Origin of the sequence: Aeromonas sp. YN13HZO-058, from assembly GCF_001921245.1 — a bacterium.
Classification (GTDB): domain Bacteria; phylum Pseudomonadota; class Gammaproteobacteria; order Enterobacterales; family Aeromonadaceae; genus Aeromonas; species Aeromonas allosaccharophila.
On record NZ_MQSY01000018.1, the window covers coordinates 1 to 57,207 of the forward strand.

At 61.9% G+C, this 57,207-nt stretch carries 50 protein-coding genes; 25 read left to right on the top strand and 25 right to left on the bottom strand.

Translation table 11 applies throughout. The features are described from left to right. Positions 1-154: 154 nt before the first annotated feature. From BSP75_RS03340 to BSP75_RS03350, 3 genes are all read left to right on the top strand, one after another. Complete coding sequence (locus tag BSP75_RS03340) at positions 155-907, top strand: transporter substrate-binding domain-containing protein (protein ID WP_075112216.1); 753 nt, start codon at positions 155-157, stop codon at positions 905-907. A gap of 377 nt (positions 908-1,284) precedes the next feature. Next, on the top strand, positions 1,285-2,628 hold the full coding sequence (locus tag BSP75_RS03345) for an anaerobic C4-dicarboxylate transporter (RefSeq protein ID WP_042062536.1): 1,344 nt from the start codon (positions 1,285-1,287) through the stop codon (positions 2,626-2,628). Between the two features lie 143 nt (positions 2,629-2,771). Next, the gene (locus BSP75_RS03350) at positions 2,772-3,428 is read left to right on the top strand and encodes a hypothetical protein (protein WP_075112217.1); all 657 of its coding nucleotides are present in this window, start codon (positions 2,772-2,774) and stop codon (positions 3,426-3,428) included. 138 nt (positions 3,429-3,566) lie between these two features. Here the strand turns inward: BSP75_RS03350 and BSP75_RS03355 are convergent, their stop codons facing one another. Together BSP75_RS03355 and dcuC are read right to left on the bottom strand one after the other, a co-directional pair. Further along, positions 3,567-4,706: a M20 family metallopeptidase gene (locus BSP75_RS03355; RefSeq protein ID WP_075112218.1), complete on the bottom strand. Its 1,140-nt coding sequence runs from the start codon at positions 4,704-4,706 to the stop codon at positions 3,567-3,569. 134 nt (positions 4,707-4,840) lie between these two features. Further along, positions 4,841-6,217 (bottom strand): C4-dicarboxylate transporter DcuC, encoded by a 1,377-nt coding sequence (gene dcuC, locus BSP75_RS03360; protein ID WP_075112219.1) that lies wholly within the window; start codon positions 6,215-6,217, stop codon positions 4,841-4,843. 285 nt (positions 6,218-6,502) lie between these two features. Here dcuC and BSP75_RS03365 point away from each other — a divergent pair, with 285 nt between their 5' ends. The 8 genes from BSP75_RS03365 (at position 6,503) to BSP75_RS03395 (ending at position 13,836) form a co-directional block, all read left to right on the top strand. Further along, on the top strand, positions 6,503-6,817 hold the full coding sequence (locus BSP75_RS03365) for a hypothetical protein (RefSeq protein ID WP_075112220.1): 315 nt from the start codon (positions 6,503-6,505) through the stop codon (positions 6,815-6,817). 316 nt (positions 6,818-7,133) lie between these two features. Beyond that, on the top strand, positions 7,134-7,484 hold the full coding sequence (locus BSP75_RS03370; protein ID WP_005344356.1) for an ArsC family reductase: 351 nt from the start codon (positions 7,134-7,136) through the stop codon (positions 7,482-7,484). Between the two features lie 9 nt (positions 7,485-7,493). Next, complete coding sequence (dapE, locus tag BSP75_RS03375) at positions 7,494-8,621, top strand: succinyl-diaminopimelate desuccinylase (protein ID WP_075112221.1); 1,128 nt, start codon at positions 7,494-7,496, stop codon at positions 8,619-8,621. After that, positions 8,618-9,307 (top strand): M15 family metallopeptidase, encoded by a 690-nt coding sequence (locus BSP75_RS03380; protein ID WP_075112222.1) that lies wholly within the window; start codon positions 8,618-8,620, stop codon positions 9,305-9,307. Before dapE ends, BSP75_RS03380 begins: the two co-directional genes overlap by 4 nt. Further along, entirely contained in the window at positions 9,304-9,450 is a 147-nt protein-coding gene (locus tag BSP75_RS21440; protein ID WP_005337933.1) for a hypothetical protein, read from the top strand. Before BSP75_RS03380 ends, BSP75_RS21440 begins: the two co-directional genes overlap by 4 nt. A gap of 270 nt (positions 9,451-9,720) precedes the next feature. Next, positions 9,721-11,448, top strand: a complete 1,728-nt coding sequence (locus BSP75_RS03385) for a potassium/proton antiporter (protein ID WP_075112223.1) — start codon at positions 9,721-9,723, stop codon at positions 11,446-11,448. 43 nt (positions 11,449-11,491) lie between these two features. Then, the gene (locus tag BSP75_RS03390; protein WP_075112224.1) at positions 11,492-12,595 is read left to right on the top strand and encodes a beta-N-acetylglucosaminidase domain-containing protein; all 1,104 of its coding nucleotides are present in this window, start codon (positions 11,492-11,494) and stop codon (positions 12,593-12,595) included. Positions 12,596-12,627: 32 nt separating this feature from the next. Then, positions 12,628-13,836 (top strand): cation:proton antiporter, encoded by a 1,209-nt coding sequence (locus BSP75_RS03395; protein WP_075112225.1) that lies wholly within the window; start codon positions 12,628-12,630, stop codon positions 13,834-13,836. A 72-nt stretch (positions 13,837-13,908) separates the two neighbouring features. Here BSP75_RS03395 and BSP75_RS03400 read toward each other — a convergent pair whose 3' ends face one another. Then, on the bottom strand, positions 13,909-14,541 hold the full coding sequence (locus tag BSP75_RS03400) for a LysE family translocator (RefSeq protein WP_069554739.1): 633 nt from the start codon (positions 14,539-14,541) through the stop codon (positions 13,909-13,911). Between the two features lie 232 nt (positions 14,542-14,773). Here BSP75_RS03400 and BSP75_RS03405 point away from each other — a divergent pair, with 232 nt between their 5' ends. From BSP75_RS03405 to BSP75_RS03415, 3 genes are all read left to right on the top strand, one after another. Next, the gene (locus BSP75_RS03405; protein ID WP_075112226.1) at positions 14,774-16,396 is read left to right on the top strand and encodes a methyl-accepting chemotaxis protein; all 1,623 of its coding nucleotides are present in this window, start codon (positions 14,774-14,776) and stop codon (positions 16,394-16,396) included. A 175-nt stretch (positions 16,397-16,571) separates the two neighbouring features. Further along, entirely contained in the window at positions 16,572-17,102 is a 531-nt protein-coding gene (locus tag BSP75_RS03410; RefSeq protein WP_005344342.1) for a DUF1523 family protein, read from the top strand. Beyond that, on the top strand, positions 17,099-17,395 hold the full coding sequence (locus tag BSP75_RS03415) for a winged helix-turn-helix domain-containing protein (RefSeq protein WP_005344341.1): 297 nt from the start codon (positions 17,099-17,101) through the stop codon (positions 17,393-17,395). Before BSP75_RS03410 ends, BSP75_RS03415 begins: the two co-directional genes overlap by 4 nt. Positions 17,396-17,597: 202 nt before the next feature. On the opposite strand, the gene BSP75_RS03420 is transcribed toward BSP75_RS03415, so the two are convergent. Both BSP75_RS03420 and rihA read right to left on the bottom strand, forming a co-directional pair. Next, the gene (locus BSP75_RS03420) at positions 17,598-18,065 is read right to left on the bottom strand and encodes a hypothetical protein (RefSeq protein ID WP_075112227.1); all 468 of its coding nucleotides are present in this window, start codon (positions 18,063-18,065) and stop codon (positions 17,598-17,600) included. Positions 18,066-18,098: 33 nt separating this feature from the next. Beyond that, positions 18,099-19,034, bottom strand: a complete 936-nt coding sequence (rihA, locus tag BSP75_RS03425) for a pyrimidine-specific ribonucleoside hydrolase RihA (RefSeq protein WP_075112228.1) — start codon at positions 19,032-19,034, stop codon at positions 18,099-18,101. A 221-nt stretch (positions 19,035-19,255) separates the two neighbouring features. Here rihA and BSP75_RS03430 point away from each other — a divergent pair, with 221 nt between their 5' ends. After that, positions 19,256-19,984: an RluA family pseudouridine synthase gene (locus BSP75_RS03430; protein WP_075112229.1), complete on the top strand. Its 729-nt coding sequence runs from the start codon at positions 19,256-19,258 to the stop codon at positions 19,982-19,984. Positions 19,985-20,137: 153 nt separating this feature from the next. Here BSP75_RS03430 and udp read toward each other — a convergent pair whose 3' ends face one another. Next, entirely contained in the window at positions 20,138-20,893 is a 756-nt protein-coding gene (gene udp / locus BSP75_RS03435) for a uridine phosphorylase (protein WP_042657049.1), read from the bottom strand. Positions 20,894-21,275: 382 nt separating this feature from the next. On the opposite strand from udp, the gene yiaY reads away from it, so the two are divergent. From yiaY to BSP75_RS03450, 3 genes are all read left to right on the top strand, one after another. Further along, positions 21,276-22,427: an L-threonine dehydrogenase gene (yiaY, locus tag BSP75_RS03440; protein ID WP_075112230.1), complete on the top strand. Its 1,152-nt coding sequence runs from the start codon at positions 21,276-21,278 to the stop codon at positions 22,425-22,427. 136 nt (positions 22,428-22,563) lie between these two features. Then, the gene (gene bamE / locus BSP75_RS03445; RefSeq protein ID WP_005337980.1) at positions 22,564-22,902 is read left to right on the top strand and encodes an outer membrane protein assembly factor BamE; all 339 of its coding nucleotides are present in this window, start codon (positions 22,564-22,566) and stop codon (positions 22,900-22,902) included. Positions 22,903-23,073: 171 nt separating this feature from the next. Next, entirely contained in the window at positions 23,074-23,703 is a 630-nt protein-coding gene (locus tag BSP75_RS03450) for an NAD(P)H-binding protein (RefSeq protein ID WP_075112231.1), read from the top strand. A gap of 145 nt (positions 23,704-23,848) precedes the next feature. On the opposite strand, the gene BSP75_RS03455 is transcribed toward BSP75_RS03450, so the two are convergent. Together BSP75_RS03455 and BSP75_RS03460 are read right to left on the bottom strand one after the other, a co-directional pair. Then, positions 23,849-25,543, bottom strand: coding sequence for a pyridoxal-dependent decarboxylase (locus BSP75_RS03455; protein WP_075112232.1), 1,695 nt, complete (start codon positions 25,541-25,543; stop codon positions 23,849-23,851). Between the two features lie 223 nt (positions 25,544-25,766). Continuing rightward, positions 25,767-26,783 (bottom strand): lipoate--protein ligase A, encoded by a 1,017-nt coding sequence (locus tag BSP75_RS03460; protein ID WP_075112233.1) that lies wholly within the window; start codon positions 26,781-26,783, stop codon positions 25,767-25,769. Positions 26,784-27,211: 428 nt separating this feature from the next. On the opposite strand from BSP75_RS03460, the gene BSP75_RS03465 reads away from it, so the two are divergent. Next, positions 27,212-29,674, top strand: coding sequence for a diguanylate cyclase (locus BSP75_RS03465; protein WP_075112234.1), 2,463 nt, complete (start codon positions 27,212-27,214; stop codon positions 29,672-29,674). 159 nt (positions 29,675-29,833) lie between these two features. Here the strand turns inward: BSP75_RS03465 and BSP75_RS03470 are convergent, their stop codons facing one another. The 9 genes from BSP75_RS03470 to BSP75_RS03510 are packed head-to-tail and all read right to left on the bottom strand — an operon-like array spanning position 29,834 to position 39,580. Further along, positions 29,834-31,033, bottom strand: a complete 1,200-nt coding sequence (locus tag BSP75_RS03470) for an ABC transporter permease (protein WP_075112235.1) — start codon at positions 31,031-31,033, stop codon at positions 29,834-29,836. After that, positions 31,033-32,247, bottom strand: coding sequence for an ABC transporter permease (locus BSP75_RS03475; RefSeq protein WP_075112236.1), 1,215 nt, complete (start codon positions 32,245-32,247; stop codon positions 31,033-31,035). Before BSP75_RS03475 ends, BSP75_RS03470 begins: the two co-directional genes overlap by 1 nt. Then, positions 32,248-32,955 carry an ABC transporter ATP-binding protein gene (locus tag BSP75_RS03480; protein WP_075112237.1) on the bottom strand — a complete coding sequence of 236 codons (708 nt, stop codon included), beginning with the start codon at positions 32,953-32,955 and terminating at the stop codon, positions 32,248-32,250. Next, on the bottom strand, positions 32,948-34,087 hold the full coding sequence (locus BSP75_RS03485) for an efflux RND transporter periplasmic adaptor subunit (RefSeq protein ID WP_075112238.1): 1,140 nt from the start codon (positions 34,085-34,087) through the stop codon (positions 32,948-32,950). Before BSP75_RS03485 ends, BSP75_RS03480 begins: the two co-directional genes overlap by 8 nt. A gap of 27 nt (positions 34,088-34,114) precedes the next feature. Further along, positions 34,115-37,291 (bottom strand): efflux RND transporter permease subunit, encoded by a 3,177-nt coding sequence (locus BSP75_RS03490; protein WP_075112239.1) that lies wholly within the window; start codon positions 37,289-37,291, stop codon positions 34,115-34,117. After that, positions 37,284-38,339 carry an efflux RND transporter periplasmic adaptor subunit gene (locus BSP75_RS03495; RefSeq protein WP_075112240.1) on the bottom strand — a complete coding sequence of 352 codons (1,056 nt, stop codon included), beginning with the start codon at positions 38,337-38,339 and terminating at the stop codon, positions 37,284-37,286. Before BSP75_RS03495 ends, BSP75_RS03490 begins: the two co-directional genes overlap by 8 nt. A 41-nt stretch (positions 38,340-38,380) precedes the next feature. After that, complete coding sequence (locus BSP75_RS03500; protein WP_075112241.1) at positions 38,381-38,839, bottom strand: YeeE/YedE family protein; 459 nt, start codon at positions 38,837-38,839, stop codon at positions 38,381-38,383. 13 nt (positions 38,840-38,852) lie between these two features. Further along, entirely contained in the window at positions 38,853-39,266 is a 414-nt protein-coding gene (locus BSP75_RS03505) for a YeeE/YedE family protein (protein ID WP_075112242.1), read from the bottom strand. Continuing rightward, a complete protein-coding gene (locus BSP75_RS03510; RefSeq protein WP_005338008.1) occupies positions 39,266-39,580 on the bottom strand; it encodes a metalloregulator ArsR/SmtB family transcription factor in 315 nt (104 codons plus the stop codon). The genes BSP75_RS03505 and BSP75_RS03510 overlap by 1 nt, the downstream gene beginning before the upstream one ends. An 87-nt stretch (positions 39,581-39,667) precedes the next feature. Here BSP75_RS03510 and BSP75_RS03515 point away from each other — a divergent pair, with 87 nt between their 5' ends. From BSP75_RS03515 to BSP75_RS03535, 4 genes are all read left to right on the top strand, one after another. Next, the gene (locus BSP75_RS03515) at positions 39,668-39,853 is read left to right on the top strand and encodes a DUF2892 domain-containing protein (protein ID WP_075112243.1); all 186 of its coding nucleotides are present in this window, start codon (positions 39,668-39,670) and stop codon (positions 39,851-39,853) included. Between the two features lie 84 nt (positions 39,854-39,937). Beyond that, positions 39,938-41,209, top strand: coding sequence for an FAD/NAD(P)-binding oxidoreductase (locus BSP75_RS03520; protein ID WP_075112244.1), 1,272 nt, complete (start codon positions 39,938-39,940; stop codon positions 41,207-41,209). A 379-nt stretch (positions 41,210-41,588) separates the two neighbouring features. Beyond that, entirely contained in the window at positions 41,589-41,993 is a 405-nt protein-coding gene (locus tag BSP75_RS03525; RefSeq protein ID WP_042657035.1) for a hypothetical protein, read from the top strand. Between the two features lie 286 nt (positions 41,994-42,279). Continuing rightward, positions 42,280-43,008 carry an MgtC/SapB family protein gene (locus BSP75_RS03535; protein WP_075112246.1) on the top strand — a complete coding sequence of 243 codons (729 nt, stop codon included), beginning with the start codon at positions 42,280-42,282 and terminating at the stop codon, positions 43,006-43,008. A 94-nt stretch (positions 43,009-43,102) separates the two neighbouring features. On the opposite strand, the gene BSP75_RS03540 is transcribed toward BSP75_RS03535, so the two are convergent. The 8 genes from BSP75_RS03540 to grpE all read right to left on the bottom strand — a co-directional run bounded on the left by BSP75_RS03540 (position 43,103) and on the right by grpE (position 53,892). Then, positions 43,103-44,113, bottom strand: coding sequence for a LacI family DNA-binding transcriptional regulator (locus BSP75_RS03540; protein ID WP_075112247.1), 1,011 nt, complete (start codon positions 44,111-44,113; stop codon positions 43,103-43,105). A 27-nt stretch (positions 44,114-44,140) separates the two neighbouring features. After that, complete coding sequence (locus BSP75_RS03545) at positions 44,141-45,556, bottom strand: sucrose-6-phosphate hydrolase (RefSeq protein WP_075112248.1); 1,416 nt, start codon at positions 45,554-45,556, stop codon at positions 44,141-44,143. Then, positions 45,556-46,920 carry a sucrose-specific PTS transporter subunit IIBC gene (locus BSP75_RS03550; RefSeq protein WP_075112249.1) on the bottom strand — a complete coding sequence of 455 codons (1,365 nt, stop codon included), beginning with the start codon at positions 46,918-46,920 and terminating at the stop codon, positions 45,556-45,558. The genes BSP75_RS03545 and BSP75_RS03550 overlap by 1 nt, the downstream gene beginning before the upstream one ends. Positions 46,921-47,003: 83 nt before the next feature. Further along, positions 47,004-47,960 (bottom strand): aminoimidazole riboside kinase, encoded by a 957-nt coding sequence (locus BSP75_RS03555; RefSeq protein WP_075112257.1) that lies wholly within the window; start codon positions 47,958-47,960, stop codon positions 47,004-47,006. A gap of 115 nt (positions 47,961-48,075) precedes the next feature. Further along, positions 48,076-49,581, bottom strand: coding sequence for a carbohydrate porin (locus BSP75_RS03560; protein WP_148140604.1), 1,506 nt, complete (start codon positions 49,579-49,581; stop codon positions 48,076-48,078). Between the two features lie 264 nt (positions 49,582-49,845). Next, positions 49,846-50,988: a molecular chaperone DnaJ gene (gene dnaJ, locus BSP75_RS03565; RefSeq protein WP_033136595.1), complete on the bottom strand. Its 1,143-nt coding sequence runs from the start codon at positions 50,986-50,988 to the stop codon at positions 49,846-49,848. A gap of 101 nt (positions 50,989-51,089) precedes the next feature. Then, positions 51,090-53,018, bottom strand: a complete 1,929-nt coding sequence (gene dnaK / locus BSP75_RS03570) for a molecular chaperone DnaK (protein WP_042058174.1) — start codon at positions 53,016-53,018, stop codon at positions 51,090-51,092. A gap of 298 nt (positions 53,019-53,316) precedes the next feature. Beyond that, positions 53,317-53,892 (bottom strand): nucleotide exchange factor GrpE, encoded by a 576-nt coding sequence (grpE, locus tag BSP75_RS03575; protein WP_042058176.1) that lies wholly within the window; start codon positions 53,890-53,892, stop codon positions 53,317-53,319. Between the two features lie 292 nt (positions 53,893-54,184). Here grpE and nadK point away from each other — a divergent pair, with 292 nt between their 5' ends. Both nadK and recN read left to right on the top strand, forming a co-directional pair. After that, the gene (gene nadK, locus BSP75_RS03580; protein ID WP_005338038.1) at positions 54,185-55,069 is read left to right on the top strand and encodes an NAD(+) kinase; all 885 of its coding nucleotides are present in this window, start codon (positions 54,185-54,187) and stop codon (positions 55,067-55,069) included. 253 nt (positions 55,070-55,322) lie between these two features. After that, positions 55,323-56,987, top strand: coding sequence for a DNA repair protein RecN (gene recN, locus BSP75_RS03585; RefSeq protein ID WP_075112250.1), 1,665 nt, complete (start codon positions 55,323-55,325; stop codon positions 56,985-56,987). Positions 56,988-57,207 lie beyond the last annotated feature (220 nt).

The window sequence follows — 57,207 nt, forward strand, 5'->3', positions numbered from 1 at the left end:
ATCCGAAACCAATCAACAGGTTTCGGATTTTTACACATCAGCAGGATCGGTCAATGGATCCTTAACTGATCGGCATTAACCTGTGGGTCGGCTTTTTTATTGTCACCGTTATGGGTGATACTCAGAACCAATCGGCACAAGGAACTGGTCGCCCATGGGATATCGCCTGCTGCTCTCGCTATTGCTGTTCTGCATGCCTGTTTCACTGTGGGCCAAGCCCGTTCGTCTGGCCACGCTGGAGTGGCCCCCCTACACCAGCCAGAGCCTGCCCGATGGTGGCCTCACCGGTCACATCGTCAAGCGTGCCTTTGCCGAGGCGGGACTGGAAGTGGAGTTCGACTTTTACCCCTGGCAACGAGCGGTGCGGCTGGCCGCCGATCCGACCCAGCCCTACAGCGGCTATTTTCCCGAGTACCTCTCCGACACCCTGCCCACCCTGTGGCGCAGCTCCCCCAGCGTGGGCGACAGTGTGCTGGGCATGGCGCAGCGGGCCGGGGCGCCTATCCTCTGGCAGCAGCTCGAGGATCTCGCCCCCTACCGGATCGGCGTGGTGGAGGGGTACGTCAATACCCGAGAGTTCGATACCCTGATGGTGAACAAGCGCCTTAATACGTTTGCCGTCGATGAAGATCTGCTCAATCTGCGCAAACTGCAGCGCAACCGGCTCGATCTGGCTGTCATCGACCGGGATGTCTTTCACTGGCTGATCAATCACGACCGCCAGCTGCAAGTGGCCGGGTTGCAGTTTCACCCGCGGATCCTCGAGCACAAGAGCCTGCACATCATGTTTCACCCCGACCAGCAGGCACTGCAACAACGGGTGGCTCAGGCCATTGCAAGACTCGATATTGTGCAGCTGAGCGAGGATTATCAGCGCCGCTATCTGCAGCCACCACCCGCCCCCTGACAGTCAGACTCGTAGAACCCCCAACTTGGCGGGAAATATCATCCGAACCCGCGCTTTTAGCACCTATTCTCCGGTGATCCAGACCTTTTCTGACGCCTCCCTTGCAGCCTTATTTGCCGTCATGACGCCCTCTGTGGCGACCTGACGGGTGAGTCCAGAGTGATACCATACCCTTGAAGAAGTGATGCTTTTATCAGCACGTGGTTTTTAAGTGGTTTAATCTAAAATTCATCGAGTTATTGAAGTAACTCAATTTTTTCACTTTTGCAGGGGAGCAGAATAGCAACTAACCCTTTTGGGCTAAATAAAACAGACAACGACAATTCATGGTTCAGGCTACCCGCGGCAATATGGGTTGAATCACACGAGGTAACGGAATGATCTTGATGGAATTTTTAGTGGTACTCGGCTGCTTGCTGCTGGGTACCCGCTTTGGGGGCATGGGACTCGGTCTCATCAGTGGTATCGGTCTCTTCCTGCTGACCTTCGTCTTCGGCCTGGTGCCGGGCGAACCGCCGGTGCAGGTGATGCTGACCATTCTGGCGGTGATCGGCTGTGCCGCCACCCTGCAGACTGCCGGTGGCCTCAACCTGATGATGCAAGTGGCCGAGCGTCTGCTGCGCCGTCACCCGCAATACATCACTATCCTGGCGCCGCTGACGACCTGGACCCTCACCTTCCTGTGCGGTACCGGCCACGTGGTCTACACCATGTTCCCCATCATCGCTGACATCGCGCTGCAGAAGAACATCCGCCCCGAGCGCCCGATGGCCGTCGCCTCCGTTGCCTCCCAGATGGCGATCTGTGCCTCCCCGGTCTCCGTTGCCGTGGTCTCCATGGTCTCCATTCTGGCTGCCGGTCACGGCATCGGTCAGGCTTACGGCCTGCTCGACATCCTGATGGTCGCCATCCCCTCCTCCCTGACCGGTGTGGTCATGGCAGCCCTGTGGAGCCTGCGTCGCGGCAAGGATCTGGACAAGGACGAAGAGTTCCAGGCCAAGATCAAGGATCCGGAGCAACGCGCCTTCATCTACGGCGGCGGTGAAACCCTGCTCAACACCAAGTTCCCGAAAGAGGCCTACTGGTCTACCTGGATCTTCTTCGCCGCCATCGCCGCCGTGGTATTGCTCGGTGCCAACGAAGGTCTGCGTCCGGTGTTCACCATCAAGGACAAGACCGGCCCGCTCTCCATGAACCTGGTGATCCAGATGATGATGCTGATCGCCGGTGCCATCATCCTGATGCGCTGCAAGGTCAAGCCGGGTGATATCTCCAACGGTGCCGTCTTCAAGGCCGGCATGGTCGCCATCTTCTCCGTGTTCGGGGTTGCATGGATGAGTGAGACCTTCTTCCAGGCTCACATGCCGCTGCTCAAAGAGACCCTGGCCCACGTAGTACAGGCCCAGCCCTGGACCTATGCCCTGGTGCTGTTCCTCATCTCCAAGCTGGTGAACAGCCAGGCCGCCGCCCTGACCGCCATCGCCCCCATGGGTCTGGCACTGGGCGTTGAGCCGAAACTGCTGATCGCCTTCCTGCCGGCCAGCTACGGCTACTTCGTGCTGCCGACCTACCCGAGCGATCTGGCCTGTATCGGTTTCGACCGCTCCGGCACCACCCGCATCGGCAAGTTCATCATCAACCACAGCTTCATCATTCCGGGGCTGATCGGGGTGAGCAGCGCCAGTGCCGTGGGTTACCTGCTGACCACCATTTTGCTGTAATCGCAGCGGCGTTTATCACGTCACCGCTCAACGGGCCCCATCGCGGGCCCGTTGCTTTTTTGCGTTCCGATTGACCCATCCGCTTTACCTGCGCCCCCGCCGCTGGGTAGCATGTCCCCCTCGTTCACCACCGGAATCCCCCCATGTCTCGCGTCATCCTGCTCTGGAGCGGTGGCAAAGATGCCATGCTGGCGCTCTGTCATGCCCGCGCTGCGGGCCATCAGGTGGTGGCACTGGCCACCTTTGCCCCGCCTGCGCCCCGCTTTCTCGCCCACCCATTACCGCTGGTACGTCGTCAGGCGGCGGCCCTCGGGCTGCCCCATCTGCTGGTCACCATAGAAGCGCCGTTCGAGCAGAGCTATGAGACGGCGCTAAGCCGCTTGCAGCAGGAGTGGGTTCTGGATGGGGTGGTGACCGGCGATATCGACAGCGTGGGAGGCGCGCCAAACTGGATCCGCGAACGCTGCCGCCCGCTCGGGCTCACCGTCCATACCCCGCTCTGGCAGCAATCTCGCCAAGCCTTGCTGGCGGATATGCTGGCACGCGGCATTGTCGCCCACCTCTCCTGCGTCGATACCCGGGTGCTGGCCCCCGAGTGGGCCGGACGTATTCTGGATGCCACCACCCTCAGCGAGCTGCAGCAACTGGCCGAGCGCGAGGGCTTCGATGCCTGCGGCGAGCAAGGGGAATATCACACCATGGTGACCGACGGCCCGGGCTTTGCCGCCCCGCTGCGCCTCGATGACTGGCGGGTGGCGCGGCAGGATCATCTGGCCTATCTGGCCGAGCCGCAGGGGTAACGGCGCCAAACTATCTGGCCCGCTCACTCAACGCGCGAAAAATCGGGATAAAAAAACGGGAGGCAACAGCCTCCCGTTTGGATTTGATCGGGCCAGTTTTAAGCGGACTATGACGACCCGGACAAGGGATAAACCGGCTTATTTCGCCAGCTTGCCCAGCACCCGCTGCAGCAGGCGGATGCGCGGCTCGATGCTGTCGAGCAGCAAGAATTCGGCCTCCGAGTGGAAACCGCCGCCCATGGGGCCGAAACCATCCAGCGACGGTACGCCAGCGGCGGCGGTGAAGTTGGCATCGGAGCCACCACCGGCCTCCAGCCAGTTGAAGGTTATCCCTTCATCCGCCGCCGCGGCCTCTACCAATGCCATCACTGCTTCGGTGTCACCATTGGGGCGCATCGCTGGCTTGAAGGTCTGGCGATCCACCTCGACCCGACAGCCCACGAGGAAGGGATTGTTGGCCATAAAGGTGAGTCGGTCGTGCACCGCTGCCGCCTCTTCGTTGCTCCAGAAGCGCAAATCCACGATCGCTTCGGCAAAGTCCGGCACCACATTGACGCCGGTACCGCCCTGTACCACGCCCACGTTCATGGTGGTGCCCGTGGTCATGTTGACCTGCTCGTTGATGGCCAGCACCCAATGAGCGAGCTCTGTGATGGCAGAGACCCCTTCGGTCAGCGCCGAACCGGCGTGGGACGCCTTGCCGTGGAAGGTGATGCGGTACTTGGCATTGCCCTTGCGGGCGCTGATGAGATCGCCGTTGGGACGAGCCGCTTCGGCCACCAGCACGCAGCCGCTCTGTTTGGCTCGCTCGACCAGCCAATTCTTCGACCAGGGGGAGCCAATCTCTTCGTCGCAGTTGTAGCAGACCAGCACCTTGAGCCTGGCCAGCTGGGCCGGATCCATCTCTTTAAGGGCATACCAGATAGAGAGCAGGCCGCTCTTCATGTCCGACACGCCGGGGCCAAAGGCTTGATTGCCTTCGATTTTCAGCGGGCGCTTGGCCGCCGTCCCCTCGGGGAAGACGGTATCCATGTGGCCGCACAGCATCACGTCGTAGTGCTCGGCACCCGGCGCATTGGTGATCTCGAGGCAGGGGCCGCACTCGGCGGCGAACTGGTGACGGGTCACCTGCCAGCCGATGGCCTCATATTTCTCGGTCATGATATCGGCCACCCGAGCCACCCCGGCCGGGGTGCGGGTGCCGCAATCGAGATTGATCAGCGGGGCCAAGTCGGCCAGATAGCTCTCGAGGGAAAACGGGCTCTTTACAACTGTCATTATCTTCTCCATGCAACAATCAGCGTTGATGGCCAATCGTCAATTGCAACAATGCGACACAGTGAGAAAAAGGCGGGCAGCCATGCCACCCGCCCGACCGCTAAATTCCAAACACCACTACATAACCCATATCACTACATAAACAGCAGATAGTTGAGGGTCAACGCCGTCACCAGCGCCCCCGCCATCGGCACGCTGGTGCGCTTGACCACGGTAAAGGGCGATACCTTGGCGATGCCCGCACAGGCGATCAGCACCGCCGCGATGGGGGAGACGGTGCGGCCGATACTGGAGGCGAGCTGCATCGGCAGCAACATGGTCACCGCAGGCACGCCAAACTTGGCCGCCACCGCCGGTGCCAGGGTCGAGAAGCTGAGGAACGCCGCGTTGCCGGAGCCCATGATGACCGCCGCTACCATGATCAGCGCCACCATCACCAGCGTCATCAGACCGCTGCCGATACCGGCATTGCTGGCCGAGTGCAGCAGGGTATCGATAGCGCCGATAGCCTTGAGGGATTCGGCAAACAGCTCGGCACAGACGATCAGCGCCACCACCGGGCCAAACACCTTGCCCATGCCGTCGAGGAAGCTGGAGAGCCCGGCGAAGGCAGTACGCACCGAGCGGCTACGCAGCAGCTCGCACAGCATTCCGATAAAGACCGAGAGCAGCATGGCCACCTCCACGCTCATCTTGATGTCGCTCACCAGCAGCTTGGAGAAGGTCATCATCAGCACGAAGGGGATGACGGGCAGCAGGGCATACCAGGTGGGCGCTTGCACGCTCTCGGCGCCCTGTTCGTCCAGCTCGGCGTGATCGCCGCGATGCAGGGCCGGATCCCAGCCATCCTGGCGATCGCAGTGACGCTGCCAGAAGAAGTGCAGCACCATGGTCACCAGCAACATGGGGGCCACCAGCCAGATCTGGTAGTCGACAAAATAGCTGGTCGGATCCATGCCGGATTGACCGGCGGAGAAGATGGCGTTGGTCTGGGTCGGGCCAATTTCAAACGCCTGGGAAGTGGCGATGACGCCACAAGCGGAGGCCGGGCTGATGCCGAGGTTGCGCATCACCGGATACATAGTGACCATCAACAGCAGGCCGAGACCGGTGGCGGAGGTGACGAACAGGGAGACAAATACCGCCACCAGATAACAGATGGAGAGCATCAGGTAGCTGGACTGAATGCCCGCCACCGGTTTGACCGCCACCCGCACCAGCGCCTGAGAGGCCCCGATATGGGACATGTAGGTGGCAAAGCCCGCGACCGCCATGATGGTGAGGCCGAGCCCCGCCGCGCGGTAGGAGAAGATCCCCTTGAACACTTCGAACAGGTCGAACAGGGCGAAGCCGGTGCTCTTGTCAGCGGGGAGAATGGGGTGCAGCCCCAGCCAGTAGGCCACCGCAAAAATGGCCATGCCCGCCAGCGCCAGCACCGCCTGCGGGTTGTAATCCTTGATAATGCCGTAGACCACGGCGACCAGTACGAGCAAGACGAATAGCAGTTCCAATATTCACTCCTGATAAATTTATCGAAGAGCGAAATCTAGTGTTCTGACCACGGTTTGCCTTTGATCCCTATCAAGAAAGGTGCCGTCATCGGGATTCATCAGCATAATATGTCGGTCATGTAACAAATTTTCGTTATTTCAACTGCTAGAAAACCTTTGTCCGCCCTTATCGGGGAATTGTGTGACGCGACTCCCCTCTTTTTTGCGTTGGATCAACATATGACGGCGCCGAACTGGCGAAGATGCGCTTCGACATATAGCGACCATTTCGCGCCGGAGAGAGTTATGACAAGCCAAGCCACCGCAGGTGCCTCGACCTGCGACTACAAGCTGTGGGACATCCTCGTCGAGTCTGCAAAGGAACGCACTACCATTCGTTACTCCAAACTGGCCAAGCAGGCCGGGCTGGAGCAGTGCCAGGATGAACTGCGCACCCTGCTGCAACGCATCCGCATGTACTGCACCGAAAACAACCTGCCGATCCTCTCCGCCATCGTGGTGGACGACGTGGGCAAATACACTGGCCTCTCTTCCAGCCTGCCTGATGCCCCCTGGGAACGGGCCCGGGTCTTTGAGCATGAGTGGACCACCCTGCACTGATTGACGTGCTTGAAGATGCCGACCAAAACGCGCCCGCTGGCGCGTTTTGGCTATCTGGCGTTTACCCCCATCTCTTTTTTCCGCAATAACCGCTTTTTTCCTGCAATAACCGCGCCATCGGGCACTCCCGCTACAGTGTCCTGACCTTGATCTCAAAAGCGCCGTTCAGGTGCGACCAGTCACGAGAATCCCCTCACTCCAGACCATCAGCGTTGCCATGAGATCGCCACAATGCCAGAATCAGGCCCTTGCACTGTATTGATTCGGATTTTCGGGACGCGGCCCACGGCCAGCGCCCACAAGAGAAGGACTCCCCATGGCCATCACCCTCTATGGCATCAAGAACTGCGACACCATCAAGAAAGCCCGCAAGTGGCTGGATGAGGCCGGTATCGACTACCGCTTTCACGACCACCGCGCCGACGGCCTGAACCCGGACGATCTGGACAGCTGGCTGGCACAACTCGGCTGGGAAGCCCTGCTCAACAGTCGCGGCACCACCTTCCGCGCCCTGCCGGATGAGGCCAAACAGGGGCTCGACACCGCCAAGGCACGTGCCCTGCTGCTGGAGCACCCGGCCATGATCAAGCGCCCGCTGCTGGATCGTGACGGCGAACTGACCCTGGGCTTCAAGGCTGATCACTACCAATCCCTCTTCTCCCGTTAAGGACAACTGATGTCGGATGTCATCGCACTGGCCAAGGATCTGATCCGCCGCCCCTCCGTTACCCCCCTCGATGAAGGGTGCCAGACCCTGATGGCGGAGCGCCTCGCAAAGCTCGGGTTCGTTATCGAGCCCATGGTGTTTGAGGACACCACCAACCTCTGGGCCCGCCGTGGCAGCGAGGGGCCGCTGTTCTGCTTCGCCGGACACACCGACGTGGTACCCGCCGGGCCGTTGGACAAATGGCACACCCCGCCGTTCGAGCCGACCATCAAGGATGGCGTGCTCTATGGCCGTGGCTCCGCCGACATGAAGGGCTCGCTGGCGTCCATGGTGGTGGCGGTCGAGCGCTTCGTGGCCGAGCATCCGGATCACTCAGGGTCCATCGCCTTTCTTATCACCTCCGATGAAGAGGGGCCCTTTATCAATGGCACCACCCGGGTGATCGACACCCTGGAGGCCCGCAACGAGAAGATCCGCTGGTGCATCGTCGGCGAGCCCTCCTCTACCGCCGTGGTGGGCGATGTGGTGAAGAACGGCCGACGCGGCTCCATCACCGGCGATCTGCTGGTGCGCGGGGTGCAGGGGCATGTGGCCTATCCCCATCTGGCGGACAACCCCATTCACAACGCCGCGCCAGCGTTGGCGGAGCTCGCTGCCACCGTGTGGGATGATGGCAACGCCTACTTCCCCCCCACCAGCTTCCAGATCGCCAACATCTCGGCCGGTACCGGCGCCTCCAACGTCATTCCAGGCGAGTTGCAGGTGCAGTTCAACTTCCGCTTCAGCACCGAGCTGACCGACATGGATATCCGCGAGCGGGTCGAAGCGTTGCTGGATAAACATGGCCTTGATTATCAGCTGAGCTGGACCCTCTCCGGCCAGCCCTTCCTCACGGATACCGGCGCGCTGCTCGATGCGGCTGTGGCGGCCATCGAGGCAGTGAACGGTCAGCGACCGGCCCTGCTCACCACTGGCGGCACCTCCGACGGGCGCTTTATCGCCCCCACCGGCGCCGAGGTGATTGAGCTTGGCCCCGTCAACGCCACCATTCACAAGGTGAACGAGTGCGTGAAGGCAGATGATCTGGATCTGCTGGCGGACATGTACCAAGGGGTGCTCGAGAGATTGCTGGCATGACACAGGAACAACTGCTGGGGCTCGACGAGAGCCACCTTATTGTGGTGGGGCGCGGCCCCCATCGTCTGACTGCCGCCACTGCGGCGGCCTTCAACGATATGCAGGTGGCGGCCGCCTATGAGGGGTTCAACCTGCAGGCGGCCTCCAGCTGGCGCAGCTTCGAGCGCCAGCTCGCCATCTGGAATGGCAAGTGGCGCGGCGAGCGGCCACTGCTCGATGCCAGCAGCCAGCCCATCGATGCCCTGCAACTGAGCGAGACTGAGCGGCTGCACGCCATCCTGCGCTGGAGTGCCCTGCCGGGCACCAGTCGCCACCACTGGGGGACCGATCTCGACATCTACGACCCGGACTGCCTGCCTGCCGATACCAAACTGGCGCTGGAGCCCTGGGAGTATGAAGCCGGGGGTTGGTTTGCAGATCTCAGCGAGTGGCTCAGCGACCATATGAGCGACTTCGGCTTCTTCCTTCCTTATGCCAAACCGGTCGGGGCACAGAGCGGGGTCGCCTACGAGCCCTGGCATATCAGCTTCTCGCTGGAGTCCGACGAGCTGCGGCTCGATCCCGAGGCACTGGCGCTTTGCCTGCAACAGGCGGATATTGAAGGCAAGTCGACCATATTGGCCAACCTCGATGACATTTTGGCCCGTTATGTCACCACCTGTCCTGACGAAAGGAAAATCCCATGAATCTCTGGCTGTGGATCGGGTTGCCGCTGCTGTTCCTGCTCGGGCTGTTTCTCAATGCCATCAAAGACATGAAACGGCTGGAGAAGCAGTTGCCCAACTACAAGGACAAGATCCGCGAAGTGAAGGATGACGAGGACGACTGAATCCCGCCCCATCCCGTGGGGAGCGCCCTTGTGCTCCCCTGCTCCACTCCTGCCCGACCTCACTGGCCCCCCATTACACCCCGTCTTCTCACCCTGAGAACAACGCTCCTTTAGCTCCGCTTTCGTTCACCTTGTCGCGACCATCATATGGCGCGGGCATGAGGTGAAAAATGTAAAAAAATGCAAATTGATGCACAATCAAGCCACACAAGGGGGGCCTAACTGCATATAATGTGCCTACTTTGCACATTACCAGGAAGGAGTTCGCCCTTGGATGCCGCTACCATCAACAGTTTCTTTTTTGTCGCTGCCCTGTTGGTGGGAGCCAGCGTACTGTTGAGCGCCCTCTCTTCCCGCCTCGGTATTCCCATTCTGGTTATCTTCCTCGCCGTCGGCATGCTGGCCGGTGAGGATGGCCCCGGTGGCATTCACTTCGCCGACTACTCCATCGCCTATCTGGTGGGCAACCTGGCGCTCGCCATCATCCTGCTCGACGGCGGCATGCGCACCCGGGTCTCCTCGTTTCGGGTCGCGCTCTGGCCTGCCCTGTCGCTCGCCACGGTCGGGGTGGCCATCACCACCGGCCTGACGGGTCTGGCCGCCGCCTGGCTGTTTGACCTCAGTCTGATGCAGGGAATGCTGATCGGCGCCATCGTCGGCTCCACCGATGCGGCGGCGGTCTTCTCCCTGCTCGGCGGGCGTAGCCTCAACGAGCGGGTGAGCGCCACGCTGGAGATAGAGTCAGGCAGCAACGATCCCATGGCGGTGTTTCTCACCGTCACCCTGATTGAGGTGCTCGCCACCGCCCAGCAGGGGCTGGATGCGGGCTTCCTGCTGCTGCAACTGGTCAAGCAGTTTGGCCTTGGCGCCGGGATCGGCCTCGGCGGCGGCTGGCTGCTGTGGCGCCTCATCAATAGCGCTCGTCTGGCGCCGGGGCTCTATCCGCTGCTCACCGTCAGCGGCGGCCTGCTGATCTTCGCCCTCACCACGGCGGTCGGTGGCAGCGGCATTCTCGCCATCTATCTGACCGGTCTGTTGCTCGGTAACCTCTCCCTGCGCAGTCGCAGCACCACCTTGTCGGTGCTGGACGGTCTGACCTGGCTGAGCCAGATCGGCATGTTTCTGGTGCTGGGGCTGCTCGCCTCGCCCCACAAGCTGCTGCCCATCGCCCTGCCCGCACTGGCGCTGGCAGCCTGGATGATCCTGTTTGCTCGCCCGGTGTCGGTCTGGATCGGGCTGTTGCCGTTCAAGAACTTCGCCCCGCGCGAACGCTGGTTTATCTCCTGGGTTGGCCTGCGCGGCGCGGTGCCGATCATTCTGGCGGTGTTCCCCATGATGGCGGGGCTGCCCAACGCCCAGCTCTACTTCAACGTCGCCTTCTTCGTGGTGCTGGTCTCGCTGATTTTGCAAGGCAGCTCGCTGCCGCTGGCCTCAAAACTGGCGCGGGTGGAAGTCCCAGCGCCGCCGTCGCCTATCAACCGCTCCGGGCTCGAGATCGATCTCGACAGCCAGTGGGAGACCTTCGTCTACCAACTGGGGGAGGAGAAATGGTGCATCGGCTCACCGCTGCGGGATCTGCAGATGCCCGCCGGCACCCGGATCTGCGCCCTGTTTCGCGGCCGCGAGCTGCTCCACCCCTCGGGCAGTACCTGCCTGCAGGCCGATGACATCCTCTGCGTGATCGGTCACGAGCGTGACCTCCCCGCCCTCGGCCAGCTGTTCAGTCAAGCGCCGGAGCAGGATCTCGGCCCCCGCTTCTTCGGCGACTTCCTGCTGGAGGCGGCGGCGCGGCTGGTGGATCTCGCCCCTCTCTACGGGCTGGATGTGAGCGAGGTGGCGGATCAGACACTGGGCGATTTTATTGCCAGCCAGTTGGGCGATAATCTGGTGGTCGGTGACAACATCGAATGGCAGGGCCTGATCTGGACCGTGGCCGAAATGGACGAGAGCGTACCGAGCAAGATCGGGGTGCGCTTTCAGGAAGAGGACCCGGTCTGACCGACCGTCCCGTATCAAGTCCCCAGCAAGAAGGGAGAGAATTATGCCATATCAAAGTTTGCTGTCCGGCCCCCTGCCCCCCGCTGCCAATCTGGGGGTGATTGAAGGCTTTTTTGGCAAGGGATGGAGCTGGCAGGCCCGCGCCCGCTACGCCCAGTGGCTGCCGCGCCACGGTTACGGCTTCTATATCTACGCCCCGAAAGAAGATGGTTATCTGCGCAAGCACTGGGCCCTCCCCTGGCCCGAGCAGCAGCTGGCGGATCTCGCCGAGCTGGCGCGCCAGTGCCGCGCCAGCGGGCTCGCCTTCGGGGTGGGCTTAAGCCCCATGGGGGCTCACCACGACTACGATCGCAAGCGCCCGGCGCTGCTTGAAAAAGTGCGCCTGATCGACGAGATGCTCCAGCCAGACATTCTGGCGGTGCTGTTTGACGATATGAAGGGGGATACCCCGGACCTGGCCCGTCACCAGCTCACCATCGCCCACGATATCGCGGCTCACAGCAAGGCGACCCGCCTCATCTTCTGCCCCAGCTACTACTCGACCGATCCGGTACTGGAGAAGGTGTTCGGCGCTATGCCTCCCCGCTATCTGGAAGAACTTGGCGAGCAGCTCGACCGCCGTTTCGAAATCTTCTGGACCGGCCCCAAGGTCTGCTCGACCGAGTATCCGGCGGTACACCTCAAGCAGGTGACCGAACTGCTCGGCCGCAAGCCCTTTTTGTGGGACAACTACCCGGTCAACGATGGCAGCAAGGCGAGCAGCTACCTCCATCTGCGCGCCTTCGAGAACCGCCCCGCCGAGCTGGCGGAGTTGGTCGCGGGCCACGCGGTCAACCCGATGAAGCAGGCGGCGCTGTCGGCCCTGCCGCTCGCCACCCTGCCGATGAGCTACCGGCTCGGCAAGCAGTACGATCCCGACAAGGCGTTGCACGCCGCCCTCAACGCCACCTGCGGCCCACAGATCTCGGCGATGATCGAGGCCGACCTGCCGCTGTTTCAGGATCTGGGGCTGGCGCAGCTCACCCCCGAGCAGATTGCCGCCCTCAAGGCGCGCTACCTGCCGTTTCGGGATCAAGCCTGCGTCGACGAAATCGTGCGCTGGCTCGACGGGGAGTATGTGTTCGACCCCGACTGCCTGACCGACTAAACCGCCCCTGCGGGGGGTAGAAAGGAGGTTGTATGGATGCACACCTGCTTTACCAGAACCTGGCGGTGATCGCCGCTTTCTTGCTGGTCTATAGCCTGATTGCCGGGCGCTTCGAATCAAAACTGGTCAACGGCCCCCTGCTGTTTATGCTGGCGGGCTGGCTGCTGGGGCCGGGTGGTGTGGAGCTGATCGCCCTCTCCATCGACAGCGATGGCATCAAGCTGCTGGCTGAGCTCTCGCTGGTCATCGTGCTGTTCAACGATGCCGCCAACACCAACTGGCAGGTGTTGCTGGCCAACCGGCAACTGCCGATCCGGCTGCTGCTGATAGGCCTGCCCCTCACCCTGGTCTGTGGCGCCCTGTTTGGCCACTGGCTCTTCCCCGACCTGCCACTGCTGGAGATGGCTATCCTCTCCACCATTCTCGCCCCCACCGATGCGGCGCTCGGCAAGGCGGTGGTCAGCAACCCGGCCGTACCGGCACCGGTGCGCGAAGGGCTCAATCAGGAGAGCGGCCTAAACGACGGCATCTGTGTGCCGGTACTGCTCCTGCTGCTGGCCCTTATCGCCCCCACCGAGCAACATGCGGGCACCGCGGCGCTGGCCCTCACCCTGATGCTGGAGGAGATCGGCATTGGCCTGCTGGTCGCCTTCGTGCTGACCAGCCTCACCATCCGACTGCTGAAAATCTCCTATCTCAACGGTTGGCAACTGCCGCTCTGGCGCCAACTCACCATGCCGGGGCTGGCCCTGCTCTGCTTCGCGCTGGCCCAGAGCCTGGGTGGCAGCGGCTTTATCGCCGCCTTTGTCGGCGGCCTCTTTATCGGGCGCAGACTCGGTGAACACAAGCACGCCTATATGGACAGCTGCGAGGGGTATGGCGACCTGCTCTCCGTGGTGATCTGGATGGTGTTTGGCGCCACCCTGCTCCCCATGCTGCCGGAGCTGATGCACTGGCAATACTGGCTCTATGCCATTGCCAGTCTCACCCTGCTGCGGATGGTGCCGGTCTGGCTGAGCCTCATCGGCACCGGCCTCAAGCCAGAGCTCAAGCTCTTTATCGGCTGGTTCGGGCCACGGGGCCTTGCCAGCATCGTCTTTGCGGTGATGGTGCTGCAAAACCAGCCGGCGCTGATCGGCCAACGCCCCATCATCGCCACCGTGCTCTGCACCATCATATTGAGCGTGTTGCTCCATGGCCTGACCGCCAACCCCTGGGTCGAGCGCTTCAAACCTCGCTGAGCCAGGCTACGCCCATAAAAAATGCCACCGACGGTGGCATTTTTCTTTCGTGGTGTGGGTCACAGACGGCTCTTAACCGAGCGCCAGCCAGACCCCCACCCCCAGCATCAAAGTACCGGCGATGCGGTTCATCAGGGTGACGTTGCCGCTCTTGGCGAGGAAGTGGCGCAGAGTACGGCCACCGCTGGCATAGAGCAGCAGGCAGGAGAACTCGATAACCAGGATCAGCGCCACCAGCGCGCTGATCTGCGGCGCCATCGGTTTGTCGGCAGAGATAAATGGGGGCAGCAAGGAGATCATGAAAGCCCACCCTTTGGGGTTGGCGATGGCGGTGACAAAGCCCTGCACCGCCAGCCCCATAGCGCTGGTCTGTTGACCGGCCGAGAGATCTGCCGGAATAGCCATCTTTCCTTTGGCCTGCCACATCTGGATGCCAAGCCACACCAGATAGGCGCCCCCCACATATTTGAAGGCGGCGAAGATCCCCGGATAGTTGAGCATGATGGCGGCTACCCCGATCACCGACAGCACCGAGACCAGCCCGACACCGATCAGCTCTCCCCACATCATGTGCAGGGTTCGGCGCACACCCAGGCTCATCCCCAACGTCATCGACAGGGTCATGCACATGCCGGGGGTCACCGAGACAAAGAAAAAGGTCGGGATAAACAGAGCCAGAATGGCCGGATCGATCCAGCTGGACACAACACACCTCCATATGACGAGAGCGGAAAATCACGAAAACGGGACAGGATTGACACAACCCAGCCAGTTGTACCACATATTCGGGGGATAAAGCGCTCAATCATGCCTAAATGGCTCCTTTCTCACAAGAAAAAACCTTTTCTTCAGCACATTTCAGCAATAAAAGCCTGTGACAGCTCCTGACGTGCATGTGTAATATGTCGGCTCCTCCAATTCCGGATTAGAGCCATTTATGTCATTGAATAATCTATCAATACGCGTTCAGGTCTTGATACCTTTGCTGCTGGCCAGCCTGCTGATGATGGTGATGATCGCCATCAGCAAACAGGGTTTGGATGAAGCCATCAATGACATAGATGAGACGACCCAGAGCGTGGTCCAAAACAAGGACGATATTGCCAAACTGATCCACGCCACCTACCGGCTGCGCACCAGCGCCATCTATGGCCTCTACGATGCCAAGCTGTTTGCCGCACTGCCCGCCAACCTCAACAGCGCCGAGCAGGAGATCAACGCCATCCTCAGCCGTCTGGTGCTCCCCGGTGCCGAGCACGATAACCGTCAGGTCGCTGCCGCCCTGCAGGCCTACCTCAGCCATACCCGCAGCAACATGCTGCCGCTGCTGGCGCAAAAACATCAGGGTGGCGGCGATCCGGTCGCCTACGAGGCGGCTCGCCTCCATTTCCGCGAGCTGGGTGAACAGCTGATCAAGCAGATCGACAGCATGTCCGCCCACATCAACCAGCTGATCCAGCAAGAGCTGGCCGAAGAGCAGGCCCACTACGACGCCACCCTGCTGCGTACCCTGCTGCTCACCGCCGGTACCCTGCTGGCGGCGCTGATCTGTGGCTGGGTCCTCTCCGGGCGCATCGTCAGCCCCATCAGTCAGCTACAAGAGGTGATGCACGCCGTGGCGCAAGGGCGCTTCAACGTGCGCGCCAAAGCGGAGGGCAAAAACGAGCTGACCCGTCTGGCCAAAGATATCAACCTCACTCTGGGGCAACTTGGTAGCACCATCGAGAACCTGACCGGGATCAGCAACAGCGTCGCCTCCGCCGCCACCGAGCTGGCGGCCGTGATGACCCAGTCCGAGGCCAATGCAAAGCAGCAGCACAGCGAGATCGAACAGGTCGCCTCCGCCGTGACCGAACTCTCCAGCACCGCTGACAACGTCAACCACAATGCAGCCATCGCCGACGAGCTGGCGCGGGATGCCAATGGCCGGGTCGAACAGGGGCTCGCCCTCTTTACCGAAAGCATCGCCGCCAACAGCCGGATGGCGGGCAGTCTGGAAGATGCCGCCGCCATCGTGGCTCAGCTCAAATCCCAGTCCGAGCAGATCGGCAAGGTGATTGAAGTGATCCAGGGGATCTCCGAGCAGACCAACCTGCTGGCGCTCAATGCCGCCATCGAAGCGGCCCGTGCCGGTGAAACGGGTCGTGGCTTTGCGGTGGTGGCCGATGAGGTAAGAATGCTGGCTGCCCGTACCCAGGACTCCACCAAGGAGATCCAGGCCATCATCGAGCGGCTGCAGAGTCAGTCCCAATCCGCCAACAACGGCGTGCAGGAGACTCTGGAGATCCTCAGCCATAACCAGCGTTTGTCGGCTCAGGTGCAGGATCTGCTGAGCGGCATTACCGGTGCCGTGCGCCAGATCAACGACGCCAACGCCCAGGTCGCCACCGCCGCCGAGGAGCAGTCCTGCGTTACCGCCGACATCAACCGCAACATCACCAATATTCACGAGATCGTGAGCCAGAGCTCCGCCGGCATCAGCCAGAGTGCCAGTGCCAGCAACGAACTCTCGCAGCTCGCCGAGCAGCAACGCAAGCAACTGGCCCAATTCCAGCTGTAAGCGCACAAAGTGAAGCAGACAAAAAGGCCCGCAAGGGCCTTTCTTGTTGATGGGGCAATGGCTTTGTCTCTGTTTTAAACGCCATTTTTTGGCCGTTGGTGCCATAAGGGGCTGGGCTGCCCTGTCAAATATCGGTATGGTAGAGGCACGTTACTCCCCCTCACGTGAGCACACCATGAGCCTGAGATTCAAGAAACCCGCTTTTATCGCCCTGGGGCTCATAGCCCTCATTTCCGCCGCCTGGCTCGACTACTACCTGCCGGAGCACACCATCGCCACCATCACAGGGGTCGAGGTGAAGCGCACCGACAAGGATGGCCCTATCAGCCAGAAGAACCCGGCTGACGGCCCCACCACCGACGTCTATTACATCTACACCGAGCGCCCCGGCGAGAAGATCCGGGTGTTTCGCAATGAAGATACCGAGTGGGGCTGGCCCTTCTACTTCAAGTTCAACGCCGCCGACGTGCAGGCCAAGGCCAAATCGATGGAGTTCGAGAAGCGTCTGGCCATCATTACCTCCTACGGCTGGCGCATCAACATGTTCTCCATGTTTCCCAACGTCACCAAGATCGAGAGCACCGAACCCGATGCCTCCACCTGGAGCTTCTTCCGCTGGTTCTGGTTCGGCCTCTGGGCACTGGTGATGGGCAAAGCGGCCATTGCGACCTGGCGCTACTTCGATCGTCTTGAGGACGAGATATGAGTGAACCGAGCAAGACCCGCACCAGCTTCTACCGGCGGCTCTACGTGGCCTGGCTGATCAGCCAGGGCACTGATACGGTACCCGCCATCATGGAGGCGACCGGCATGCCGCGCCGCACCGCACAGGATACCCTGAGCGCGCTGGCCGAGCTCGATATCAGCTGCGCCTTCGAGCAGACCGAGGGGGCTCGCCACCTGCAGGGGCATTACCGTATCAGCGACTGGGGCCCCATCAATCCGGCATGGATCAAGGCCCAGCTGCCGCTTATCAAGGAGACGCTGAGCTATCCCTGAAATGACGTCGAGTCAGGTCTGCGACTGGGGAACCAATTGCAATCCGGCGTGGATCAAGGCTCAGCTACCGCTTATCAAAGAGACGCTGAGCTATCCCTGATCCGGGAACCGCTCTGCAATATCACTCTGCACTAAATAACTAGAGGGACCAGCCGACAAGGCTGGCCCCTCTATTTTCATGCCGATGGCGTGGCAGGTCGCCCTACTCGGGCATGGCCGAATCCTCCAGTTCTTCTTCCGACTCCCCTCTGGTGCAATCGATGATGGAGCGCTTGGGGTTGTTGGGATCGCGCAGCAGCAAAGGGGCGGAGCCTTCATCGTGCTGCTGCTCGTCACTAAACTCGCTGCCGTAGGCGTTGTGGGTCAACCGGCGGGCGTTGGCGATGGGGGTATCGACAAAGAGGGCATGCACTTCAAAGCTTGCGGCAGGCACAATAAAGCCGACCACCGGCAGGCCGTGCAGCTCCTCGTGCACCTTGTACCAGGCAAAGCCGTCGCTCACCTTGTAAGGGGTGTAGTTGGCCAGTTGTAGATTGGCGGCCCTGCCCGTCTCATCCACATAGAGATCGGTAAACTCGCAGGTCGCCAGCCCCTGCCACATCCGCTCAAATGGCGTCGCACAACCCGTCAGTTGCAACCCGGCCAGCAGCACCACCCCTCTCTTCCACATTCCCCGCCCCTTCTTGCAAAAATGAACCGACGATCAGTCAAACGCCCGCAGCCGCGTCACCAGCAGATCGATAAAGCCCGGACGATCCAGCCCCAACAGCACCAGCGCATTGGCTGGCTTGCCGGTCAGACCATAACGATCCACCACCGTCATGCCGCAAGTATGGGTGCCGCCAGTCTCGATATCGACCCGGCACTCGACCCCGTGGAACAGCTCGGGAGCCAGCAACCAGGCAATGGTACAGGGGTCGTGCAGCGGTGCACCAGCAAATCCCCACTTGGGATCCCGGTGGTAGATCATGAAAAAGTCGAGCAGCCCGGCGACGCACTGGGCCACCGGATTGGTGATGGCGCGCACCCGCTCGATATCCTCGTCCATCACCTGCGCCTCATGAGTCACATCGAGGCCACACATGGTGATGGGAATACCCGACTTGAACACCATATCGGCCGCTTCCGGGTCCACATAAATATTGAATTCCGCCGCCGGGGTCCAGTTGCCGGCCCCTGCGGCGCCCCCCATCAATACGATGCGGGCAATGTTTGGTTTGAGCTCCGGGTGAGCTGCCAGCAGCAGGGCGATATTGGTGAGCGGCCCGGTCGGTACCAGGGTCACCGGCTCCGCACTCTCGCGCAGGCACTTGGCCATCAATTCAAGCCCCGTCATGGCCTGCGGCGCGAAGGCGGGATCCGGCAGTTTGGGGCCATCGAGGCCCGATTCGCCGTGGACGTTGTCGGCGATGATCAGCTCGCGGGCCAGCGGTTTCGGCGCCCCGGCCGCCACCGGAATATCGTCCCGCCCCAGCAAGGTGAGGATGCGCAGGGCATTGTTGAGGGTCTTGTCCGGTGTCTGGTTGCCCGCGCTGGTGGTGACCGCCAGCACCTTAAGTTCAGGGCTGGCCAGCGCCAGAATGAGGGCAATGGCGTCGTCGTGGCCGGGATCACAATCGAGAATAACGGGCAGTGCCATGGAAAGGGTCCTTACAACATAACAGGGAGTCATACCTTAACAAGCAAGCTTCGGATGAACTCGGGAAGGGGTCACAAAACGGGGCCTTGTTGGTGACCCAGGCGGTTTACACGGCACACCGCCTCGCTCAAAGCAGCTCATTATCAAGAGGTTGCATAGCGCATCCCGTTCCGTTCCCGAAACAGCGCACCGCCCATTCGCCCGGCCGCGCCAGTTCGGGTATGATCGCCCCCCGTTTCCAGCCCGTGCGCCCTATGTCCGTTATCGTCGACACCTTTATCGCCCCGCCCTGCAGTGCCACCATCGAGATCCTGTTTAAGGATGAGCACTTGCTGCTCATTAACAAACCGAGCGGCCTGCTGAGCCTCTCGGGCAAGAACCCGCAGAACCTCGACTCGGTGCATTATCGACTGGTGCAGGATTACCCCGGCTGCACCCTGGTGCACCGCCTCGACTTCGGCACCTCAGGCATCATGGTGGTGGCCAGAAACAAGGCCATCAATGCCCTGCTGTGCCAGCAGTTCAGTCAACGGGCGGTGAGCAAGGCCTACAGCGCCCTGCTGTGCGGCCATCTCGCTGACGATGAGGGGGTGATCGATGCCCCCATTGCCAAGGATCCGGCGATTTTCCCGCTGATGAAGATCTGCGCCGCCAGCGGCAAACCCGCCCGCTCCCGCTATCGGGTGATTGAGCGGCTGGCGCAGCCGATGCAAGGCCAGACCGTGCCACTGACCCGGGTAAGGCTGGTGCCGGAGACCGGCCGCACCCATCAGCTGCGCATCCACAGCCAGCTGCTGGGCCACCCCATTCTCGGCTGCGATCTCTATGGCGGCCTGCTGTCACCTGGCTGCGAGCAAGCACCGCGGCTGATGCTGCATGCCAGCGAGCTGGATTTTGCACATCCGGTGAGCGGTGAGCCGATGCAGATCCGCTGTGCAGCGCCTTTTTAGGAGCAATCAGTAGAGGCCGTCAGTAGATGGCAATAGACGCGAGAGCGGCGGGAAGAGTGAAAGGGGTTACTGGAGAGAAAAAGGAACAAACGGCGGATAAAGATAGGGGCCGTGCTTTCGCAACGGCCCCCCCCCCCACTCTTTGTGGTGCTATCAGATCAGCTTGCGGGCAGCGCCCAGTACGATCTTGATGGCATCAGATTCGGTCTTCGCCATGGTTTCGGCGTTCGGGATTTCCTGCTGGGTACGGTTGACGATAACGCCAGCTACCATACCGGCACGCAGGCCCTGGCTGGTGCACATGGTCAGCAGGGTGGCAGATTCCATCTCATAGTTCAGCACGCCCATGGCTTGCCACTCTTTCATGGAACCCTGGAAACGGCTCACTACGCGGCCGGATACGGTGTCGTAACGCTCCTGACCCGGGTAGAAGGTATCAGAAGAAGCAGTCACACCGATGTGCAGCTTGGAGCCCATCTCTTTGGCGGTGTTGACCAGCGCGGTGGTGCAGTCGAAGTCGGCAACAGCCGGGAACTCCATCGGTGCAAAGTGCAGGCTGGCACCGTCGAGGCGCACGGAACCGGTGGTCACAATCACGTCACCCACGTTCAGGTGCGGCTGGATGGCGCCGGTGGTGCCGATACGCAGGAAGGTGTTGATACCCAGCTGGGCCAGCTCTTCTACCGCGATGGAGGTGGACGGGCCACCGATACCGGTAGAGCAGATGATCACGGCCTTGCCGTCCATCTCGCCGCGCCAGGTAGTGAATTCACGATGGCTGGCCAGGTGCACCGGGTTATCCAACAGCTCTGCGATGCGCTTGACGCGCTCGGGGTCACCGGGGACGATCGCCAGGGTGGCGCCTTGCAGATCCGCTTTCTTCAAACCCAAGTGAAATACATCAGACATAGTGGACTCCTGGTTGCCCCCTGCCAGCATGGTCAGGGCGCAAGTTAAGATGATTCTTTATGATACTTTCAAGCCTTTACCCCCCTCTTCGGGGAGGCGCCAACTATGGTCGAAAGCGCTTTCCAATTCCTTGAAGCGCCTCACACTTCCACGCATTGACAGTCACAAAGATCGCGCAAAACGTTTGCTAACCCAATGAAATAATTGACAAACGTTTTTCTGAAAAAGGGTCTCGAACAGGGAAAGTCAAGCCCGGTTCAGCGCTTAATTAACGACTCGTGATCGACCCCGTAAAGTTGTAAACAAGATGCTTTTGTATCCCTTTTGAGATGATAGCCTAGCGGCCAACTACCACTTAATGGCTAACTACAGGAAGTCCATCATGGCTACATTCAAGTTCTATATTCCCGCAATCAACCTGATGGGTGCCGGCTGTCTGCAAGAGGCCGCCGCCGATATCAAGGGTTACGGCTATCGCAAGGCACTGATCGTCACCGACAAGATCCTCAACCAGATTGGCGTGGTCGCCAAGCTCACCACCCTGCTGGCTGAACATGGCATTGAGAGCGTGGTTTTCGATGAAACCAAGCCGAACCCCACTATGACCAACGTCGAAGCGGGTCTGACCATGATCAAGGCCAACAGCTGCGACTGCGTCATTTCGCTCGGTGGCGGCTCACCCCATGACTGCGCCAAGGGCATCGCGCTGGTGGCAGCCAACGGTGGCAACATCAAGGATTACGAAGGGGTGGATCGCTCCGCCAAGCCGCAACTGCCGCTCATCGCCATCAACACCACCGCCGGCACCGCCTCCGAGATGACTCGCTTCTGCATCATCACCGACGAAGCGCGCCAGGTGAAAATGGCCATCATCGACAAACACGTTACCCCGCTGATGTCGGTCAACGACCCCGAGCTGATGCTGGCCAAGCCGGCCGGTCTCACCGCCGCCACCGGCATGGATGCCCTGACCCACGCCATCGAGGCCTATGTCTCCACCATCGCCACCCCGGTGACCGATGCCAGCGCCGTGATGGCCATCGAACTGATTGCCAAGCACCTGCGCACCGCGGTCAACCAGGGCGATGATCTGCACGCCCGCGAGCAGATGGCCTATGCCCAGTTCCTGGCCGGCATGGCCTTCAACAACGCAAGCCTCGGTTACGTGCACGCCATGGCGCACCAGCTGGGCGGTTTCTACGACCTGCCCCACGGTGTCTGCAACGCCGTGCTGCTGCCCCACGTTCAGGCTTACAACGCCCAGGTGAGCGCCGCTCGCCTGAAAGATGTCGCCCGCTACATGGGTGTGGACGTGAGCGCCATGAACGACGAGCAGGGCGCCGCCGCTGCCATTGCCGCCATCAAGCAGCTGGCGCTGGATGTGAAGATCCCGGCCGGTCTGGAGCAGCTCGGCGTCAAGGCCGATGACTTCGACACTCTGGCCAGCAACGCCCTGAAAGATGCCTGCGGCTTCACCAACCCGAAACAGGCCAGCCACGAAGAGATCGTCGCCATCTTCCGCGCAGCCATGTAATCGCTGCCTGATTGCCAGAAAGGGTCGCAGTGCGACCCTTTTTATTGGCTGATGGATCAATGGCTTTTTACTTCCGTGGAGGGAGTCGGTATGATTTGCCGAGCCAAAAAGACTGTATGGATGATCTGAACTCGATATGCGGATGAAACACCTGATTGCCGCGGCTTTGACCGCCCTCACCCTCTCCGGTTGCAGCCTGGTCTATCGCATTGATATTCCCCAGGGCAACTATGTGGAACAAAAACAGGTCGACAAACTGCGCCAGGGGATGACCCGCGAGCAGGTCAGCTATGTGCTGGGGACCCCCATGCTGCGCGACGGCTTTGACCCCAACACCTGGTACTACCTCTATGAATTCCAGCCGGGCCACGGCGACAAGGAGCGCAAAGAGCTCACCGTCACCTTCGCCAATGACAGGCTGACCACAGTGACGGGTGACTTCCCGCTGCCAGCAGCCTTCAATACCCCGCTCTGATATCCCGCAAAACCGGCCTCGCGCCGGTTTTGTTTTATCCAGCCCCGCACTATGTATCTTGCCAGGCAACACTGAGTCATCTCCCCCCATTGCAGCTGCCCGCAAATTACCTGATGCTGATGAGCAGCCACCATGGCATCAACACCATCGAATGACACAGGGAGAATCCCCATGAGCCGGATCCTGATTGCCGGAGCCAGCGGCCTGATCGGTCGCGAACTGGTGCAGCAACTGCCTGCCGAACATGAACTGACCCTGCTCTGTCGCAAGCCGGGCAAGGAGGCGCACCACTGGCTGCCGGTCAATTATGATGAGCTGGCCAGCGTCACCCTCTCCCGCCCGGTGGATATCGCCTTTTGTGCCCTCGGCACCACCCGCAAGGAGGCGGGCTCTGCCGAGGCGTTTCGCCGGGTCGATCTCGACTATGTGCTCGCCTTTGCCGAACTGGCCCGCCGCCACGGTTGCCAGCGGCTGATCGTGGTCTCGAGCATAGGAGCAAACGCATCGTCTCCGGCTCTCTATCCGCGTACCAAGGGGGAGATGGAGCAGGCCCTGCTGGCCCAATCCTGGCCACGGCTCGCCATCGTGCGGCCCGCCATGTTGCTGGGGGATCGCCAACCGCCGCGCCGCTCGGAGCAGATCTTTCAGGCTATCTATCCGCTGTTTCGGCCGCTGCTGGTGGGCAGGCTCGCCCGTTGGCGCGCCATCGAGGCCCAGCAGGTGGCCCGCGCCATGATCGCCCTCTCGACACTGCCCGCAGGGTGCGAGATTGTCGAAAATGAGCAACTGCTGGCCCTCTGAGCACAGCCTTTTCCACCGCTTTCGCATACCGTCGTTAAAACAGAAGGGCAAGCCAACCGGCTTGCCCTTCGTTTCTCTGTTGGCGTGATACACCCCAACCACCTCTTGCCACCATTGACCGCGCTCGACAGTCAGGCAACCGCCCTCAACCGCGAATATGGTCGATAAAGGCGTCGATCTGCTCGCGGGTGCAGGCGGGATTCATAAAGACGGCCTTCTCCCCGGCGATGTAGGAGTATTTGCCCCGTGCGTCGTATTCGGAGTGGGCCACCGCCTCCACCCAGTTGGTGTAGAGCCCCACCTTGCCGCGCCCCTTGAACAGGCTGCGGTGGTAGTCGGTGTTGCGCTGCAGCCGCGCCTTGTAGGCAGGATCGCTGGAGCGGGCCAGCTCGAAGGCGAACTCGGCATCCGGATCGCTCACCCACTCGGGGTTGTAGATCTTGAAGCCCACGCTTGGCCCCTGATTCTCCTGCGCCACCAGCTTGACGTTGCCGAGCTGGCTTAACCGGAAGCGGAAGTAGTTGGCATTTTGCAGGCAGTGGGCCAGCACGGTGCGATACCCCTCGACCCCCATGTAGTTGAGCGCCGCATAGGCACCGAACAGGCCGCTCGCGCCGCGGGAGCACTCGATGGTGGACTGCAGGTGGGTCTGACCCTGAATGTCTCGCTCGAAGTAGGAGAAGTTCTCCGGGTCATTCTCCATCGCCTTGAGATCATCCTGCTCCTTGATCATCACCAGACTGGAGGTGTAGGGCACATAGCCCCACTTCTGGAAGTCGACGGTGAAGGAGTCGGCATATTTCAGCTCGGCAAAGCGCGCCACGTTGCGCTCGATCCCCGCCAGGGTGGCGCTGTTGATGGCGAGCGGGTTGGCGGCAAAGTCGTAATCGAGGAAGAAGATCATCGACCAGCCGATGGCGGCATCGACGTGGATATGTGGCTTGACCGTCACCTCGAACTGCTCGCAGAGGCGATTGCGCAGCTCGAACACCGGCTTGACCTGATCCACCCCGAAGGTGTCGGTGGTGCCCATGGTGAGCATGATGGTGGGCACCACGTGTTTCAGGGCAAAACAGGCGGTCAGGGTGCGTTCGAGGTGGTCGAGATCGATGTCATTGTTCTCGCCGACCTGAATGCGGATGGTCTTGTTCTCGATATCGACCCCGAGCAGGGAGAGGTTGGTGATATTGGAGTAGTGACCGCCCTGGGAGTTGATAATGCGGTAATCCTGATAGTGGCCGAGCCCCTTGTGCTTGGCCTCCGGCAGGCTTTTGCGAATGCCGAGCAGGTAGCCATAGAGGTTACAGAAGGTGCCCCCCTGGGTGAAGATGCCGGTGGCACGCTCGGGATCATAACCCGCCAGCAGCGCTATCTGGCGCACCACCTTCTTCTCCAGCTCCTCGGCCACCCCGGCATATTCGGAGTAGACCAGATTGGGGTTGGCCAGAATGCCCAGCTGGGCGCCGTAGATGGCGGGATCCGCCGACATGGTGATGACGTTCTCGACGCTGGAGGGGTTCTCCCAATCCTTCGACAGGGCGGCGGCAAACAGCAGCTCGGCCATCGGCTCGCCCGGGGTGCGCATGGTGGCGGGCACCGGCATGGTCTCGCAGAGATCGGCAAGGCGGGCGCGGCCATCTGGCCAGGCGTTCAGACGGGCATCCGGGGCCAGGCCACGGGCCCGAAATTCATTGAGGGTGGCAAAGCCGGGTTCGCGAAAAACCGGCCAGAGATCGGGATTGCGCGAGAAAAAGTTGGCTTTTACGGCTGCAAACCGGTTTGAGAACTCGGGGTGGACGGCGTTGACGCTTTCGTCTTTCAGATAAACTAAGTCACTCATTTTTATACCATTAGTACAGCAAATGTGCGGCCGTTATACCCCTGTGCCAGCGGTGCCGACAGCGACAATATCTAATGGCCTACCCTACTTTTTGTCATGCATCAGCCATGACAAGGGCTGGCAAAAAGGCGCCTTTGGGGCGCCTCTTTGCATTTCGTGATCTCGTTCACATGTTGGCTGACAGAGTCCTTACTACCAGACGGCCATCAGCGCAGCGCCACCCTCAACGCAGGGAGGTCAACAGCCACAGGGCAAACTCCGCCAGCTCGACCTGTTGCTGCGGGAAGGCCGCCAGCCAGGGCTGCAGGCGCGCGGCAACCGCCTCCGACCGATAGTCGCAACCCGCCAGCTCGGCTGCCAGCAGATCGAACGGGGCGGGTTCCAGAGTATCGCTGAACAGCTGCGCCCGGGTGATAATCCCCTTCTCCACATCAAAGTGCAGCTCCACCCCGCCCCAGCCGAACCGCTCCTCCAGCAGATGGCTGAACGCCGGGGCATGGCCATAGTTCCACTCCCAGCTGCGCTGGCGGGCGAAGGTCTCGGCAAAGCCCGGCAGATCCGGCATCTGCGCCGGGGAGATATGCTCGGGTTCGACCCGCGCGCCGTAGTGGTGGAAAAACGCCTCGGCAAGCGCCTCGCTCACCTGCTGATGGTCGATCCCCGGCAGCAGCTCGCACAGGTTCGCCACCCGGCTGCGCACCGAGCTGATCCCCTTGGCGGCCAGCTTCTTGGGGTCGGGATTGAGGTAGTTGGCAAGACGCCCGAGGTCGGCGTCCAGCAGCAGGGTGCCGTGGTGAAAACCGCGATCCAGGGTCTCCCGATAGGCTGACCCCGATACCTTGCGCTCCCCGTCCGGGGTGGCCACCAGCAGATCGTTGCGACCGGAGGCAAACGCCTCGCTCCCCAACCGCTTGAGCCCGTCCAGCACGATGGCGGTGGAGATGCTCTTGTCATACTCCGGCTTGCCCGCCATGAAGGTGAAGCAGCTGTTGCCAAGGTCATGGAACACGGCGCCACCGCCACTGCTGCGGCGCGCCAGGGTCACGCCATCCTCCTCCATCCGGCGGGTATTGCACTCCTTCCACGGGTTCTGGGCCCGACCGATCACCACGGTATTGGCGTTGCGCCAGAGGAACAGCACCCGCTGGCCGGGATCCATCTGGCGGAAGATGCACTCCTCGACGGCCAGATTGAACAGGGGATCGTGAGAGTCGGAGAGAAGCAGACGCAAGCGGGACATAACAGGACCTTATCCGGAACAGGGGGCAACATGATAACACTGACGGGGCCATCACTGACCCGTTTCACCTTAACCGGCGCGCTGCAGCATGGATACATTGGCTTCACACCCGACCGCCCCATAAAAGTATCTTTTGATATAACGACACAACTTGACGTGAAACCACGAAAAAAATGCAGTCAAACCACAAAGACAACGATAAAAACGGGAAAAAATGGCTAGAATGCGACCACTTTAATTGGCCATATGGCTCTCTTCTTCGTCACATAACTCGCCAAAAAACAGTATGCGCATATCGAGTGTGATGAATGACACAAAAATGACTTTTAATGTCCCGGACACCCCATTGCAAACGCCTTCACCCCCCTTGCAGGTTACAACGAATTGCTTGAATCTAGCTTAGACACCGCCTCCCGAGAGAACGCTGTATGACGGAGAACGCCGACCCCCGCCAGCGCCCCAGCTGGTTCCTGCCGATGCTGGTCAGTCTGGTCATCGCCACCCTGACCTCTCCCCCCTTGCGAGCCGAGGAGCAGGTCATCGTGCAACTGCCCTGGCAACATCAATTCCAGTTTGCCGGTTACTACGCGGCCATCGCCAAGGGCTTCTATCAGGATGCCGGTCTACGGGTCACCCTGCGCGAGGCGAACGACCGAACCGATGTGGTCAGCGAGGTGATCTCGGGAAAGGCCCATTTTGGCATCAGCGGCAGTGACCTGCTGCTGGACCGGGCAGCTGGCCGCCCGGTGGTGGTGCTCGCCGCCCTGCTGCAACACTCGCCACTGGTGCTGCTGACGCTGGAACGGCCCGATATCCGCAACCCGGCGGATCTGGCCAACAAGCGGCTGATGCTGGAGCCAGGCTCCAACGAGCTGCTGACCTATCTGACCCGGCATAACGAGCGCCGTGACTGGGTCACCGTTCCCTATGAGAGAGGACTGCAGGCACTGCTGGCGGGCGAGGTGGATGCCATCAGCGCCTACAGCTCCACCGAACCCTTCTATCTGCAGCAAAAAGGGATCCCCTATCGGGTCTTTAGACCGCGTACCGCCGGCTTCGATTTCTACGGTGACAACCTGTTTACCTCCGAGCGGGAACTGATCACCCGACAGGATCGGGTCTACGCCTTCCAGCAGGCCAGCCTCAAGGGGTGGCGCTATGCGATGGACAACCCCGAAGAGATGATCAACCTGATCATGGAGCAGTACCCGAGCGGCGCGGGTCGTGACCAGCTGGCGTTCGAGGCCCGCGAAACCAGAGCACTGATGCAGCCGGATCTTGTCGAACCGGGTTACATGCAGCAGGAGCGCTGGCTGCAGATCGCCAAAACCTATCTGGAGGCGGGCATGCTCCAGGTGCTGCCCAACCTCGACCACTTTATCTACGACCCGGCGCAAGAGCGGCTGCGCCAGCAGCGCAAGCTGCTCGACAAGAGCGTGGCGGTGGCCATGCTCGTCACCTTTACCTTGATGACCCTGCTCGGCATCTTCTTGCACCTCTATCTGCGGCTACGTCAGGAGGCGCGGGATCGCCAGCGGCTGACCCGTGAGCTGGCCCAGAGCGAACAGCACTACCGCTTCGTGGCGGAGAACAGCGCCGATGTGATCTGGACCATGGATGCCACCAGCTTGCGCTTTCGCTATGTCAGTCCAGCCATCGCCGCCCTGAGCGGCTACGAGGCCCCCGAACTGTTTGCCATGCCGCTCAAGCAACTGCTGCCGGATGCCTCGCGGCAACTGCTGCGCGAGGAGATCTCCGCCACCCTCACCGCCTGGCAACGGGGGGAACACGACCAGACCCGCCGGGTCATCCGCACCCAGTTGCGTCACAAGCATGGCCATCTGGTGGCGACCGAGACCATCACCACGCTCCATGGCAGTGGCACGGCCCAACCCGAGGCGATCCTGGGCGTCACAAGGGATATCACCGAGCGTGCGGCGCGGGAGGCAATGATGCACCGCCTCGCCTTTTACGACCCCCTCACCGGCCTGCCCAATCGCCGCCTGCTGCAACAACGGCTCAAGGAGCTGCTGGAGCAGGAGACGCCCCGTCCGCTGGCTTTGATGTTAATCGATCTCGATCACTTCAAGCCGATCAACGACACCTTCGGCCATGAAACCGGGGATATCCTGCTCAATCTGGTGGCCGAACGAATGCGTCACTGTGTGCGGGAGCAGGATCTGGTGGCGCGGCTGGGGGGCGACGAGTTCGTCATCTTGCTGCCCGATACCGGCGATGAAGTGCTGGCGGTGGCCGACAAGCTGCACCGCCAGTTGCGCGATCCGTTCCAGCTGGAGGGGCAGGAGCTGCTTATCTCCAGCAGTATCGGGCTGGCGCTCTATCCGGAGCACGGAGAGGATGCCAAGACCCTGATGCACCAGGCCGATCAGGCCATGTATCAGGCGAAGCATCGCGGCCGTGGCCGGGTCTGCCTCTTTAGCGCAGGGCTTGATCCGGAGCAGGGCGCCCTGCTGTGGCAGCCCGGCCACGAGTGTGGTCATCCGCGCATCGATGCCGAGCATCGCCAGCTGTTCGTGCTGACCAACCGGCTGCTGGAGCGGGTCAAGGATCAACACGAACACCCGGCCCCGTTTCTGGAGAGTCTGGAGAGCCTGTTCGACATGGCCCGTCACCACTTCGCCTTTGAAGAGCAGATGCTGGCGGAGATCGACTATCGGGAGCTGGCCAGCCACCGTCAGGATCACCAGCGCCTGCTCAACAAGGCGGGCCAGCTGCTGCTCGCCGCCAAAGCGGGGAAGCTGGGCAACGACGAGCTGCTCAACTTCATCATTCAGGAGCTGGTGGTCGGCCACATGAGTCAGGCGGATCGCCGCTACTTCCCCCTGTTCAGATCAGAGCGCAGCGTGCCGGTTGCGGAGGTGGTCGCCTAGTCCCCCCTGTTCAGATCAGAGCGCTGCGTGCCGGTTGCGGAGGTGGTCGCCTAGTCCCCCCCTGTTCAGGCCAGAGCGCAGCGTGCCGGTTGCGGAGGAGGTCGCCTAGTCCCCCCTGTTCAGATCAGAGCGCTGCGTGCCGATTGCGGAGGTAATCGCCTAATCACCTCGCAGGGCCACCACGGGGTCGAGACGCACAGCCCGCAGCGCAGGAGCGACCCCGGCCAGCAGACCGACCAGGGCGCTGCAACCGAGCGCCAGCAGCAGATAGAGAGGATGGAGGGTGAGCGGCAAGCCGGCCGCCAGCAGGGCAAGCAGCAGCTTGAGCCCGCCGAGCAGGGCCAGTCCCATGGCCCCGCCCAGCAGCGCCAGCACCACGGCTTCGAGCAGAAACAGCAATAGAATACGGCGCCGTGGGCAACCCAGCGCCATCAGCAAGCCCACCTCGGGGATCCGCTCCTGCTGGGCGATGCTCATGATGCTGAAGATGCCGACCGCCCCGATCAGCAACGAGATAATACCGAGCCCGCCAACCGCCAGCTTGATGATGGAGAGGATCTTGTCGAGGCTAGTCAGCATGTCCTGCTGGGAGGTGAGGGTAAAATCCTCGGCGCCGTGGCGGGCGATCAGCACCCGCCGGATCTGGGCCGAGATGTCGGCCTCCCTCTGCCCGGCGCGATAGATGACGTCGATCTCCTGCAATCCCTCCTTGTTGAACAGCGCTTGGGCGTGGGCGGCGGGCAGATAGATCATGTCGTCCAGATCAAAGCCGAGAAATTGCCCTTTGGGGGCCAGCACCCCGGCCACCCGAAAACGGCGATCACCGGCGCGCAACAGGCTCCCCGGCGCATCGCCACCGGGAAACAGCTCCGCCGCCACCTTGGAGCCCAGCACCGCATAGGCGCGGGGCATGGCACTGTCATCCGCAGGCAGAAAACGCCCCTGCACCAGCGTGAGTCGCCAACCGGAAAGCGCCGCCGGGCCGGTGCCCAGAATGGCGGTGCTGCGGGTCAGCCCGCGGCTGCGCACCTCCCCCTGCCCCTGCACCACCGGCAGTGCCGCCTCGATACCTGGCAATCTGGCGAGGGCATCGGCATCCTCCAGCAGCAGGGGACGGCTGCTGGAGAGAATACCGGGCGGGCCACCGGCGGTTTCGGTTTTGCCCGGAGTCACGGCGATCAGCCGGGTGCCAAATTGGGAGAAGCTGTCGAGCAGATAGAGCCTGAGCCCCTCGCCAATGCCAGTGAGCAGGGTCACCGAGGCGATCCCGATGGCGATGCCCAGCGCCGACAGCAGGCTGCGACTGCGCCCCGCCAGCAAGGCGCGCCACAACCAAAACAGCAGATCGGCGGCGCGCATCAGCCACCGCTCCATTGCCCGCTGCGCAGGCTACTGACCGGATCTTGCCGTGCCGCCCGGGAGGCAGGCAGCCAGCTAAAAAACAGCCCGGTCAGCAGGGCCGCCGGTATGGTGCAGAGGGTCGCGAGCAGAGGGACTGCCGCCGGAAAAGCGGGCCACACCAGCCCGGCGAGGGCAACCAAGGCATAACCCAGAGCAGTGCCAAACAGCGCACCACTGCCACTCAGCAGCAGCGCCTCCCACAAAAACAGCTGGCGGATCTGGCGACTGTCGGCCCCCAGCGCCTTGAGCAGGCCGATCTCGCCGGTGCGCTGGCGGGTACTGATCAGCGCCAGATTCATCATCATGATGCCGGAGACCAGCAGGCTGATGGCACCGATGCCGGCAACCGCCAGGGTAAGGGTCGAGAGAATGGTGGAGAAGGTGGCCAGCATGGCGTCGCGGCGCACCACTGTCACATCGAGCACCCCGTGGCGCGCCTGCATCAGCTGCTCCAGTCGCTTGACCAGCGGGGGCACCGCTTGCCCCGCCAACGGCTGGATCAGCAGCCGAAACAGCCCTTCGGTATTGAACAGCCGCATGGCGCTGCCCACCGGGATCAGCGCCGCCTCGGCCATATCCATCCCCAGATTGCTGCTCTGGCTGGTGAAGACCCCCACCACCCGAAAGCGGCGATTGTCAAAACGCAGCCACTGACCGACCGGGTTGGCCTGACCGAACAGCTCACGGGCCACCACTTCCCCGAGCAGGACGGCCGGTCGATCCTCTGCGGCATCCCCCGGCAGCCAGCGGCCGGAGAGCAGCTCCAGCCCGTGGGTATCGCGCAGCCCGTTGCTGCTGCCAAGCAGCATGGTCTGGCGCAGCCGTGCCCCCTGCTTGGCCTCGGCAAAGCCCATCACCAGCGGCACCAGCCGCACCTTGGGTTGGTGCAGGCCAAGGTAGTGCATGTCATCGAGGGTGATCTGCCGCAGGCTGTTGCCGGTGACCGGCGGTAACCCGCCGGTGGTCTCCTTGCGGCCGGGGAACATCACCAGCAGATCCTTGCCAAGGGAGCTGAACTGATCGGCCACATAACGCCTCGCCCCCTCCCCCAGCGCGGTGAGCAGCAGCACCGAGGTCACGCTCAGACTCACCGCCAGGATCAAGACCAGTGCCCGTGAACGCTGACGCAATAACGCCACGGCGGCAAAGCGGATCACATCGGGTCGCCGCATTCAGCCTCCGTCACTATGAGTGCTATCAATGCTATCGGTGCTGATACGGCCATCGTTCATCAGGATCCGCCTGCCCGCCCGTTCACCAAGGCGCGGGTCGTGGGTCACCACCACCAGCGTGATCCCCTGCTCCCGGTTGAGCCTCTCCAGCAGGGTAATCACCTCCTCCCCGGAGCGGGAGTCGAGATTGCCGGTGGGCTCGTCGGCCAGGATGAGGCGCGGTGCCATCGCCATGGCCCGGGCGATAGCTACCCGCTGACGTTGACCACCGGAGAGCTCGGCAGGGCGATGCTCGGCCCGATTCTCCAACCCCAGCTCCCCCAGCAACCGCTGGCTGCGGCGATGGCGCTCGGCGGGGGCAATCCCGCACAACATCAGCGGCAATTCGACGTTTTCACGGGCGGTGAGGCGGGAGATGAGGTGAAACGACTGGAACACGAAACCGATGCGATGGCCGCGCAGCTGTGCCAGCGCAGGTTCTGACAGGGTGGCGGTATCCTCGCCCCCCAGCCAGTAGCGCCCCTCGTCGGGCCGATCCAGCAACCCCAGTACATTGAGCAGGGTCGATTTGCCGGATCCCGAGGGGCCCATCACCGCCAGATACTCCCCCTCGGCAACCCGCAGGGAAACGCGCTCGAGGGCGGCCACTTCGCTCCCCCCCAGAGTGAAACGACGGCTGACGGCCTCGAGGCGAATGAGATCACTCATCCGTCTGCTCCGTGGCGGCGCTGAAGGGGCCCTCTCCGACAATCTGTCCGGGCTGGGCTGCCAGCCGATCACCGGCGGCGAGCCCCTCGGCCACCTCAATCCAGTTCCAGTTCTCCACGCCCCAGCGGGGCAGCACTCGCACCAGCTTATCCCCTTCCAGTCGCAACACGCTGCCATCGTCGGCCCGGCTGCTGGCCGCCACCCGCAGCACATCGGTAGCACGGGTCACTTCGACCTCAAGGTCGGCACTGTAGCCGATAAGCAGGGGGACATCGGTGGGCAGGGCGGTGAGCACCGCCTCAACCTCCACGGTGCGGGCCTGCTTTTCCAGCTCCTTCACATAGGGGGCAATGCGGGTGACGGTGGCGACAAAATCGCGCCCGGGCATGGCATCGAGCAGTACCCGGGCAGACTGCCCCACCTTGAGGCGGGCGGCATCCACCTCATCGATGGGGGCTGAGACATACAGACAGTTATCGTCGATAAGATCGATAACCGGGGGCATGGCCACTCCGGGCGGTGAAGGGGTCATGTATTCGCCCAGCTTGCTGTTGACCTCCGCCACCACACCGGCAAACGGCGCCTGCAGGCGGCGCTCGCTCAAGCGGGCCTCCACCTGGGCGACCTGCGCCTCGTCGACCCGCTCCTGCTGACGGGATGCGCGGCAGATATAGCGGCGGGTATCGGCCAGATTCTGGGCCTGTTCGGCGAGCGTGCGGGAGGTGAGGTTTTTGGCCAGCAAGGTGGCCAGCCGGTTGGCCTCCCGCTCGTAGTAGGCCGCCTCGCTACAACGCTCCTCACGCTGGGTCTTGCCAAGGACCTGCTGGGCACGGGCACGGGCAAGATCGGCACGAATATCATCACTCCAGAGGGTCAGCAGCAGATCCCCCCGGGCTACCCTATCCCCGGCCTTGACGGCGATCCGCTCCACCACGCCGCCACCGGGTAGACTGAGCCCGGCCCGCTGACACGACTTGATGGTGCCGGCCCGGGTGTTGACCACAGTGACCAGCACATCCCCGCGCCCGACCTCAGCCAGCCTGATCGGCGTCGGCTGCGGTCGCCACCACCATGCCACGGCAGCCAGCGCTACCACGGCGCCACTTCCCCACCACAACCAACCTCTCTTCATCGCGCATCCTTTCGCTAGTGACTCCCGTCATGAGCGTCGGGAGAGCAGGGCATAATAGAGCAAGGGTATCACCACCAAGGTGAGCAAGGTGGAGACCAGGATCCCGAAAATCAGGCTGATGGCCAGTCCGTTGAAGATGGGATCATCGAGGATAAACAGGGCCCCGATCATCGCCGCCAGCGCCGTCAGCATGATGGGTTTGGCCCGCACCTGCGCCGCTTCGATCACCGCCTGCTCGAATGCCACTCCGGCGCTGCGCTGCTGCTCGATAAAGTCCACCAGCAGGATGCTGTTGCGTACGATGATCCCGGCCAGGGCGATCATCCCGATCATCGAGGTGGCAGTAAACTGGGCCCCCAACAGGGCGTGGCCCGGCATCACCCCGATGAGGGTGAGCGGAATGGGAGCCATGATGATGAGCGGCACCAGATAGGAGCGGAACTGGGCCACCACCAGCAGGTAGATGAGGATCATCCCCACCCCGTAGGCGATACCCATGTCGCGGAAGGTCTCGTAGGTGATCTTCCACTCCCCGTCCCACAACAGCGCCACCTCACCCAGCTTGTCGGGCTGCTGCACGTAATACTGGGGCAGCGAGATGTCGGCACCGGCGGCGAACATGCCGTAGAGCGGGCTGTCGGTATGACCGCCCATATCGGCCACCACCATCACCATGGGCTGCATGTTCTTGTGCATGATATAGCTGGGGGCCAGCTCATCACGGCGACTCACCAGCTCGGAGACCCGGATGAGCTGGCCGTTCTGGCTGCGCACCTTGAGCGCCAGCACACCCGCCAGATCCCGCTTGTCACCGGGGGCCAGCTCGATGCGCACTGGCACCGGATACTTGGCGCCATGACCCTGTAGCCAGCTGGCATCCTGATAGCCCACGCCGCCGTTGAGGGTGTTCACCAGTACCCCGAGATCGACCCCGAGCAGGGCAGCCTTGCTGCGATCCACCACCAGTCGCCACTTGGGCTGCGGGTCGGTCAGATAGATATCCACGTCCACCAGATCCGCGGTGGCCACAAAACGGGCCTGTACGGCGCGCGACGCAGCTTCACGGGCAGCTGGCGTCGGGCCATAGATTTCAGCAACGATGGGTGACCAGACCGGCGGGCCAGGCGGCACCTCCACCACCTTTAGGTTGCCCCCTGCCGCACTGGCGATGGCCTGCAGCGGTGCCCGAACCGACTGGGCAATCTGGTGACTGCTGCGATCCCGCTCATGCTTGTCCACCAGATTGACCTGAATATCCCCCACGTTGGCGCCGCTGCGGATAAAGTAGTGGCGCACCAGGCCATTGAAGTTGATGGGGGCGGCGGTACCGGCGTAGATCTGGTAATCCTTCACCTCCTCCACCTTGGCAAGCTCCCGCCCGACCGCCAGCAGGGTACGCTCGGTCTGCTCCAGGGTCGCCCCCTCCGGCATATCGAGCACCAGCTGGAATTCCGACTTGTTGTCAAAGGGGAGCATCTTGAGCACCACCCACTGCACCACCGGCATGGCGGTGGCGGCCCCGACCAGCAGCAACACCACCAGCCAGAGCTTGCGTCTGGCCTTCTTAGCGCCATCACCGATCAGAAAAGGGGTCATCAGCCGGTGAAAGAGACCAGCCTTAGTCTCGCCGTCGGCAGCCTGCACCTCCCCCTTGAGCAAATGGCTCGCCAACCAGGGGGAGAAGATAAAGGCCACCAGCAGGGAGAGCAGCATCCCCATGCTGGCATTGATGGGGATGGGGCTCATGTAGGGGCCCATCAGGCCGCTAACAAAGGCCATCGGCAGCAGGGCCGCGATGACGGTCAGGGTCGCCAGTATGGTCGGCCCCCCCACCTCGTCCACCGCCCCCGGAATGAGATCCTTGAGCGACCCCCTGCCCAAACCGCGATGGCGGTGGATGTTCTCCACCACCACGATGGCGTCATCCACCAGAATGCCGATGGAGAAGATCAGCGCAAACAGCGACACCCTGTTGAGGGTAAAACCCCACGCCCAGCTGGCAAAAAGGGTCAGCGCCAGGGTGATGACGATGGCCACCCCCACCACCAGCGCCTCGCGCCAGCCCATGCTCACCAGCACCAGCAGCACCACCGCCGTGGTGGCAAAAATCAGCTTGCCGATGAGAGTGTTGGATTTGGTCTCGGCGGTAACGCCGTAGTCCCGGGTCACCGTCACCTCGACGCCAGTCGGAATGAGTCGATTTTTGAGGCTCTCGACCCGCGCCTCCACCCGCTTGGCCACATCGACCGCGTTCTGACCCGGCTGCTTGCCGATGGCCAGCGTCACCGCCGGATAACTGGCCTGCCCCAGCCCCATCCAGCTGCGCTTGGTCGGGGTCTCCTGACCCAGAGAGACCCTGGCCACCTCCCCCAGATAGACCGGCTTGCCGTCGTGCAGCCCCACCAACAGCTCGCGGGCCTCCTGCTCGCTTTGCAGAAACTGCCCCACCTGCACCTTGATCTCACTGTTGTCTTGCTCGATGGCCTGTGTCGGGCCCGCCTGATTGGCGGCGGCAAGTCGCTGGCTCAGCTCACCCCAGCTGATGCCGTGGGCGCTGAGGGCCGCCGGATCCGGCATCACCCGCAGCACGGCGCTCTGGCTGCCCAGAGTGTAGATATCGCGAGTACCGGGAATGCGCTTGAGTTCGGTCTCCAGCTCATGGGCGACCCGGGTCAGCTCGGGGGCGCCCAGTTGCTTGCTCCCCTCTTTGTTCCACTCTTTGCTCCATAAGGTCAAACTGACGATGGGGACATCATCGATCCCCCGGGGTTTTACCAGTGGCTGACCGACTCCGATCCCCTGTGGCAACCAGTCGCGGTTGGAGTCGAGCTGGTTGTTGAGATCGACAATGGCCTGCTCGCGGCTCACCCCCACCTTGAACACCACCACCAGCAGGGCACCATCGGGTTGGGAAAAAGAGTAGAGGGTATCAATGCCCTTTATCTGGGAGACCACCTGCTCGGCAGGAGTAGTAACGAGAGAGGCCACTTCAGCCGGAGTGGCTCCCGGGAAGGGAATGTAGACATCGGCGAAGGTGACATCGATCTGCGGCTCCTCCTCCTTGGGGGTCACCAGCACTGCAAACAGACCGAGCAACAGCCCCACCAGCGCCAGCAGCGGGGTGATGGCCGAGCCCTGAAACAGCGCAGCCAGCCGACCGGCAGGCCCCAGCCTCTCCTTGTTGCCGTTCAGCTCGCTACTCATGGGCCACCTCCTGCTGCTGCGCCCAGCCATCGGGAGCCAGCTTGTCACCGGCTTGCAGCCCGGCCAGGATCTCGCACTGCCCTTCAAAGCAATGGCCGACCCGCACCGGCGTCAGGGCCCAGCCAGCAGGCTGCTGCAGATAGACGCCGTTGAACTCCCCTTGCCGCAGCAGGGCGCGATCCGGCACCTGCAACACCTGACGTTCACCCTGTTTGAGCTGCACCTTGAGCCACATGCCGGGCAATACCCCGGCGGTTTGCGGCGGCAAGTCGAGGCGCAACCTGAAGGCGTGGCTCTGGCTGTCGGCATAGTTGAAGCGGGTCAATTTGACCGGGGTAACAGACTTGCCATCCGGCAGCAGCACCTGCACATCCGCAGGCTCACGAGCCAGCGTCAGGGCGGATTGGGGCAACTCCACCTCCACCCGCAAGGTGTCGAGGGAGAAGCCGGAGAGCAGCGGGGTACCGGGGGCCACCGTCTCCCCCAACTCCACCAACCGTTTAGTCACCACCCCGGCGTAGGGGGCCAGAATGCGGGTATAACCGTAAGCCTCGCGGGCCTGAGTGAGGGCCGCATCGGCGGCGTTCACCTCGGCGCGGGCGGCCCGGTCAGTCGCCTGGGCACTGTCGAGCTGGGCGCGAGTGATCACCCCTTTGGTAATCAGCGCCTGAAAGCGGGCGAGCTGACGCTCGGCTTCCACTTGCTGGGCCTGCGCTCGCGCCAGCCGCGCCTCGGCACCCGTGACGGCGGCAAACTGCTCTTTGCCGCTGATCTCCAGCAGCGGCTGCCCCGCCTGCACCTGATCGTTCACATCCACCAGCATACGGGAGACCCGGCCGCTGGTCTGGGCCGCCACCGTCCCCTGATTGATGGCACTGACGGTGCCATCCAGCGTCAGCCAGTCGGTCACCGGCTGTGGCGCCACTGTCAGCAAGGGCTCTGTCAGCGGGGCAATAGGCTCACCTTCTGCGGCAAGAGCCCGGGGGAATGTCATGGCCTGCGATGTCATCACCAGCAAGGTGATCCCCAGCAACCGGATCTTTTCCATCATCACTCTCCTTCCCTGGCATCATCAGTCACTGCACGGGATCAGGCGGTATGAGACTGGCGCACCTTATCCTTTTTCCGAACCAGCACCTTGGCCAACCCTCTATCAAAGAGCAAGATCCCGGCCACCATGGCCGCTATAAACAACATTATCATGGGCTGCCCGCTGGAAATGAGACTCAAGGCTGGCCCCGGGCAGATGCCCACCAATCCCCAGCCGATGCCAAACAGCGCGGCCCCGCCGATCAGGCGGCGATCCAGCCGGGGGGCAGGTACGGCGACGATGGGCTCCCCCAGCACACTCTGGCGACGGGGTTTCACCAGCAGAAAATAACCCGGCATAAAGACCAGCAGAGCCCCTCCCATCACGAAGGCGAGGCTGGGATCCCAGGCCCCGGCCAGATCGAGAAAACCGGTGACCCGGGCGGGATCCACCATGCCGGAGATGGCCATCCCCAGTCCGAACAACACACCCGCAAACAAACTTGTCAGCAACTTCATGGCAATCAGCCCCTTACAGCAGATGATGAGTGACGAAAACGGTGATAAAGCCAGCCGCCATAAAGGTCAGGGTGGCGACGATGGAGCGCAGGGAGAGCCGCCCCATGCCACAGATGCCGTGGCCGCTGGTGCAGCCATTACCAAGACGGGTACCGATGCCGACCAGCAGACCGGCCACCAGCACCACCGGCCAACCGGGCAAGGTGGTAAATGCAGGCATGCTGGCCCAACCCAGGGTCAGCGCCAGCCAGGCGCCAGCACCTAATCCCAGCAAAAACAGCACCCGCCACGGCGCCCGGTGTTGCAAGGCACCGGCCAGAATGCCGCTGATCCCGGCCACCCGGCCGTTGAACAGCATCAGGATCAGAGCCGACAGCCCTGCCAGCATGCCGCCGCCCAAAGAGAGCAGCCATTGGCTTTCCATCATCAAGATTCCTTATTTTCTGAGTGACAAAAATGGGTTTGCAGCGCCCCCAACACATCGGCGGCCGCCTCGCTCACCAGCGAGTAGTAGATCTGCTGGGAGACCTTGCGCGAACGGATCAGGCCGTAGCGCTTCAATACCGAAAGTTGCTGGGAGAAGGCCGACTGCCCGAGCTGGCTGTGGGCCAGCAGCTCCCCGACCCCCTTCTCCCCCTCCACCAGCTGGCAGAGCACCATCAGGCGTTCAGGATGAGCCAACGCCTTGAGCAGGGAGGCGGCGGCTGTCGCATGTCTGTTCATCTCGTCGAATTGGCTCATAAGCGTAAATTAGCAATTGCTGATATTTGCTCTATTGTATAAAACAACACTAAATTAGCAACATCTAAAGTATATAGGGGAAAGACCATGACAGTAGATAACGGCGTCAGAATCGTCGCGGGTTGCATGTTGCTGCTCTCGCTGATCCTTACCGCCTGGGTCCATCCGGGCTTTGTCTGGTTGAGCGCTTTTGTCGGGGTCAACCTGATCCAGAGCGCCTTCACCGGTTTCTGCCCGGCCGCAATGATCCTCAAACGGATGGGGTTCAAATAGACAGAACAGGCGTGAATAGCAGTGTCATAACCGGGTCTGATGACCCGGCTCACACGGCCGTGTAATAAAGGCAGGAGGCTGAACATGGCAACAGTAATCGTCATCGGCGCGGGTCTGGGTGGCATGTCAGCCGCTTACGAACTCAAGGCCGAGCTGGGCAAGCAGCATGAGGTTATCCTCGTCAACGACAAGCCCGACTTTGAATTCAACCCCTCAAACCCCTGGATCGCCGTCCAGTGGCGGGAGCGCAAGGAAATTTCGATCCCCATCGAACCCCATGTGAAGAAGAAGGGGATCCGCTTTATCCATGCCGCCCTGACCGAGCTGCAGCCGGCTGCGCAGCAGCTCACCCTCTCCGATGGCCAGACCCTGCGTTACGACTTTCTGGCGATCTGCACCGGCCCGGCCCTCGCCTTTGACGAGGTGGCAGGGGCTGGCCCCGAATCCGGTGGCACCACCAGCGTCTGTACCCTCTCCCACGCCGAAGAGTGCCGCCACAGTGTCAGCGCACTGGTCGACAAACCCGGCCCGGTGATTGTCGGCGCCATGCCGGGGGCCTCCTGCTTCGGCCCCGCCTACGAGTACGCGTTCATCCTCGATCGCCACCTGCGCGACAAGAAGGTGAGAAAGAATGTACCCATGACCTTTGTCACCAGCGAGCCCTATATCGGCCATCTGGGTCTCAACGGCGTGGGTGACTCCAAAGGGATGCTTGAGAGCGAATTGCGGATGCGCGACGTGCAGTGGATCTGCAATGCCCGCACCGTGGCGGCGCAAGATGGCCAGATGACGGTGGAGGAGCTGGACGATGAGGGCAACCTCAAACGCACGCACACCCTGCCCTACAAACACGCCATGATGCTGCCCGCCTTTGTCGGCATAGCGCCGCTGCGGGACATCGAGGGGCTGGTCAATCCCCGCGGCTTTGTCATCGTCGACGAACACCAGCGCAACCCCGCCTTCCCGCAGATTTACGCCGCCGGTGTCTGCATCGCCATTGCACCGCCGCACAAGACGCCGGTACCAACCGGGGTGCCCAAGACCGGCTACATGATTGAGGCGATGGTGCGCACCCTTAGCCACAACATCAAGGCGGAGCTCAGCGGCCAGCAGCCGGTGACCAAGGCGGTGTGGAATGCCATCTGTCTGGCAGACATGGGGGACACCGGTGCCGCCTTCGTCGCCATGCCGCAGATCCCGCCGCGCAACGTCGCCTGGTTCAAGAAAGGAAAGTGGGTCCATCTGGCCAAGATCGCCTTCGAGAAGTACTTCCTGCACAAGATGCAGGTGGGGGATACCGAGCCCATCTACGAGAAACTGATGCTCAAATACCTCGGCATCGACAAGACTGAATGACCCCGCAGACCCGGCCCTCGCCGGGTCTGCTTTTGGCGGCCCTGCGCGGCAAAACGGGGCTTTCGATTATGTTTCAAGATGTTGCTGCGGGCGGCGCGGGGTTTACCCTGCCTGCCGCCTCGGCTATCATTCAAGCCTCTTATCAATAGCGGAGACCATCAGTGGGCAACTCATCAAGTGACAGATGTCTGCCGACCCTTATCGTCGGCACCCCGGTCGCGAGCTAGCCGCAGATTTCCTCTGCCGCAACTCGCAACCCTGCGAGAAGCGGAAATCCACTCCCCTCTTCTCCCTTTTTACACTTGACGTCTGGCAACCAGTGGCCAACCGCCACGGTCGCCATGCCTGCATAGTTTCTGCTTCCCACAAGGAGGCTGCTATGCGTTTTATCTCAATCAAACCGGCTGCGGATCGCGCGGTCGCAACAGGTTCTGTTGCAACCCGGGCTCACCCCCTGCTGAGCAAGCTCGGCCGTGGCATGTTGCCACGCTGGCTGGGCGGCAAACAGCGTCAGCACCACTACCGGCTGCAGATCCGCTGCGAGGATCGCGCCGATATGGAGCAGGTGCTGGATCTGGTGAACCACACCCTGCAACCGGCGGGGCTGCAACCGATGCAATCGATGAAGCCGGGTCGCGGCGGCGGGCGTGAGCTGGTGCTCAACCTGCAGTGCACCCCGCCCCAGCGACGCTATCTGGTGCAGTTTGTTCATCAGGTCGGGGTGGCACATCCGGTGCGCTGGCAACTGCGCCCGCGCATCGACTGCGATCCCGAACTCAACTGACCGCACACCTGCGTTAACCACAGTGAAAGGGGCCAGCCACGCTGGCCCCCTTGTCGTGAGCAACAGCTTGCTCTGCGGCGGATCGGATAGCCGATACGCCGACCATGCTCGCACCTATGTTCGAACCTATGCTCGCGCCTATGCTCGGCTCGCATCCCGAGCGCCCGAAGGCGGGCGCTCTGTTGTTTTTCTGCTGGCCATCCGCGCAATCATCCCCTGATCCATCCGCCTCCCGGTGTTTCATCATGGATTGCGCCAAGCCAGCACTCATCAGAAGGAGTACGCCATGAAGATGTGGCAACAAATTGACATGATCTCCCTGCTCGACACCCAGGCCAGCCTGCTGCTCGCCTTTGTGCTCGGCAGTCTGGTCGGGCTGGAGCGCCAGTACCGCCAACGTACCGCGGGCCTTCGCACCAACGTGCTGGTCGCCGTGGGGGCCGCCCTGTTCGTCAGTCTGGCCCAGCGCATCTATGACCTGCATGGCGGCAACTACAACGTGGTCCATGTGGTGGCCTATATCGTCTCCGGCATCGGCTTTCTCGGCGCCGGCGTCATCATGCGCGAGTCGGGCAATATCCGCGGTATCAACACTGCCGCCACCCTCTGGGGCGTGGCAGCGGTCGGCGCCGCTTGTGGCGCCGGACTGGCCATGGAGGCAATTCTGGGCGCCCTGTTCGTGCTGGCCGCCAATACCCTGCTGCGCCCGCTGGTCAATCAGATCAACCGCCGCCCGGTGGACAATACCGACACCGAAGTGACCTACAAGGTGACGGCGCTGACCCAGCGTGAACATCAAAAAGAGGTGCTGCACTGGCTGGAAGAGATGCTGGAGCAGGCAAACTACCCCTTGAGCGAACTCGATATCGAGCCGTTCGGAGTGCGGGATCTGGAGATCTCGGCGGTGCTGCTCGCCACCTCCATCGATGGCGACGAGCTGGATGCCCTGATGCAAAAACTGGCCATCCATCCCCATATCAAGCAGGTATTCTGGCGCGCCAGCACCACGGATTGAGCTGCCAGTCAGAGGAATGGCTCCATCCACCAACAGCAAAAAGCCCCGCCAGCAATGGCGGGGCTTTTCATATGGGATGGGCGAAGCGGCGTGGCTAGCGGCGACTGCGCCAGCATACCTTGGGGGTAATCACCTGGGCAGTCTGCGCTGGGGGATTGCCCGCAATCAGCTGCTGCATCAGCTCGAAGGCGGCCCGGGCCAGCGCCGGGCAATCCTGCGCCACCGAGTCGATGCGCATGGGAATGCAGTCGAGCAGGTCGTGATCATCGAAGGTGCACAGCCGCATGCCCGTCTCCATCAGCCCCGCCTCGTTGAGGTAGCGCAGCACCCCCTCCAGCAGGGTAAAGGAGGCGGTAAAGAGCCCCCTGGGGGGCGCCCCCAGCTCGGCCACCAGCTCGGCCATCAGCTGATAGCCGGAACTCGGCTGATAGTCGCGATGGCGCACCCGGGCTGCATCTGCTTCAAAACCGGCGCGATGGAGCCCCAGCTCATACCCCGCCAGCCGGTGACGGCTGGGGGAGAGATCCAGCAGGCCGCCGAAGTAGTAGATCTCCTCGCCGCACTCGCCGGTCATGTCCCGCACCAGCTCGGCGGTGGCCTTGCAGGCATCGGAGATCACCATGGGCAGGCGCGACTCGCCGATATGGCGGTCGAGCTGCACCACCGGCAGGCGGTCGTGAATGCGGGCATAGATGTCATCGCTGTGGCCGCTGGAGGCGACAATCAGCCCATCCACCTGACGGCTGATCAGGTTGTCCACCACCCGCTGCTCGAGGGCGGGATCATCCTCGGAGCAGGCGATCAGCAGCTGGATGCCCGCCTCCCGACAGTGGGCCTCGAGAGCGCGGGCGATGCGGGCAAAACCGAAGTTGGTGAGATCGGGGATCACCAGCCCCCAGGTGTAACTGCGGGTCTCGCGCAGGGAGCGGGCATGAAAGCTCGGCAGGTAGTGACACTCATCCGCCACCGCCTGAATGCGCTTGCGGGTATCGTCGGCAATCCGGTACTCCGCACTCTTCCCGTTGAGCACCAGACTGGCGGTCGCCTTGGACACCCCCGCCAGTTCGGCGATCTGGGCAATCGTGATCCGTTTCTTCTTCTCCACCTGGCCTCCCGGCTGACTAGAACCGGGCTATTGTACTAGGCACGCCGACAGCGGCCAGTGATTGAGGCAAATTTTGCAGCCATCAGCGCCGTTACCTGATGAAAGTTGCGGCTTTTCTCCGGGGAAGTAGCGCGCCGACAGGCTGTGACGACCCTCATCGATGAAACACTCCAGACTGGAGCGATCACACAGGACGGTGATCCGCCCGCCAGCCCATGGGCTGCTGCGGGTCTCCCACGCTCCACTCTGCCAGTTCTGGCGCCGCAGGGTGATGCGCCCCGGCTGCCACACCAGCTCGGCCACGGCGCCGAACCAGAGGCTCCCCTCGCCGCAGAGATCCAGATCGAGCCAGGCCGAGTCGATGGCCAGCCCCGGAAATTCACCGAGCGTCCCCTCGAAACGGGTCTGCTCTCCCTTGAGCGCCGCAAGCTCGGCCACCGGTCGCTGACAGAGCCACTCATCCTGCCAGAACAGCTCCCGCGGGCAGCTCATCTGGTGGATCCAGCCATAGGGGATAGTGGGCTGGCTCATCTCGTTCTCCTCCGGCAGACCCAGCCAGCCAAACAGCAAGCGCCGACCCTGGCTATCCAGAGTGGTCTGGGGGGCATAGAACTCGAAGCCCCGGTCCAGCTCGTGGAAAGCCCCGTGATCGAAGCGCTCGCCGTCGAAGTTGCCCGAAAGCCAGCCGCACTGGTAGAGGTTGCGATAATCCTCCCCTTGGGGCGCTATGCCTTGGGGGCAGCTGATCAGCACATGGCGCTCCCCCAGCGGGAAGAGATCCGGGCACTCCCACATATAGCCAAACGCCCCCAGCCCCCCGCGCCCGCTGCCAGCGATGGGGCCTACCGGCTGCCAACTTTGCAGGGTGTCGCCGCGATAGAGCAGCACTTCGCCCTTGTCATCCAGGGTGCGTGCTCCCAGCACCATCAGCCACTGCTGGCCGTCGTGCCACACCTTGGGGTCGCGCACATGGCCGCTGTAGCCTTGCGGCAGATCCAGCACGGGGCCAAGCTTGGCAAAACAACCCTCACCGTCGGCGCGGGCCAGACACTGATAGGCGGTGCGGCTGCCATCCGGGAATTTGACGTTGCCGGTGTAGATGAGGGTCAAGCGCCCCTGCTCATCGCTCACCGCCGAGCCGGAATAGCAGCCGTGACTCTCATAGGCCTCGGTGGGCAGAAGCGCCACCGGCTCGTGCTGCCAGTGCAGCAGATCGGTGGAAGTGACGTGCCCCCACCCCTTGTTGCGGTGCTCGCAGCCGAGCGGATTCCACTGGTAGAAGAGGTGGTAACATCCGTCGTGCTCGATAAAACCGTTGGGATCGTTGAGCAGCCCCACCGGGGCTGCCAGATGCCAGCGGGGCCGATGGGGATCAGCCGCCGCCTTGAGCTGTCCGGCCAGCAACGACCGGACAATCTGGTTGAGAAGATCGCTTTCCTTCATCACTCCACCTTGTACTTGAGCAAGCTGGAGGCGGCGAAGGCGGTGCCAAAGGCGATCACCAGCCCGATGATGTAGTGAATGAGGCTCATGGGCTGGACGATGGCCATGCCGGGAATACCGGTCAGCCCCACCGCCGTCATCCCCACCTTGGCCGCCACCACGTAGGCGCCGCCGCAGGCCCCGCCAAACAGACCGGCGAGGAAGGGTTTGATGTAGCGCAGGTTCACCCCGAAGATCGCCGCTTCGGTGATACCCAGCAGACAGGACATGGCAGCCGGCACTGTGATCGCCTTGATCTTCACATCACGGGTCTTGAAGTAGACCGCGAGGCAAGCCCCGCCCTGCGCCACGTTGGCCATAGCCCAGATGGGCAGCAGGAAATTGACGCCAATTTGCGGATTGGCCAGCAACCCAGCCTCGATGGCGTGGAAGCTGTGATGAATGCCGGTGATGACGATCAGCGAATAGGTGCCGCCAAACACCAGCCCCGCCAACCAACCCGCCTGCTCATAGAGGGCACTCAGACCGAACGAGATGCCATCCCCCAGCACCCGACCCGCCGGGCCGATAAAGAGCAGCGCCACGAAACCGGTGATGATGACGGTGAGAAACGGCGTGAGGATCAGATCCAGTGCATCCGGAATACGCTTGCGCAGCTGTTTCTCCAGATGGGACATGAACCAGACCGCCAGCAGCACCGGGAAGACGGTGCCCTGATAGCCGATCATCGCCACATCCAGCCCGAAGAAATCCATGGTCTTGAAGCCACCGGCCACGCCCCAGGCGTTGGTCAGCGCCGGGTGGGTGAGGATGCCGCCAAGGGTCGCCCCGAGGTACGGATTGCCGCCAAACTCACGCGCCGCCGTAAAGCCGATCAGAATGGGCAATATGATAAAGGCCGCCGAGCTGAACATGTCGAGCATCACAAACAGGGCGCTGTCGGCATTGACCCAACCGTAGGTGCGCACCATGCCGAGCAGCCCCATCAGCAGGCCCGAGGCGACGATGGCCGGAATGATCGGCACGAAGATGTTGGAGAGGGTTCGCGCCAGCCGCTGGGCCACGTTGAGTTTGGCCGCCGCCATGTCGGTCAGCTCCGCCTTGCTGGCGGTGCCGGTACCGGTCAGCGCCACAAACTCCGCATAGACCTTGTTGACCAAGCCGGTGCCGAAGATCACCTGGATTTGGCCCGCGTTGCTAAAGCACCCCTTGACCCCCTCCAGCTTGTCGATGGCGGCCTTGTTTACCTTGCTGTCATCGGCCAGCACCAACCGCAGCCGGGTGGCGCAGTGGGCGGCACTGACGATGTTCTCCTTGCCCCCGAGCAGGGGCACCAGATCCTTGGCTATCGCACTGATATTCATATTCTTCCTCTTATGACCCGCCACGCTGGCGGGCCCTTGTCACATGAGAGTAGGGGCTGTCGAGCCGGGCTTCTAGCCGCAGATCAACAGCCGCTTGTGCCTGATCGCAAAAATTTATCCAGTTCGCTGCGGGTCGGCAGCGCCGTCATCGCCCCCTTGGCAGTGGTGGCGAGCGCCCCGCAGCCGTGAGCCTGCGCCAGGATGGCGGGCAGCTCGGCCAGCGTTGGCAGCGACGAACGTCCGGCCAGCGCCGCCAGCAGCCCGGCGACAAAGGCATCCCCCGCCCCCGTGGTGTCGAGCGGAGTCACTTTCTGCCCCACCCACTCCAGCAGTTCGCCACCCAAACGGGCCACCACACCGGCCGCCCCCCGGGTCACCAGCACCAACGCGGGACCAGAGAGCGTCGCGAGCCCGGCGACCAGTTCATCCTCGCCGCTCAGCAGTTGCAGCTCCTCCACCGAGAGCTTGACCACATCCGCCAGCACGATGGCTTCGCGTACCAGCGGCAGCATCTCGGCCGGGTTGCCCCACACCTCGGGGCGCAGGTTGGGGTCGAAGCAGACCCGCCCGCCTGCCACCTTGATGGCCGCCATGGCCTGCAGGCAGCTGGTGCGCACCGGTTCGTTGGCGAGCGCGATGGAGCAAGTGAGCAGCCACTGACCGGCATCGAAGCGGGGCAACTCATTTGGGGTGAGGAACTGGTCGGCACTGGGGCGCACCATAAAGGTGAAGCTGCGCTCCCCCTCGTCATCCAGTGCCACCAGCACGGTAGAGGTGCGATGGTCAGGATCGAGCCGCAGCGCACCGATATCCACCCCCTCCCCGCTCAGGGTCTCGGCCATAAAGCGGCCAAACGGATCACCGCCGACCCGGCCGATAAAGGCCGCATCGCCACCCAGCCGTGCCACGCCAACTGCCACATTGGCAGGCGCGCCACCCGGACACTTGAGGTAGTGCAATGCCCCTTCCGGGATCAAGTCCACCACCGCATCCCCCATTACCCACACACGATTCGTCACCTTGCTACTCCACTGCTGCATCGGATCCACGGTCAAACCCGGACTCTGTTCTGTTGGCTGGCATTATCAGCTAAACCGTTTTAGCCAGCCAACAGATCTCGGCACCGGCTGCCATTTTTGTGATCGGGATAACGAACTAGAACCAGGTTTCCATCTGCACGCCAAAGTTCCACTCGCCACCAGCGGTGAAGTTGCTCTGGCCCATGGCATCGTCGCTGGCGTAGTTGTCGAGCTCGGAGGACCAGTCCATCCAGGTGGCAAATACCCGCAGCTCGGGGCGTTCGAAGAAACCGGCGGTCTGCGCCTTGAAGGTGGGGGCGAAGGTGAGCTTGGTGAAGTTGCCGTTCACCGCCTGCCGACCCTTGTAACCCTTGGGGTCGAGATCCATGTATTGCCAGGCTGCCTCGTAGACCAGCTCGACGTTCTGGCTCAGCACCTGCGCCACCCGGGTATTAAAGGTGAGCCAGCGGTACTCGTCCCCTTTCACGTAGCGATCCTGACTCTGCTCGGCCAGCAGGGCCGGGGCAAAACGCCAGCGGGGCCCAAGATCGGTGGCGCCAAACACGGCGACCCGCACTGCATCGGCATCCGGCAGCAGCTCGCTGTCAGAGCCCAGCCCCTTGAGCTCGGCCCCCAGCCCATGACCGTAAAGCACCGCCGCTTTGGCAAAACCGGGGTTGATACCGAAGAAGCTCTCGCCGTGGTAGGCCAGCAGGGTGTGGGCCCCCTTGTCCGCCGCCTCGCTGCCCGCCCCCTTGTCATTGATGCGGGCGTCATTGTCCTTGGCCGAGAGACCGTTCACCATCCACTGCCAGTTGCCGACGCGGTTGTTCATGGTGAGGATGTAGCTCTCGATATCGGAGAGACCGCTGGCGCTGATGTCGCCGTAATCGCGGCCATAGAGAGAGAAGTTTGCCTTCCAGCTGTCGGCCAGCTGCACGTCGTAGACGCCGCCGCCGGTACCGGCCAGGAACACCACGTCGGAGTCGAGCCAGTGGATGTCAAAGTTGTCGCGATCAAAGCGCTTGCCCGCCCACAGCACCGCATTCTTGAACGGGCCGTCGAAGCTCGCCAGATTGCCGATCTCGGCAAACACCTGACGGGTATTGAGGCTCGAATCGCTGGCGGTCCAGTCGTTGCTGGTCTCCACCCCGTCTGCCAGCATCAGCTTGTAGCGGGCCCAGCTGCCATCCTCGAAGGTCTGGGTTTTCAGCAGGTTGGCCTCCATGTAGGTGTCATCCTCGTTGCCAAGGCGGCCGACAGCCCCGCCCACCGAACCGGCGGGGGTGAGGTAGGGGCCGCCGCGCCCGCCGTTGCCATTGCTGTTGACCAACAGGCCCGAACGGGCATAGCCGTGAAACTCGAAGCCCTGGGCACCGGCGGTCTTCTCATCCACCTTCTGGCTACGGCTGTCGGCCACCTGCGCCTGCTCGCTGGCGGCGCTCGCCTTCACCTCGGCCTGATCGGCACGGATCTCTGCCGCCTCGGCTCTCGCTTCGGCCGCCTGTACCCGCGCCTCCAGCGCCGCCAGTCTGGCCTCGACACTCTCACCTGCGACACTCGCCTGCGCCGCCCATAGCGGGTTGCTCATCCCCAGTCCCAGCGCTACCGCCAGCGCCAACTTGCTCTTGAACATCATCATCTTCCTCACCTGTCATCTGTAGCCCGAACGGGCGCTGTTGTTATCGACGACGAGAGCATAGCTAAACCGCTTTAGCTAACTCAATATGACAACTAAACCGTTTCAGCAACAGTGTGAGCGGGATAACATTTGTACAGCAGGAATTGGCGGGAGTTGTGAGGAGGATCCCTCATCAGGATCCACTCAATAGGGCGGATCCTGGCTAAACGGCGGGCAAAAAAAGAGCCGGCACAAGGCCGGCTCTGTTTATTCGGGTGGCTGAAATCAGCTGGTCAGATCGTCGAAGAAGCGTTTCACCCCTTCGAAGAAGCCTTCCGATTTCGGCTTGTGGGTCTTGGCAGCGGCACCGCTGAACGACTCGTCCAGCTGGCGCAACAGCTCTTTCTGCTGTTCGGTGAGGTTGACCGGAGTCTCGATCACCACCTTGCACATCAGATCCCCCACCTGACCGGATCGCACGGACTTCACGCCCTTGCCGCGCATGCGGAACATCTTGCCGGTCTGGGTCTCCGGAGTGACCTTGAGCTTGACGCGGCCATCCAGGGTCGGCACTTCAATCTCGCCACCGAGGGCAGCAGCGGTGAAGCTGATGGGCACTTCGCAGTAGAGGTTGTTGCCATCACGCACGAAGATCTCGTGCTCTTTGACATGTACCTGTACGTAGAGATCCCCTGCCGGAGCCCCTGCTTCCCCCGCTTCCCCTTCGCCGGAGAGACGGATGCGATCGCCGGTATCGACGCCCGCCGGAATTTTCACCGACAGGGTCTTGGTGCGCTGGTAGCGACCTTCACCGTGGCACTTGCGGCACGGATCCTTGATGATCTTGCCACGACCGTGACAGTGCGGGCACGCCTGCTGCACCGCGAAGAAGCCCTGACGCATCTGCACCTGGCCGGAGCCGTGGCAGGTCGGGCAGGTCTGGGCACTGCTGCCGGTGTGGGCACCGGAGCCGTTACAGACTTCGCAGTGAACCAGGGTCGGCACCTTGATCTCCTTGGAGACCCCGCGTACCGCCTCTTCCAGCGTCAGCTCCATGGTGTAACGCAGGTCGGAGCCACGGGCCGGGCCACGACGGGCACCACCACGGCCACCGCCGAAGATGTCACCGAATACGTCACCAAACATGTCGGCGAAGTCGGCATTGCCGCCAAAGCCACCGTGGCCACCGCCACCCTGGCTCGGGTCAACACCGGCATGGCCGTACTGATCGTATCGGGCACGCAGGTTGGCATCGGTCAGGACCTCGTAGGCTTCCTTGACCTCTTTGAACTTCTCTTCGGATGCGGCATCACCCTGGTTACGGTCCGGGTGATACTTCATGGCCAGGCGCTTGTACGCCTTCTTGATCTCGCGATCGTCGGCATCTTTCGCCACACCCAGTACTTCGTAGAAATCGCGCTTCGACATACTCATCCTGTGGTTACGCAGACGGGCGTTGGTTACCCAACGCCCGTGAATTCATTGACCAAGCCGATGGGCGAAGCGGACTTCGCCCATCTGGGTAGGGCTTACTTCTTGTCGTCTTTCACTTCTTCGAACTCGGCGTCGACTACATCGTCGTCAGCCTTGGCAGAAGAGGAGGACTGACCGGCATCAGCACCGGCTGCGCCCTGGGCCTGAGCCTGCTGCTGGGCAATTTCCATCAGCTTCTGGGACGCTTCCAGCAGAGCCTGCTGTTTGGCTTCGATGGCAGCCTTGTCGTCACCCTTGAGGGCCGCTTCCAGCTCGCTTACCGCAGCTTCGATCTTGCTCTTCTCGTCGGCAGGCAGGGCTTCACCGGCTTCGGTGATTTGCTTGCGGACGGAGTGGACCAGACCATCAGCCTGGTTGCGGGCATGCACCAGCTCTTCAAACTTCTTGTCCTCGGCCGCGTTGGCTTCGGCTTCGCGTACCATGCGCTCGATCTCGTCATCAGACAGACCAGAGGAGGCCTGGATGGTGATCTTCTGCTCTTTGTTGGTCTCTTTGTCTTTCGCAGAGACGTGCAGGATACCGTTGGCATCGATGTCGAAGGTTACTTCGATCTGCGGCAGACCGCGCGGTGCCGGACGGATGCCTTCCAGGTTGAACTGGCCCAGAGACTTATTGTCGCTGGCGCGCTTGCGCTCACCCTGCAGCACGTGAATGGTCACGGCAGACTGGTTGTCTTCGGCAGTGGAGAACACCTGGGACTTCTTGGTCGGGATGGTGGTGTTCTTCTCGATCAGCGCAGTCATCACGCTACCCATGGTTTCGATACCCAGGGAGAGCGGGGTGACGTCCAGCAGCAGTACGTCGGTCTTGTCACCGGACAGTACGGCCCCCTGGATGGCAGCACCCATGGCCACGGCTTCGTCCGGGTTGACGTCTTTACGCGGCTCTTTGCCAAAGAACTCGGCAACAGTCTTCTGAACCAGTGGCATACGGGTCTGACCACCGACCAGGATCACGTCGTCGATCTCGCCAACTGCCAGACCGGAGTCTTTCAGGGCGACACGAACCGGCTCCAGAGAGTCCTTCACCATGTCTTCTACCAGGGATTCCAGCTTGGCGCGGGTCACCTTGATGTTCATGTGCTTCGGACCGGTGGCATCTGCAGTGATGTACGGCAGGTTGACGTCGGTCTGCTGGGCAGAAGAGAGCTCGATCTTGGCTTTCTCGGCGGCATCTTTCAGACGCTGCAGCGCCAGCTGGTCGTTACGCAGGTCGATGCCTTGCTCACGCTTGAACTCGTCGACCAGATAGTTGATGACGCGGTTGTCGAAGTCTTCACCACCCAGGTGGGTGTTACCGTTGGTCGCCAGTACTTCGAAGGTGGTTTCGCCTTCCACTTCGTCGATCTCGATGATGGAGATATCGAAAGTACCGCCACCCAGGTCATATACAGCAACCTTGCGCTCGCCCTTGACCTTGTTCACGCCGTAAGCGAAAGCAGCTGCAGTCGGTTCGTTGATGATGCGTTTTACATCCAGACCGGCGATGCGACCGGCATCCTTGGTCGCCTGACGCTGGGCGTCGTTGAAGTAGGCCGGAACAGTGATGACTGCTTCGGTTACCGGCTCACCCAGGTAGTCTTCGGCGGTCTTCTTCATCTTTTTCAGCACTTCGGCAGAGATCTGCGGCGGTGCCATTTTCTTGCCCTTCACTTCAACCCAAGCATCGCCGTTGTCAGCTTTGGCGATGGCGTACGGCATGATTTTCAGGTCACGCTGCACTTCTTCATCTTCAAAACGACGACCGATCAGACGCTTGATGGCGAACAGGGTGTTTTTCGGGTTGGTGATGGCCTGACGCTTGGCCGGCTGACCAACCAGGATCTCGCCATCATCGGCATAGGCAATGATGGACGGAGTAGTACGATCGCCTTCTGCGTTCTCGATCACGCGAGCAGTGTCGCCATCCAGAATAGCGACGCAGGAGTTGGTAGTACCCAGGTCAATACCGATGATTTTACCCATTTGACGAATCTCCAAATACTTTGAATAAACTGGCGAGGAACTCGCCTTAATGCGTTAACGGCTAGGTGGGGGCTGCCAATCTGGCTTTCAAGCTCCCGGCATCAAATTTTTTGTGCCGCCGCGGCCTTGTACCCTATATGGGGTCGCCAGACGCAGCTTCAAGCCCCAACCCTAAAAAACCACACCCTTTGTCATGGTTGTGCGGTCACGTTGAGCCGTGAAACCGGGCACCATGAGCGGGTGCTGCACTGCGAAACAAAAAGCCCGCCACGAGGCGGGCTCGGGTACCCACAGCCAATCAGTCGACCGCTTTGGCGATCATCACCATGGCCGGACGGATCACCCGACCGTTGAGGTCGTAGCCCTTCTGCATCACGGCAATGACGGTATTCGGGGCCACATCGGCACTCGGCACCATGCTCATCGCCTGATGGGCGTTGGGGTCAAACGGCTGGTTGAGCGGGTCGAGCGCCACCAGACCGAACTTGGCCACGCCGCTCTGCATGGATTTCAGGGTCAGCTCGACACCTTCGATCATCGGCTTGAGGGCTTCGTTCTCCTTGTCGGCCAGTTCGATGGCGCGCTCAAGGTTATCCAGCACCGGCAGCAGTTCGCCTGCGAACTTCTCCAGAGCGAATTTGTGCGCCTTCTCGACATCCAGCTCGGTACGACGGCGCAGGTTCTCCATTTCGGCGGCGGTACGCAGGGCGCGTTCACGCTCTTCCGCCGCTTTTTGGATGGCGGTTTCCAGCTGCGCTTCCAGTTCGGCAATGCGGGCCTGCTCGGCTGTCACTTCACTGTCTACATCGGTCGGCTCGACTGGCTGGACTTCCACTTGCTCCATCGCTTCAACCTTTTGCTCTTCGTGGTTCATGACATCTCCAATTCCGGGGTTACTTATGAGGGCCCTGACGTCAGGTTGAGCGACCGGACGACAACAGACCGACTATGTTGGCGCTATTATGGGGATGCATCCCCGGCTTTCAAGGGGTAAAAGGCCAATCAGGGTGGATGATCTGCCGCAAGCGGCTGTTTCTTGGCGTTGCCGCTCACCCTTTAGCCAGCTGACTCAAGGGGATAGCAGCCCCCGTCACACGGGAGAGCGTCACAAGCGGGGCAAAGCACTGTATACTGGCCCGCAATACTCATCCTAGACCCGACAGACAATGGATTCTCCGTTCAAAACCATCGCCCTGATTGGCAAACCCCACCATGAAGGGGCCAACCAGACGCTGACCGGCCTGCATCAATACCTGACCGCCCGCGGTTTTCGGGTACTGGTGGAGAGCCGGGTCGCCCAGACCCTGAGCATCCTCGATGAAAACGTGATGGACTTGGTGCAGCTCGGCCAGCAGGCCGATCTCGCCATCGTGGTCGGCGGTGACGGCAATATGCTGGGGGCGGCGCGGGTGCTGTCGCGCTTCGACGTGGCAGTGATCGGGGTCAACCGGGGCAACCTCGGCTTTCTGACCGACCTTTCGCCGCAGGATTATCTGCTGCCGCTGGAGCAGGTGCTCTCCGGTCACTACAAGAGCGAACACCGCTTCCTACTGGAGGCCTCGGTCTATCGCCACGGCGAGCGCAAGTCGAGCAATCTGGCGGTCAACGAGGCTGTGTTGCACCCGGGCAAGATCGCCCACATGATCGAGTTCGAGGTCTATATCGATGGCAGCTTTATGTATAGCCAGCGTTCGGACGGCATCATAGTGGCCACCCCGACCGGCTCAACCGCCTACTCCCTGTCAGCGGGCGGCGCCATCCTCACCCCCAAGCTCAACGCCATCACGCTGGTGCCCATGTTCCCGCATACCCTCAGCAGTCGTCCCATCGTGCTCGATGCCGACAGCGAAGTGCGGCTGCTGGTTTCGCCTGACAATCAGGACGATGCAATGCAGGTCAGCTGTGACGGCCAGGTGACGCTGGCGGTCCACCCGGGGGACGAGATCCTCATCAAGAAGAGCCACCACCAGCTTCATCTGGTGCATCCGCTCGACTACAGCTACTTCCACGTGCTGCGCAACAAGCTCGGCTGGGGCAGCAAGCTGTTTTAATCGGCGCTGACCGACAACGGCATTGCCAGAGAAGGGCGCCTGAATTGGCGTCCTTCTCTTTTCTTTCGTGGCAACATTACCCTCTGCACTCCATATCCGTACCGCGCGCCAATGGTCAGTAGCGCATTCTCATATCGACACCGCACTGGCGCACCTTTCCTGTGTTAAAAATGGCGGCGCCCTCTTTACTGTATATAAGACCAGTATATACTGGATGCATACACAGTAATGTTGACCTATACAGGATGAGACCATGCTGACCCAGCTGACCGTCAACAACTTCGCCATCGTCAAGTTTCTCGAACTCGATCTGCAACCTGGCATGACCTGCATCACAGGTGAGACCGGCGCCGGTAAATCCATCGCCATTGACGCCCTCGGTCTCTGCCTCGGAGAGCGGGCCGAAGCGGGCATGGTGCGACCCGATAGCGACAAAAGCGAGGTCAGCGCCCGCTTCCTGCTGGACAACAACCCGGCCGCCCGTGCCTGGCTCGCCACCAACGAGCTGGAAAACGAAGGTGAGTGCATCGTGCGGCGAGTCATCTCCGCCGAGGGTCGCTCCCGCAGCTATATCAACGGCGTGCCCGTCCCCCTCACCCAACTCAAGAATCTGGGCCAGCTGCTGGTCAACGTGCACGGTCAGCATGCCCACCAGATGCTGCTTAAACCCGACTACCAGCTTGCCCTGCTCGACGGCTATGCCGGTCACCATCTGCTGCTTGACGAGGTGCGTCAGCACTATCAGCAGTGGCGTCAACTGCAGAACGAATTGAACCGGCTCAAGGCCGAGCAGCAGCAGCGAGAGGCCCGCCGTCAGCTGATCGAGTATCAAGTGCAGGAGCTGGACGAATTTGCCCTGCAGCCGGGGGAGTTTGAAGAGATAGAGGAGGAGCACCAGCGTCTCGCCAACGGCACCGAGTTGATGCAGGAGTGCGGCGCCTGCCTCGATCTGCTCTATGACAACGAAGAGACCACCATCGCCGGCCTGCTGCAATCGGCCGTCGATCGGGCAGAAGGGCTGGTCAGCATGGACAACCGCCTCACCCCGGTACTGGAGATGCTGAACGAAGCCCTGATCGGGGTGCAGGAGAGCCACAGCGAACTGCGCAGCTACCTCGATCGGCTGGAGCTGGATCCCGAACGTTTCAACGAGCTGGAGGCCCGCCTCTCCAAGGCGATCAATCTGGCCCGCAAGCACCATGTCAAACCGGCAGATCTGGCCCAGTATCATCAGGAGCTGGCCTCGGATCTCGCCCGCCTCAATTCCGACGAGGAGCGGCTAGAGGGGATGGAAGATGAGCTGGCCGAGGCCCGTCAGGCGTTTGTCCAAGCCGCCGAAGCCCTGAGTCAGAGCCGTCAGCGCTATGCCCAGGAGCTGGGCGCCAAGGTGACCAGCAGCATGCATGAGCTGGCGATGCCGGATGGCCGCTTTGCCATCGAGGTACGCCCCGATGCCCAGAGCAGCCTGTCCCCGCTGGGTATCGATCGGGTGGAGTTCATGGTCACCACCAACCCGGGCCAACCGATCCAGCCGCTTGGCAAGGTGGCCTCAGGGGGTGAATTGTCGCGCATCAGCCTCGCCATCGTGGTGATCAGCGCCCGCAAGATCTCCACCCCGACCCTGATTTTCGATGAGGTGGATGTGGGGATCAGCGGCCCGACTGCCGCCGTGGTGGGTCGCCTGCTACGTCAGCTCGGCGAGTCCACTCAGGTGATGGTGGTCACTCACTTGCCTCAGGTGGCAGGCAACGGCCACCAGCATATGGTGGTGAGCAAGCATACCGATGGCAAAACCACCGAAACCCAAATGAGTGCCCTTGATGAGACTGCCCGTCTCAATGAATTGGCACGCCTGCTCGGTGGCGACCAGATCACCGACAACACCCTGGCCAACGCCCGCGAGCTGCTGCGTCGCTGACTCAGGCCATAAAGCCCATTTGCAGCGATGGCGACTGATAGAACTGACCAAATATGCTGACTGCGCTGGCACAGGCGAGAACCATTGCCTGCACAGTCAGCAATAGCCAATAGCCAATAGCCAATAGCCAATAGCCAATAGCCAATAGCCAATAGCCAATAGCCAACTGTGAGAACCGAACTCGCGTCAGGATTACCGACCCAGATCAATAAAATGGCGA

What these genes read in the sequence shown, in the direction of transcription:
- BSP75_RS03495 (WP_075112240.1), bottom strand. Translation starts at nt 38,339, where the DNA reads ATGGAAAAGATCCGGTTGCTGGGGATCACCTTGCTGGTGATGACATCG.
- BSP75_RS03515 (WP_075112243.1), top strand. Translation starts at nt 39,668, where the DNA reads ATGACAGTAGATAACGGCGTCAGAATCGTCGCGGGTTGCATGTTGCTG.
- BSP75_RS03415 (WP_005344341.1), top strand. Translation starts at nt 17,099, where the DNA reads ATGAGTGAACCGAGCAAGACCCGCACCAGCTTCTACCGGCGGCTCTAC.
- BSP75_RS03420 (WP_075112227.1), bottom strand. Translation starts at nt 18,065, where the DNA reads ATGTGGAAGAGAGGGGTGGTGCTGCTGGCCGGGTTGCAACTGACGGGT.
- BSP75_RS03560 (WP_148140604.1), bottom strand. Translation starts at nt 49,581, where the DNA reads ATGATGATGTTCAAGAGCAAGTTGGCGCTGGCGGTAGCGCTGGGACTG.
- BSP75_RS03550 (WP_075112249.1), bottom strand. Translation starts at nt 46,920, where the DNA reads ATGAATATCAGTGCGATAGCCAAGGATCTGGTGCCCCTGCTCGGGGGC.
- BSP75_RS03470 (WP_075112235.1), bottom strand. Translation starts at nt 31,033, where the DNA reads ATGCGCGCCGCCGATCTGCTGTTTTGGTTGTGGCGCGCCTTGCTGGCG.
- BSP75_RS03380 (WP_075112222.1), top strand. Translation starts at nt 8,618, where the DNA reads ATGACACAGGAACAACTGCTGGGGCTCGACGAGAGCCACCTTATTGTG.
- BSP75_RS03390 (WP_075112224.1), top strand. Translation starts at nt 11,492, where the DNA reads ATGCCATATCAAAGTTTGCTGTCCGGCCCCCTGCCCCCCGCTGCCAAT.
- BSP75_RS03520 (WP_075112244.1), top strand. Translation starts at nt 39,938, where the DNA reads ATGGCAACAGTAATCGTCATCGGCGCGGGTCTGGGTGGCATGTCAGCC.
- BSP75_RS03350 (WP_075112217.1), top strand. Translation starts at nt 2,772, where the DNA reads ATGTCTCGCGTCATCCTGCTCTGGAGCGGTGGCAAAGATGCCATGCTG.
- rihA (WP_075112228.1), bottom strand. Translation starts at nt 19,034, where the DNA reads ATGGCACTGCCCGTTATTCTCGATTGTGATCCCGGCCACGACGACGCC.
- BSP75_RS03395 (WP_075112225.1), top strand. Translation starts at nt 12,628, where the DNA reads ATGGATGCACACCTGCTTTACCAGAACCTGGCGGTGATCGCCGCTTTC.
- BSP75_RS03365 (WP_075112220.1), top strand. Translation starts at nt 6,503, where the DNA reads ATGACAAGCCAAGCCACCGCAGGTGCCTCGACCTGCGACTACAAGCTG.
- dnaK (WP_042058174.1), bottom strand. Translation starts at nt 53,018, where the DNA reads ATGGGTAAAATCATCGGTATTGACCTGGGTACTACCAACTCCTGCGTC.
- BSP75_RS03345 (WP_042062536.1), top strand. Translation starts at nt 1,285, where the DNA reads ATGATCTTGATGGAATTTTTAGTGGTACTCGGCTGCTTGCTGCTGGGT.
- BSP75_RS03500 (WP_075112241.1), bottom strand. Translation starts at nt 38,839, where the DNA reads ATGAAGTTGCTGACAAGTTTGTTTGCGGGTGTGTTGTTCGGACTGGGG.
- nadK (WP_005338038.1), top strand. Translation starts at nt 54,185, where the DNA reads ATGGATTCTCCGTTCAAAACCATCGCCCTGATTGGCAAACCCCACCAT.
- BSP75_RS03545 (WP_075112248.1), bottom strand. Translation starts at nt 45,556, where the DNA reads ATGAAGGAAAGCGATCTTCTCAACCAGATTGTCCGGTCGTTGCTGGCC.
- BSP75_RS03525 (WP_042657035.1), top strand. Translation starts at nt 41,589, where the DNA reads ATGCGTTTTATCTCAATCAAACCGGCTGCGGATCGCGCGGTCGCAACA.
- BSP75_RS03450 (WP_075112231.1), top strand. Translation starts at nt 23,074, where the DNA reads ATGAGCCGGATCCTGATTGCCGGAGCCAGCGGCCTGATCGGTCGCGAA.
- BSP75_RS03370 (WP_005344356.1), top strand. Translation starts at nt 7,134, where the DNA reads ATGGCCATCACCCTCTATGGCATCAAGAACTGCGACACCATCAAGAAA.
- BSP75_RS03465 (WP_075112234.1), top strand. Translation starts at nt 27,212, where the DNA reads ATGACGGAGAACGCCGACCCCCGCCAGCGCCCCAGCTGGTTCCTGCCG.
- BSP75_RS03430 (WP_075112229.1), top strand. Translation starts at nt 19,256, where the DNA reads ATGATCGCCCCCCGTTTCCAGCCCGTGCGCCCTATGTCCGTTATCGTC.
- BSP75_RS03555 (WP_075112257.1), bottom strand. Translation starts at nt 47,960, where the DNA reads ATGCAGCAGTGGAGTAGCAAGGTGACGAATCGTGTGTGGGTAATGGGG.
- recN (WP_075112250.1), top strand. Translation starts at nt 55,323, where the DNA reads ATGCTGACCCAGCTGACCGTCAACAACTTCGCCATCGTCAAGTTTCTC.
- dnaJ (WP_033136595.1), bottom strand. Translation starts at nt 50,988, where the DNA reads ATGTCGAAGCGCGATTTCTACGAAGTACTGGGTGTGGCGAAAGATGCC.
- BSP75_RS03355 (WP_075112218.1), bottom strand. Translation starts at nt 4,706, where the DNA reads ATGACAGTTGTAAAGAGCCCGTTTTCCCTCGAGAGCTATCTGGCCGAC.
- grpE (WP_042058176.1), bottom strand. Translation starts at nt 53,892, where the DNA reads ATGAACCACGAAGAGCAAAAGGTTGAAGCGATGGAGCAAGTGGAAGTC.
- bamE (WP_005337980.1), top strand. Translation starts at nt 22,564, where the DNA reads ATGCGGATGAAACACCTGATTGCCGCGGCTTTGACCGCCCTCACCCTC.
- BSP75_RS03480 (WP_075112237.1), bottom strand. Translation starts at nt 32,955, where the DNA reads ATGAGTGATCTCATTCGCCTCGAGGCCGTCAGCCGTCGTTTCACTCTG.
- udp (WP_042657049.1), bottom strand. Translation starts at nt 20,893, where the DNA reads ATGTCTGATGTATTTCACTTGGGTTTGAAGAAAGCGGATCTGCAAGGC.
- BSP75_RS03460 (WP_075112233.1), bottom strand. Translation starts at nt 26,783, where the DNA reads ATGTCCCGCTTGCGTCTGCTTCTCTCCGACTCTCACGATCCCCTGTTC.
- BSP75_RS03510 (WP_005338008.1), bottom strand. Translation starts at nt 39,580, where the DNA reads ATGAGCCAATTCGACGAGATGAACAGACATGCGACAGCCGCCGCCTCC.
- BSP75_RS03475 (WP_075112236.1), bottom strand. Translation starts at nt 32,247, where the DNA reads ATGCGGCGACCCGATGTGATCCGCTTTGCCGCCGTGGCGTTATTGCGT.
- dapE (WP_075112221.1), top strand. Translation starts at nt 7,494, where the DNA reads ATGTCGGATGTCATCGCACTGGCCAAGGATCTGATCCGCCGCCCCTCC.
- BSP75_RS03340 (WP_075112216.1), top strand. Translation starts at nt 155, where the DNA reads ATGGGATATCGCCTGCTGCTCTCGCTATTGCTGTTCTGCATGCCTGTT.
- BSP75_RS03505 (WP_075112242.1), bottom strand. Translation starts at nt 39,266, where the DNA reads ATGATGGAAAGCCAATGGCTGCTCTCTTTGGGCGGCGGCATGCTGGCA.
- BSP75_RS03410 (WP_005344342.1), top strand. Translation starts at nt 16,572, where the DNA reads ATGAGCCTGAGATTCAAGAAACCCGCTTTTATCGCCCTGGGGCTCATA.
- BSP75_RS03405 (WP_075112226.1), top strand. Translation starts at nt 14,774, where the DNA reads ATGTCATTGAATAATCTATCAATACGCGTTCAGGTCTTGATACCTTTG.
- yiaY (WP_075112230.1), top strand. Translation starts at nt 21,276, where the DNA reads ATGGCTACATTCAAGTTCTATATTCCCGCAATCAACCTGATGGGTGCC.
- BSP75_RS03455 (WP_075112232.1), bottom strand. Translation starts at nt 25,543, where the DNA reads ATGAGTGACTTAGTTTATCTGAAAGACGAAAGCGTCAACGCCGTCCAC.
- BSP75_RS03535 (WP_075112246.1), top strand. Translation starts at nt 42,280, where the DNA reads ATGAAGATGTGGCAACAAATTGACATGATCTCCCTGCTCGACACCCAG.
- BSP75_RS21440 (WP_005337933.1), top strand. Translation starts at nt 9,304, where the DNA reads ATGAATCTCTGGCTGTGGATCGGGTTGCCGCTGCTGTTCCTGCTCGGG.
- BSP75_RS03490 (WP_075112239.1), bottom strand. Translation starts at nt 37,291, where the DNA reads ATGAGTAGCGAGCTGAACGGCAACAAGGAGAGGCTGGGGCCTGCCGGT.
- BSP75_RS03485 (WP_075112238.1), bottom strand. Translation starts at nt 34,087, where the DNA reads ATGAAGAGAGGTTGGTTGTGGTGGGGAAGTGGCGCCGTGGTAGCGCTG.